Here is a 57,671-nt window from a genome sequence, read left to right as displayed (position 1 = left end):
ATTCCACATGTGGCCGGAGGTGCGGATCATGGCGGGCATCGAAGCATCCACGATCACGTCGGAGGGAACGTGCAGGTTGGTAATACCCTTGGCGGAATTCACCATAGCCAGGGCGGGACCCTCAGCCAGGCCCTTCTCGATTTCTGCGCGAACGTCGTCCTGAATATCGGCGGGCAGAGTCTCAATGCCAGAGAGAATAGCGCCCAGGCCGTTGTTGCCGTTCAGGCCGGCCTTGGTCAGCTGCTCGCCGTACTTCTCGAAGAGGGAGGAGAAGTAGGCACGCACCACGTGGCCAAAGATAATGGGGTCAGAAACCTTCATCATGGTTGCCTTCAGGTGTACGGAGAAGAGCACGCCCTCTTCCTTGGCGCGGGCAACCTGCTCGGCCAGGAACTTATCGAGAGAGGCAGCGCTCATGAAGGTGCCGTCAACAATCTCACCCTTGAGCACCGGCAGGGATTCCTTGAGAACGGTCTCGGTGCCGTCGGAAGCCACGTGCTTAATCTGCAGGGTGTCGTCTTTTTCAAGAATGACTGACTTCTCGTTGCTGCGGAAATCGTCTACACCCATGGTTGCTACGTTGGTCTTGGAGTCAGCCGACCATTCACCCATCTTGTGGGGGAACTTGCGGGCGTAGTTCTTCACCGACAGGGGAGCGCGGCGGTCGGAGTTACCCTCGCGCAACACGGGGTTCACAGCAGAACCCTTCACGCGGTCGTAGCGAGCGCGAACGTCCTTCTCCTCATCGGTTGAAGGCTCCTCGGGGTAGTCGGGAATCGCGAAGCCAGCAGCCTGTAGCTCGGCAACCGCTGCCTTGAGCTGGGTGACTGAAGCGGAAATGTTGGGCAGCTTAATGATGTTTGCCTCGGGGGTCTTGGCCAGCTCGCCCAGTTCGGCCAGAGCGTCGTCCACCTTCTGCTCGTCGGTGAGGTAGTCGGGGAACTGCGCCAGAATACGGCCAGACAGTGAGATGTCGCGGGTTTCAATATCCACACCTGCACTCTTTGCAAAAGCCTCAACGATGGGCTTGAAAGAGTAGGTTGCCAGCAACGGTGCTTCGTCGGTGTGGGTATAAATAATCTTTGCCATAAAGATTGACTCTCCCGTGTAGTTGGTTTGAACGTGTCACTTTTTACAATACCCTGACGTGCCCGCCGCCACAGAATACTAATCGTTCGATGAACCTTAACATTTAGGTATGTGACGTCTGAGCGGCTTATGTGACAGGCTGGGAGTAGGCGCTCAAGCTGAGGAGGAACAATGGAACTGCAAATGAAGCGCATCTACGACGAGGTTTCCAAGGACGACGGCACCCGGGTGCTGGTGGACCGCCTGTGGCCGCGCGGGGTGAAGAAGGACGATGCTGCGGTGGATCTCTGGGCCAAGGACCTCGCGCCCTCGCCCGAGGCTCGGAAGTTCTTTAACCACGACCCCGCTAAGTTTGAGGAGTTCCGCGGCCGCTATGAGCAGGAGCTGGACGAGCGCTCCGAGGCGCAGGAGCTGATCGACCAGCTCAAGGGTGAGAAGAAGGTAACGCTACTCTACGCCGCCAAGGATAAGGAGAACAACCACGCCGTCATTCTGTTGGAGTACCTGCAGAAGCACATCGCCGGTGCCTCGTTTGCGAAGCCGAGGTCGCTCTAGCGCCCGCTAGCGACCCTAGTAAAGTATGAGATATGACTTCTTCTGCCTCCATCATTCGTGTTTCCGCCGCCGTTTTTATCAATGAAGACCTCGAAGTTCTCACCGTGCGTAAGCGCGGTACCGAGGGCTTTATGCTACCCGGTGGCAAGCCCGAAGTCGGCGAAAGCGCCGAGCAAACCGCCCGCCGCGAGGTGCTAGAAGAAATCGGTATCAACCTGCAACCTGCCCAGCTCAAGCACCTGGGCACCTTCCGGCAGCAAGCCCTCAACGAGCCCGGCATGACGGTCGAGGCAGAGGTTTTTCTCGCCACTGTTGAGGGGATGAGCTGGCTCAAGGTGCACCCGCAGCGCGAGATTGAGCAGATTCGCTGGGTGCACCCGCGCCACGGAGTTATGGAGAACCAGGCCCCGCTCAACACCGAAGAGGTCTTTCCCGCCCTCTTGAAACTCGTGCCCGATTATTCCAGCGTGGAGTCTCTCGCGGTTTTCTGCGGCTCCCGCACCGGGGAGAACCCCGCCTATGCGCAGGCTGCCCGGGAGCTTGGCCAGCGGCTTGGCCAGGAGGGAATCGCCCTGGTCTACGGCGGAGGTCGTGCCGGGCTGATGGGCGAGGTTTCCGACGCCGCCGTGGCGGCCGGTGCTGAAACCTACGGCGTTATTCCGGCCTTCTTGCAGAACGCTGAGTCTGCTCATCACCAGCTCACCCACCTCGAAATCGTTGATACCATGCACGAGCGCAAGGCCCGCATGGCGCAGCTGGCCGATGCCTTTGTGGCCCTGCCCGGCGGCCCCGGCACCCTGGAAGAATTTTTTGAAATCTGGACCTGGCGCTACCTGGGCCAGCACAACAAGCCCGTTTTTCTGCTCAATATCAATAGTTTCTGGGATAACCTGCTCATCATGATGGAGGGCCTCAAACACGAGGGCTTCGCCGCGGAGGCCTACTTTGAGGGCCTCACCGTGGTCGATACGGTAGACCAGCTCCTGCAGGAAATCACGGGCAAATAAAACCAGCGCCGAAACAGACCAATTTCTTTACCTGGAACTTTCATCGCTGAGTCTGCTAGCGAAGTGCCCTGCTGCTGGGTACTCTGGGTGCATGTCATCAACCTATCTTGAATCACTGATTTCGTCTCCTCGCATCACTCAGCTCACCGCCAACCGCGCTGGTGACGCCCTGGTCTCGGTCAACTCCCTCAACCGGAAGGGCTCTGCCTACCGCTCCCAGCTGCACGCGGTGGGCGAGGCAGGCCATGACTTTTCCACTTTTCCTCTGACCGCTCCCGACTCCAACGCCAAGCTGCTGGCGCTGGGTGAGGACGGTTCCGTTTTCATCACCCTGGATCAGAAGGTGGACGGCGCCGAGTCCGACTCGCTCACGGGCGTCTACCGCCTGCCGCGGCGAGGAGAGGCCCAGCTGGAATTTAGCTTCCCGGGAACCATCAGCAAGCTGGAAGTGCGCGGGGTAGGAGAGGGCCAGACCCTGATTTTCTCAGCCGCCGCCCTTGCCTCTACCGAAGCCGAGGCACAGGAGATTCTGGACGAACGCGAAAAGACCGGCGTGAGCGCTGTGCTCTACGAGGACTTTCCCACCCGCTACTGGGACCGTGACCTTGGAATCGGACAAGAAACCCTCTACCTCAAGGAGCGCGGTAAAGACCCGGTTCGGATTGAGACCCCCGAGGGTATTCTCACCGGCTTCACCGCAGACCCCACCGGCCGCCGCGCCCTGGTGAATATTCGCAAGAACCTGCGCGGGGTGCACGAGCGAACCAGCGTTTACCTGCTGGATCTCTTCGGCAAAGAAGAAACCCGCCCGGTCGCTACCGCAGACGAGCGGGTGAGCTGGACGGCGTCGTCCTTCAACCCCTCGGCAACCCTGGCGATGCTGGAGAAAGTGCACACCTGGCTGCCCGACCAGGCCCTCAAAGTTGAGGCGGCGGTCTATAACTTTGAGACCGGAGAAATTACGGTTCAGTGTCGGGACCTTGACCGCTGGCCCGCCCAGACCGTCTGGATTGATGACGCGAACTTTGCTTTCGTCGCGGATAACCTGGGTGCTTCGGCGATTTTCCGTGCCGAGGTAGACGGTGAGGTAATCCAGCTGACCGATGATGCCAACCACTATTCCCAGCTGGCCTATACCTCCGGCACCCTGCTGGCGCTGTGCGATAACCACCGGCAGGCGCCGTATCCGGTGCGTATTTACGAGGACGTTACCGCCGGGGTGGGCACCGTGAAAAAGATTGACTCTCCCATCGAGGAGCTCCAAGCACCGGGCCGCCTCGAGAAGCTGACCACCACCGCTGAAGACGGCACCGAGATTACCTCTTGGCTCGCACTGCCGGAGAGCGGGGAAGGTCCCTTCCCGCTGGTGGTTTTCGCCCACGGCGGCCCCTGGGGCTCCTGGAATTCCTGGACCTTTCGCTGGAACCCCTGGGTACTCACCGAAGCTGGTTATGCCGTGCTCATGCCCGACCCCGGTATCTCCACCGGCTACGGCCAGGCCATGATCGAGCGCGGCGGTCAGTCGGTGGGTAAGGAGCCCTACGAAGACATCATGGCTGTCGTTGAGGACGTCGCCGCGAGGGCGGACATTGACGGCGAGCGGGCAGCCTTCATGGGCGGCTCCTACGGTGGCTATATGACCAACTGGGTAGCGGGAAAAACCGGCGATCGGTTTAGGTGCTTCGTTAGCCACGCCTCCATCTGGAACCAGGAACACATGTACTTCACCACCGATAACGGCATGTGGCACGAGTGGATGTGGGAGGGCGAAGACAACGTGAGAAACACCTATTCACCGCACCAGTTCGCCAGCCAGATTAAGGCTCCCATGCTGGTCATCCACGGTGATAAGGACTACCGCGTGCCCATCTCCCAGGCCCACATGCTCTGGTTCGATCTCAAGCGCAACTCGCCCGAGCTAGACCACCGCTACCTCTACTTTCCCGACGAGGGCCACTGGATTCTCAAGCCGGGCAACTCAAAGATCTGGTACGAAACCGTGCTGGCCTTCCTCAACGAGCATGTGCTGGGTGAGGAGTCTGGGCGGCCCCGGCTCCTGGGCTAAGCCGCCCTGCGCAGATTCAGGTAGCGGCGCAGCAGCGAGAAAGTAGGGCCGATGTGCACTAGCAACCAGCCCGGTGCCACGTAGGCCATGAGCATGTAGAGCACCCGGAAGAGGGAGCTCACCGAGTCTCCGCCGGTTTCTACCACATTGCCCATCCACAGGGTGAGGGCAAAGCAGAAGATGGTGGAGCCCAGCGACCAGGCCATGCCCCAGAGGAACTCGCTGGCGCTGGCGGTTCCCTTGCTCAGCCAGTACTGGGAGTAGAAGCGTTTGAAGGCCAGGGGGAAAGAACAGTTGGGTACCGCCACCGCTGCCTTGCGCTCTTCAGCGAGAATCTCCTCTTCGTCATCGAAGCCGCCGACGCTGAGAGCGTCGGGGTCATCTTCGGTGGGGGCGTGAAAATCGTAGGTGCGTTGCCGGGGTGATTCCTGGGAGCGGTCAAAGTCAGCTGAGGCCATGGCTCAACTCTACAGAAAGTCGGGTATGAATGCAGAACGCCGCCCCACCGTGAAATTGGTGGGGCGGCGAGCCTGAGACTCTGAAAAGAACCTACCCGGCTTACTTGTTGCGGTGCTTCAGGTAGAAGTCAATCAGGCCGCGGGTTGAGGAATCCTGCTGGCCTAGAACGTCACGGTCACCGGCAACAGCGGGTGCCAGAGCCAGGGCGAGCTGCTTGCCCAGCTCAACTCCCCACTGGTCAAAGGAGTCAATGCCCCAGACAACACCCTGAACGAAGGTGATGTGCTCGTAGAGCGCAATGAGCTGGCCCAGCACAGCCGGGGTTAGCTTCTCGGCCATGATGGAGGTGGTGGGACGGTTACCGGTGAAGACCCGGGCGGGAACAATCGACTCGTCGGTGCCCTCAGCGCGAACCTCATCGGCGGTCTTGCCGAAGGCCAGCGCCTTGGTCTGGGCGAAGAAGTTAGCGAGGAAGAGCTCGTGAACGTCCTGCTCGCCGTCCTTGGTTGCGTGAACCGGGTTGGCAAAGGCGATGAAGTCGGCGGGAATAATGCGGGTGCCCTGGTGAATCAGCTGGTAGAAGGCGTGCTGGCCGTTGGTGCCGGGCTCGCCCCAGAATACTTCACCGGTGTTGTAGATCACTGGCTTGCCCTCGGCAGTAACGCCCTTGCCGTTGGACTCCATGGTCAGCTGCTGTAGGTAGGCGGGGAAGCGGTGCAGGTACTGGTCGTAGGGGAGCACTGCGTGGGTGTGGGCACCGAGGAAGTTCACGTTCCAGATGTTCAGCAGGCCCATCAAGGCGGGCACGTTTTCTGCCAGGGGAGCGGTGCGGAAGTGCTCGTCCATCGCGTGGAAGCCGCCCAGGAACTCTTCAAAGGTGTCGGGGCCGAGCACGATAGCTAACACGGTGCCAATGGCCGAGTCTACGGAGTAGCGGCCGCCCACCCAGTTCCAGAAGCCGAAGGCGTTTTCGGGGTCGATTCCGAAAGCCTCAACCTTATCCAGGGCGGTGGAGACAGCAATGAAGTGGGAGGCAACTGCCTCAGCGTCTTCCTTACCCTCCAGCGCGCCGTCCTTGCGCAGGGAATCCAGCAGCCAATCGCGGCAGACGCGGGCGTTGGTGAGGGTCTCCAGGGTGCCAAAGGTCTTGGAGGCAACGATGAAGAGGGTGGTTTCGGGGTCGAGATTCTTGACGGTCTCTGCTGCATCGGCGGGGTCGATGTTGGAGATGAAGCGGGCTTCCAGGCCCTCCTGGGCGTAGGGCTTGAGAGCCTCGTAGACCATTACGGGGCCCAGGTCTGAACCGCCGATACCGATGTTAACCACGGTCTCGATCTTCTTGCCGGTCACGCCGGTCCACTCACCGGAGCGCACGCGGTCGGCAAAGTCGTAAATCTTCGCCAGCACCTCGTGCACGTCGTCGTCCACGTCCTGACCGTCTACCTCTAGCGCGGGGGAGTAGCCCTTGGGGCGGCGCAGGGCGGTGTGCAGGACGGCGCGGTCTTCGGTTACGTTGATGTGCTCACCGGAGAACATGGCGGCGCGGCGATCTTCCAGCTTGACCTCGGCGGCCAGATTTTTCAGGGAGTCGAGCACCGAGTCAGTGATGAGGTTCTTGGAGAGGTCTACGTGCAGATCCGCTGCGGTGAAGCTGAGCTTCTCGGCGCGCTTCTCGTCTGCTTCAAACCAGCCGCGGAGGTCGGGGGTAAGGTTGTTATTGAGCTGGGTTAGTTCGGCCCAGGCTTCGGTGGTGGTGGGGTCAACAATGTTTTCAGTCATACTTCTATTCTCGCCCTGATTGTCGCTTTATGACCAGTAAAGAACCCTGCTTTACGCCCTAAGTGATTACTTGCACACAGGGTCTTTGAAACACTATCTATCCCTACTATAAAGGGGATGTAAGGTTATTGTATTAGTCTTTGCACCACGTATAGATGTGGATTTTGTGAACCTTCTGTTGATAAGCCATCTTCAATTCGTTACGGTTGGTTTGTTAGGAGACCGCTGTGTCTAAGCGGTAAAGATGCTCACACGCATTCTCTCGAGAAATAAGAATCTAGAACATTTAGGTACTTTATATGGCAACTTCGCAAGCAGCTCCGCCTGAGGACGCCCCCGACCTTCGTAAAGGTGATGTTTCAACAGAGACAAAAGTGAATATGCGTATGGGCAAACTTTCGCCCCGCGTATTTTGGCCTGCGGCTATTATCATGGCGATTTTTATCGCCCTGACCCTGATTTTCCCTAATCAGTCCAAGGCAATTATTGATGCCCTGCAGGCAGACGTTATTAAATACTTCGGCTGGTACTACGTAGCCCTGGTCGGCGCACTGGTGATTTTCGCTCTCTACGTGGGTTTCTCCCGCATGGGCGATATTAAGATCGGTGATGACGACGACGAGCCCCAGTACTCATTCATGACCTGGTTCGCCTTCCTCTTTGCGGCGGGTATGGGTATTGGTCTGGTGTTCTACGGTGCAACCGAGCCCCTGACCCACTTTGCAAGCCCCCGCCCCGGCGTTGAAACCGGCACCACCGAGCGCATTGCTCAGGCGGCTATGAGCCAGTCCTTCCTGCACTGGGGCTTCCACCCCTGGGCAATTTACGTGATTGTTGGTCTGGCGATTGCCTACGCCACCCACCGTCTGAAGCTGCCCCTGTCGATTCGCTACTCCCTCAAGCCTTTCCTGGGCGATCGGGTGAAGGGCGCCTGGGGCGACGTCATTGACATTATCGCCCTGGTGGGCACCCTCTTTGGTGTGATTACCTCGCTGGGCCTGGGTGCTATGCAGATTGCCGCCGGTATGGGTTACATCAACATTCCCGCTGACGGCATGGGCTGGCTGATCGGTATCATCATTGTTCTTCTGGGCGTTACCATGGTTTCCGTGGTTACCGGCCTGGAAAAGGGCATGAAGATTCTCTCGAACGGTAACCTGATTCTTGCGGCTATCGTCTGCCTCTTTGTGCTCTTCGCTGGCCCCACTCTCTTTATCTTCCGCGAGTTCATCTCCTCCATTGGTGCCTACCTGCAGAACATCGTTTCCATGACCTTCGAGACCCTGGCTCTCTACGGTGATGAAGGCGAGAAGTTCCAGTCAGCATGGACCACCTTCTACTGGGGCTGGTGGATTTCCTGGTCGCCCTTCGTCGGCATGTTCATCGCCCGCGTTTCCCGCGGCCGTACCGTGCGTGAATTCGTCACCGGCGTGCTGCTGGTTCCCGCGTTGACCTCCTTCTTCTGGTTCTCTGTGCTGGGCGGCACCGCTCTGCACCAGCAGATTTTCGAGGGCCTGGGTCTGGTGGGTGAAGACGGCACCGTCTCCGCTGAATCAGCCCTCTTCGAGATGTTCGGCAACCTGCCCGGTGGCTTTGCCCTGTCGGTGGGCGCGGTTCTGCTGATTACCATCTTCTTCGTAACCTCGGCTGACTCCGGCGCCCTGGTGCTGGGTATGCTCTCCACCAACGGTTCACCCGAGCCCAAGACCTGGATTCGCGTGTTCTGGGTAATCGTGGCTGGCGTTACCGCTATCTCCCTGATGCTGCTCGGCGGCGACCAGGCACTGAGCTCCATTCAGACCATCGCTATTCTGACCGCGATTCCCTTCTCGCTGGTTATTATTCTCATGTGTATCTCCATCTATAAGGCTCTCAGCTACGAGCACCGGCTCTTTGTGCGCGCCCAGCGCCGCAATGCCCGTGAGGAGATTGCTGAAGAACTCCACGACCAGCTGGGCGAACGGGTCAACAAGATAGTGAACAAGCGTGTGAACGCTCGTGTTGAGGCCGCAGTTGATCAGGCGGTTGAAGAGGCCCTGGAAGAAGCTGTTGAGGCCCGCGTTGAGGAGGCTGTTGCTTCTTCGATGGACGACGTCAACATGCAGCTCGAAGCCAACACCGCGGCAATCGCTCAGATTCAGGCAGACACCTCATCCCAGCGGACTCTCACCGCTGAAGAGGTTGAGGCAGACCGCCTCAGCAAGCAGAACTCTGCTGAAACTCCGAGCTCCCCGGCGACTACCACCGCACCCAAGAAGCGCGGCGATATTCCCTGGAAGTTCCGCAAGAAGTAGGTAAAACCTCCTTCACCCTGCCCCGGCACTAGCTAACCGCGAGGCAGAAACCGCCACCGCGCCGTCCTGCACAAACAGTAGGGCGGCGCGGTAGCGCATTAAAGACAGAAAAACCTAAAGTGTACGGAATCACGCCCAAGATTTAGGTTTCTTTCATCACCACTTCACCGCCAACCCTTGACCCAGTGGGTAAACTAAGCCAAGGCCCTACTCTCGCCCGCCTCGCTCTGGCGCGGAATCGATGGAGAGAATCGGGCAGATTTCTATTCCCTAGATTTAAGCGAGATCTATACGCATGTCAGAAAACACCGCTTCACGTAGCGACCTGCGCAACGTGGCTATCGTGGCTCACGTTGACCACGGTAAGACCACCATTGTTGATGCAATGCTCAAGCAGACTCACGCGTTCTCCGCACACGCTGACGTTGAAGACCGAGTCATGGACTCCGGTGACCTTGAAAAGGAAAAGGGCATCACCATTCTGGCCAAGAACACCACCGTGTTCTACTCCGGCCCCTCAGCCCAGGGCGAGACCGTGACCATTAACGTGATCGACACCCCCGGCCACGCGGACTTCGGCGGTGAGGTGGAGCGCGGTCTGTCGATGGTGGACGGCGTGGTGCTGCTGGTAGACGCCTCTGAGGGTCCCCTGCCCCAGACCCGCTTTGTGCTGCGCAAGGCGCTCGCTGCTAAGCTTCCCGTGATTCTCGTGGTTAATAAGGTTGACCGCCCCGACGCTCGGATTGACGAGGTTGTCTCCGAGTCGATGGACCTGCTGCTGGGCCTGGCGGGCGATTTGGCCGATGAGGTTCCCGACCTCGATGTGGATGCCCTGCTGGACGTTCCGGTGGTCTACGCTTCCGGTAAGGCCGGTGCAGCATCGCTGAACCAGCCCGCTGACGGCGCCCTGCCCGATAACGAGGATCTCGAGCCCCTCTTCCAGACCATTCTTGAGCACGTTCCTGCCCCCACCTACGATCCCGAAGAGGTGCTGCAGGCTCACGTGACCAACCTTGACTCGTCCCCCTTCCTGGGCCGCCTTGCGCTGCTGCGTATCTTCAACGGCACCCTCAAGAAGGGCCAGACCGTTGCCTGGGCCCGCCACGACGGCACTATCAAGTCGGTGCGTATCTCGGAGCTGCTGGCAACCAAGGCGCTGGACCGCGTTCCCGCTGAATCCGCTGGCCCCGGCGAAATTGTGGCGGTTGCCGGTATTGAGGACATCACCATTGGTGAAACCCTCACCGACCTGGAGAACCCCAAGCCCCTGCCCCTGATTAAGGTGGATGACCCGGCTATCTCCATGACCATCGGTATCAACACCTCGCCCCTGGCTGGTAAGGTCAAGGGCGCTAAGGTTACCGCCCGCCAGGTGAAAGACCGCCTGGACAAGGAACTGATTGGTAACGTGTCGCTGCGCGTTCTTCCCACCGAGCGCCCCGATGCCTGGGAAGTTCAGGGCCGTGGCGAGCTGGCGCTGGCAATTCTGGTGGAGCAGATGCGCCGTGAGGGCTTCGAGCTGACCGTGGGCAAGCCCCAGGTGGTTACCAAGACCATTGACGGCAAGGTTCACGAGCCCATGGAGCACATGATTATCGACGTGCCCGAGGAATTCCTGGGTGCTGTGACCCAGCTGATGGCAGCCCGCAAGGGCCGCATGGAAAACATGTCGAACAACGGCACCGGCTGGGTTCGCATGGAATTCACCGTTCCTGCCCGCGGCCTGATTGGCTTCCGTACTCAGTTCCTCACCGAGACTCGCGGTGCGGGTATCTCATCCTCCTACGCCACCGGCTACGAGCCCTGGGTAGGCGACATCGAGTACCGCTCCAACGGTTCCATGATCTCTGACCGCGCCGGCGTGGTGACCCCCTACGCAATCATCGGTCTGCAGGAGCGCGGCACCATCTTCGTAGAGCCCACCTCCGAGGTCTACGAGGGCATGATTATCGGTGAGAACTCCCGTTCTGACGACATGGAAGTCAACATCACCCGCGAGAAGAAGCTGACCAACATGCGCTCTTCAACCGCCGATAACTTCGAGAATATGACCCCGCCCAAGAAGCTCACCCTTGAGGAATCCCTGGAATGGGCCCGCGAGGACGAGTGTGTTGAGGTTACCCCCGAAGCGATCCGCATCCGCAAGGTAATTCTCGACTCCAACGAGCGAGTTCGCGAGTACCGCCGCCGTCAGCGGGCATAAGCCACCGGCGTGTGGCTGACTCTCAGCCACAGCCTGTACACTCAAAGGGCACACCCGCACCGGGTGTGCCCTTTGGTTTATTACCTCAGAGATTTGGAGAATTTCCAGACCATGGCTGAAGAGTCTTCGCCTCACTACCCTGAGCAGGGTGCCTATGTGTCCGCGAACGCGGTAACCTCACTGCTACCAGACGGCCTTGCTGCCCCCGATGCCCGGCTCCTGTTCGTTCACGCCCACCCGGACGACGAATCGACGGTCACCGGCGCCACCATGGGCTTCTACGCTGAAATGGGTGCCACCGTAGATTTGCTTACGCTGACCCGCGGTGAGATGGGCGAGGTAATTCCCCAGGACCTTCGCTGGATGGAGGCCCACAACGGCACCCGCGCTGACTTCGGGGAAGCCCTGGGCGACTACCGCGCCGGCGAGCTCTCCGCCGCCTGCGACCGGCTGGGCGTGGCCACCCACCTTTTCCTGGGGCAGGGCGCTACCGCCGTGGACGGCGCCCCGCAACTCTACCGCGACTCGGGAATGATCTGGGGGCAGGACGGGCGAGCCGCGGCTAATCCTCATGCCTCGGCCGACTGCCTCACGGCTGGGCACCTTGATGACCAAGCCCGGGCCATCGCTGCTCTGATTGAACAGACCCGCCCCAGCGTCGTCGTCACCTATGACAACGGCGGCGGCTACGGCCACCCCGACCACGTGCGCGCCCACCAGGCAACCGTCGCAGCGGTCGAACTGCTCATCGGCTCAGACGCCGCGCCCGAGCTGGTTTGGGGCCTCGAAGGCGAAATCGACCCGCTGGATGAGCGACCCCAGGCGGTTATTGACGGCTCCTTGGCCAAAAAGCGGGAGGCCATGGCAGCCCACCGCACCCAGGTGATGATCGTTGACGACTTCACCTACCAATTCTCCAACCGGGTCTCCCAAAAAATCTCTGCCCGGGAAACCTACCGCCTGCTCTGGGAAAAGGGGGAGTAGCCGATGAACCACGAGGTAGAAGAAGCACCCTCCACCGCCAACTCGGTGATTACTGCAATCTGCATCGGTCTAATCGTTGGCTTCACCGGAACCATGTACCACGCCTACATCTGGTACATTTCAGACGGAATCTACCTGCCCTGGGGCGCCCTGCTGGCCATTCTGCTCACCTTCCTCGGCGCCAGCTGGGTCTCCCTGCGCGCCACCAAAACTTGGGCGGGAAGCCTGGCAGGCGCTGTGGCTTTTCTGTTGGTTCTCACCTTCGGCTTCGCCAAAACCGGATCGGTTCTGGTACTGGCAAACCCCGTGATTCCGGTGGGCGTAGCGGGCACCCTCTGGCTGTTGGGCACCCTCTTTGCCACGGTGGTCTCTAACGTGGTGGTCAAGAAATACCAACTGCGCCAGCGAATCAAAAAGTAACAAATTACTTTCCGTCAAGAATAATTACGACACATTTTTATGCCCTGTCAACTACGCCACTAAAGTCTTCTCAACGGCATAAACAGGGCTAGTATGGTGAAAGACTTCAAACCCAGCACGTGTCACACAGTGTTGAAATGATCTTCCAAGAAAGGCCCACTGCATGACTTACGTTATTGCTCAGCCTTGCGTAGATGTTAAAGATCGCGCATGCGTAGACGAATGCCCCGTTGACTGCATCTACGAGGGCGAACGCTCCCTCTACATCCACCCCGACGAGTGCGTGGACTGCGGCGCCTGCGAGCCCGTCTGCCCCGTTGAAGCCATCTACTACGAAGACGACGTTCCCGAGGAATGGGAAGACTACACCCAGGCCAACGTTGACTTCTTCGACGACCTGGGCTCACCCGGTGGAGCAACCCGTCTGGGCAACATCGGCAAGGACGTGCCCTGGATTGCGGCGCTGCCCCCGCAGAACCAGGAATCCTAGATTTTATGGGGATTTAGCTTCATCAGCACGTTGCCCAGCCAACCTCCCTTAAACGCACGCTTCGCGATTCTGCTCACTCTTGAGTGCTCGCTAGCTCGCACTCGTGTCGCTTCATCCCGATGCCAGTTGGCTGGGACAACGTACTGCTGAAGTGAAGCTCCTCCTTAAGTGCTCGCTACCTTTCTCGGGTGGTGAGCATTTTTGTCTTAAAGGCAGGGCTTGTGAGGGTATAAGACAGAAAGTGGGTCCCGCTCCGGGCGTCTCACCCGAGAAAGTGGCAGGAAAGCGTGGCTTCTAGCATGCTGGGTGTTTATCGAGAATGGGCCAGTGTACTGAAGCGCGACTCAATGAAACAGGACCATCTGCACGGGCTGCTATGATCGCCGAGTGGCCATTTTTATACCGTTTTTCGCAGGTTTTCGGTATAAAAGTGGCCTCTCGAGGAAGCTCGATAGGTAAAGTACACGTTTCTTCTTGCCGGGCTGACATAGGTACACCTGTATTCCCTGGGTACACATCTAGATGTGTACCCAGGGAATACAGGTGTACTTTTGGCTTCTTAACGGGAATTTGCTTGTACCTTAGGTGTCCCTACAGGAATCTAGATGTACCGGGAGTTTGTTTCCGCAGGTAATCCAGAAATGCTCCATATCGCTGGTGCTGGATTTTGGGGTAGTGGTGGGTTGAGGTTAGCTTGTGGGGCCGGTTGCCTTGTCTTTGCTGGAGAGTGGGGATGTTTTGGACACAGATTTGTCCTATAGCCCGCCTGTGAGCCCCGTGTCATAGAATGGGGGAGCAAAAGGTTTATTTCCTCGGCTCTGCGGTCGAGCGGTCGTCCGCAGTCCCTCTCGCGGGCTCGCTTCGCTCGTACCGCGATTCACGCCAGCCCCGATGCCAGCGGACGACCCGCTCAACCGCCTCGCCCGCGGCTACGATAAGCCTTTCAGACGATGCAGATTCCCAACCAAAGGATTCACCGTGGCGAAATTCGGCCTTGACCTACCCGACTACCCCTGGAACCAGATGGCCCCCTACCAGAAGCAGGCCGAGCAACATCCCGGTGGCCTGGTGAACCTCTCGATTGGCACCCCGGTTGACCCCACTCCGGCGGTAATCCGCGAAGCTCTCAACCGCGCGTCTGATGCCCACGGTTACCCCACCACACACGGCACTCTTGAGGTGCGCCAGGCCATCGTTGACTGGTTTGACCGCCGCCGCGGCGTCCCTGGCCTCACCGTGGAGCAGGTCATGCCCACCGTCGGCTCTAAGGAACTCGTGGCGTGGCTACCCTTCCTGCTGGGGCTGGGCGCCGGGGACGTCGTCGTCCGCCCAAAGATCGCCTACCCCACCTACGACATCGGCGCCCAGCTGGCCGGCGCCGAGCACGTCGCCGCCGATTCCCTCGACGAACTCGACGCTGACACCCGCTCCCGCGTGAAGCTGGTCTGGGTGAATTCTCCCGCCAACCCCACCGGCATTGTGCGTGACGTTGCGGAACTAAAGAAGATGGTGGACGACGCCCGCGCCCTGGGTGCCGCGGTCGCCTCCGACGAGTGCTACGCCGAGCTGGGCTGGGGGAGCTGGGACGTACAGCGCGGTGGGCAGGCTGTGCCCTCTCTGCTGGATCCGCGGGTCTCCGGCGGATCACAGGAGCTCCTCTTTGCCACCTACTCGCTGTCTAAGCAGTCTAACCTGGCAGGCTACCGCGCAGCCTTCCTCGCAGGCGATCCCGAGATCATGCCCAACATCATCAACTCCCGCAAGCACGCTGGCATGATTGTTCCTGCCCCCGTGCAGGCCGCTATGGCTGCCGCCCTGGCCGACGACGCACACGTGGAAGAACAGAAGAACCTCTACCGTGCCCGCCGCGAGCTACTCTTGCCCGCCCTGGAAAAGTTCGGCCTGACCGTCGAGTACTCAGAAGCGGGCCTTTACCTCTGGGCCAGCGCGGGGGAGGACACCTGGACCACCATCGGCCGCTTCGCCGAGCGCGGCATTCTCATTGGCCCCGGCACCATCTACGGCGAGGCTGGCAACGGCTACGTGAGGGTGGCTCTGACCGGCTCTGACGCTGATATTTCGGCTGCGGCTGAGCGACTTTCTTCATAAAAGTCAATTCGTAGCGAAATAATTAGTTCACGTTTCAAGAGAAATGTGACCCGGCGCATTGAGAACGGTAAGGTGGGTTTGAAGGTAATTGGTAACCTGCACCACGCGCGTTCAAAGAAGACGCTCTCTAACCGGTCATCACCGATAACAGTGGTTAAGCCTGGGAACCAACTCCATATACACGGAGGAATTAATGTCTGAAAACAAGGATGCTGTACTCTCAGCTGGCGATATCGAGCTCGACCTCAAGCGCGTAGAAGCTGTAGACGGCAACAGCGGTTTCTCAACCGCAGGTATGCTCAAGGAAACCGGTCATGTAGCCTATGACCCCGGCTTCATGAACACCGCTAACGCAAAGTCTGCCATCACTTTTATTGACGGTAACGAGGGTATTCTGCGTTACCGCGGCTACCCCATTGAAGAGCTAGCCGAGAAGTCCAACTTCGTTGAGGTTGCTTACCTGCTCATCTACGGCGAACTGCCCACCCCCGAGCAGTACGAAGAATTTGAGACCATGATTCGCCGCCACACCATGGTGCACGAAGATTTCAAGACCTTCTTCTCGGGCTTCCCTCGCGGTGCCCACCCCATGGCGGTTCTTGCGGCATCTGTCTCGGCCATGTCCACTTTCTACAGCGACTCGCTCGACCCCTTTGATGCGCACCAGGTTGAGGTTTCTACCTTCCGCCTGCTCTCCAAGGTTCCTACCCTGGCAGCCTACGCTTTCAAGAAGGACAAGGGCGAGCCCCTGATCTACCCCAAGAACGATCTCAACTACGCAGAGAACTTCCTGCGCATGTGCTTCGGCTTCCCCACCGAAGACTACGAGGTTGATCCGGTCATGGCTAAGGCACTGGATACCCTGCTCCTGCTACACGCTGATCACGAGCAGAACTGCTCGGCTTCGACTGTTCGCCTGGTGGGTTCGGCCCACGCCAACATGTTCACCTCCGTCTCCGGCGGTATCAACGCTCTCTACGGTCCCCTGCACGGCGGCGCTAACGAGGCTGTTCTGAACATGCTCCGCAAGATTAAGGCCGAGGGCATCTCGCCCGAGGACTTCATGGAGAAGGTCAAGAACAAGGAAGACAGCGTGCGCCTGATGGGCTTCGGCCACCGCGTCTACAAGAACTACGACCCCCGCGCCCGCATTATCAAGAAGACCGCGGACGAGGTTCTGGGCAAGATGGGCGGCGACAACGAGCTGCTCGAAATTGCTCAGCGCCTGGAAGAGAAGGCTCTGGCAGACGACTACTTCATCGAGCGCAAGCTCTACCCCAATGTGGACTTCTACACCGGTCTGATCTACACCGCGATGGGCTTCCCCGAGAAGATGTTCACCGTGCTCTTTGCTCTGGGCCGTATGCCCGGCTGGATTGCCCAGTGGCGCGAGATGATTCAGGATCCCGAAACCAAGATTGGCCGCCCCCGCCAGATCTACATTGGCGAGCCGGAGCGCCACTACCCCTCCAAGTAAACGCATAAGAAAAGCGGGGCCGCTGCATTGAGCAGCGGCCCCGCTTTGAAGTTTAAGCGTAGATGACGGAAGGACGGTTTGAGGGGCCAGACAACCTCCCCTAAACGCCAGCCCCGATGCCAGTTGCCTGGCCCCTCAAACCGTCATCGCGACGTCGGGAGCAAACTAGCCCTCGTAGCCGTTAGGGTTGTTCTTCTGCCAGTTCCAGTGGTCAGCCACCATGGTGTCAATGTCGCGCTGAGCAGACCAGCCCAAATCTGCCAGGGCTGAGGAGGGGTCGGCGTAGGAAACAGCGACGTCGCCGGGGCGGCGGTCTACGATCTTGTAGGGAAGCTCCTTACCGCAGGCCTTCTCGAAAGCGTGCAGAACTTCCAGCACGGAGTAGCCGTTGCCGGTGCCCAGGTTCCAGGTGCGCAGGCCCCCGTTCTTGGCCACGAAGTCCAGCGCCTTCAGGTGGCCGTCTGCCAGGTCTACCACGTGGATGTAGTCGCGTACGCCGGTGCCGTCTACGGTGGGGTAGTCGTTGCCAAAGACATTGAGGTACTCGCGGCGGCCCACCGCTACCTGGGCAATGAAGGGCACCAGGTTGTTGGGAATGCCCGAGGGATCCTCACCAATGCGACCGGACTCGTGGGCGCCCACGGGGTTGAAGTAGCGCAACAGGGCGATGTTCCAGGAGCTGTCAGAAGCCGCCAGGTCAACGAGCATATCTTCAATGTGCTCCTTGGTGCGGCCGTAGCAGGACTGGGCATCCATGTTGATTTTCTCGGTTAGCGGCATTTCCTCGGGCTCACCGTAGACGGTTGCCGAGGAAGAGAAGACGATGGTCTTGCAATCGACCGCTTCCATCGCATCGAGCAGGTTCAGGGTGCCCGCCACATTGGTCTTGTAGTACCACAGGGGCTTCTCGGCAGATTCGCCCACGGCTTTGAGACCGGCAAAGTGAATCACGGCTTCGGGACGGGTCTGTTCAAAAAGCTCCTTCATGCCGGGAGCATCGAGCAGGTCAACCTTGTGGAATTCCGCCTTTTTACCGGCGAGTTCCGCCACGCGGTTCAGTGATTCTTCTGAGGAGTTAGAGAGGTTGTCCATCACCACAACCTCGTGCCCTGCCTTAAGCAGCTCCAAAACGGTGTGGGAGCCAATGTAACCGGCACCGCCGGTAACCATAATCTTCATATGTTTATCCCCTAAGAGTGATTAGTTAGCGTGTAGAGCGTCGTTGAGCTCTACGGTCTGGCCTTCGCGAGGCAGAACTTCGATAGCACCGGAAACAGAGTTGCGGCGGAAGAGCAGGTTGGAAACGCCCGAGAGCTCGGCGGCCTTGACCACCTGGGGCTCAGCACCGGGGTTGAGCACGGTTACGCGGGAGCCGGCGGTCACGTAGAGACCGGCCTCCACCACGACGTCGTCCCCGATAGCAATACCGATACCGGCCTCAGCGCCCAGCAGGGAGCGCTCACCCACAGAAACGCGCTGGGTGCCGCCGCCGGAGAGGGTGCCCATGGTGGAGGCGCCGCCGCCGATGTCGGAGCCATCGCCCACAATCACACCCTGAGAAATACGGCCCTCGACCATAGAGGTACCCAGGGTACCGGCGTTGAAGTTGACAAAACCCTCGTGCATTACAGTGGTGCCGGAAGCTAGATGGGCACCGAGACGCACGCGGTCGGCGTCACCAATACGAACACCGGCGGGAATCACGTAGTCAATCAGGCGGGGGAACTTATCAACGTGGCTCACGCTCACGTGGCCGCGCTGGCGCAGGGAAATCAGCACGGTATTGGCTTCTGCTGCCAGCACCGGGCCGTAGTTGGTCCAGGCAACGTTGGCCAGCTTGCCAAAGAGGCCGTCGAGATTAATGGAGTTGGGTTCGACCAGGCAGTGGGAGAGCAGGTGCAGGCGCAGGTAGGCATCGGAGGCGTCTGCAGGAGCGGCATCGAGGTCAATAGAGACCTCAACAATTTCGGTGCGAACGTTGCGGTCTTCCTCAGTCTTGACCAGGGGCTCTAACCGGGCGCGAACGTCGGTGGCCTTGGTGCCAAGGGCGGGGGAGGGGTACCAGGTATCAAGCACGGTTCCTGCGTGCTCACCGGAATTGACGATGGTAGCCAGGCCAATGCCGGCTGCGTGGCGGGTCTTGTTTTCAGTCATGGTTTCCAGTTTAGTTTGCTGACAGTGAGCCCGCACGGTCATGACGGTATTTTGAGACGGGCATATTGGGTGACAAGCTCAGACGGTAAAGTGGTGGGCATGACAGAGAGATACACCGCTGCTGATTTTTCATCCTTTGGCCCGGATTCTTTGGACTTAACCAAGGACGTTGCCGACCTCACCGCCGACCTGCTCGATATTTATTCGGTCTCTGGCGAAGAAAAAAGGATTGCCGACCTGGTTGAAGCCGCCCTTTCTTCCCTGGGCCACCTGGAGATCACCCGAGACGGTGATTCGATCATCGCCCGCACCAACTGGGGTAAGCCCCAGCGGGTGGTGCTGGCTGGTCACCTGGATACGGTTCCGCTACCGGCGGTGGAGGGCTCGCTCGGCACCGTTCCGTCGGTGTGGAAGGAGCAGGACGGCGCCCGCCTGCTCTATGGGCGCGGGGCAACCGATATGAAGGGCGGGGTGGCGGTTCAGCTGGCTTTGGCCGCTCTACTGACCGATGCCGCCTATGACATCACCTACGTGTTCTACGACAACGAAGAAGTTGCCTCGGAACTCTCGGGGCTGGGCCGTCTCATGCGCAACCACGCCCAGCTACTCACAGATGCAGACTTTGCCGTGTTGCTGGAACCCACCAACGGCACCATCGAGGGCGGCTGCAACGGAACCATGCGGTTCTGGATTCACACCTCCGGCCTGCGTGCCCACTCGGGCAGGGCATGGAAGGGGGAGAACGCCATTCACAAGATGGCGGATGTTCTCACCCGCCTGGCCACCTATCAGCCTGCCACCTACGAGGTAGAAGGCCTGGACTTCCGCGAGGGGCTCAATGCGGTGCAGATTTCCGGCGGTGTTGCTGGCAACATTATTCCTGATGAAGCCTCGGTTCACATTAACTACCGCTTCGCCCCTAACAAGACCTTAGAAGAGGCAGTGGCTCACGTGGAGGAAGTCTTCTCCGGCTACGAGCTGGACTTCGTGGATCAGTCGGCGGCCGCGCGTCCTGGCCTCGACGCCCCGATGTCGCGCTCGCTCATCGAGTCGGTGGGCAGAGAGCCCCAGCCCAAGTACGGCTGGACGGACGTGGCAAGGTTCTCCGAAATCGGAATTCCGGCGGTGAACTTTGGCCCCGGTGATGCCCTGCTGGCCCATACCGATAACGAGCACGTGAGCGATGAAGCGGTGCGCCAGTGCCTGCGCGCCCTTGAAAACTGGCTGACAGCTACCTGAGGCTCTGGGACGGATGCTTGTTCAGAAGCGGTTGGCCAGCCCGAGCGCGCTGGCCAACCTCCCTTAAACGCCAGCCCCGATGCCAGTTGGCCAGGCGCGCTCGGGCTGTCCTTGCGACCTTCCTGAAAAGCCTCCTTTTCTAAAATCCAACACTTCGAGCTGACTAGTCGTTTTATTTTCAGGTTTGAAATTCCCCGTCGGGCAAACTAGGGTATTTAATCAGTTCGCTTATGTTTGCGACGGAAAGGAATAAATCATGCGTATTCAGACCAAGCTTGCGACCGCAGCTACCGTAGGTGCTCTGCTGTTTGGCGGCGTTCCCGCAGCAACCGCTGCGGAGGCCGAGGCGGCTCCCGAAGCTCCCGCGTCAGCAGCCGGAACTGCATGCCCCAGTGCTGAAGACTTCTCATTGAGCGCACCCTCGCACACCGAGGTTGCCGGTAACCTGCTCAACAAGCAGATTACCTTTGGCGCTTACTGGCATGGCGGTAACCTTCCTGCGGGAACTCAGGCGACTCTGACTGCCGGCCCGGCTGAGGTGACTCTGCTGAACGGCCAGACTTACACTGCCCCCGTGGTAGCCGGTGGAAGCATTAGCGGAATCTTCCCCGGTGGTGGCGCAGCGTTTGCTCCCAGCTTCCGTCTGGACGATTCATCGGCTAAGTCACTCGGTGGTGCAACCAACAAAGATCACGTCACTAACATTTCATACCCTGTGACTGTCAGTGGCAACTTTGGTACCTGCACCTACACCGTTGAGGGAACCGCGACTTCTAAGTTCAACGTCACCTCAATCAACCTGGTTGAAAATCAGTAATATCTAGCTTTTGCTCCTGAGGAGTTAAAGCGAAACTCCCGGAAGCGGGTGAGTAATCACCTTCTTCCGGGAGTTTTTTCTGTGTACCTGCCTATGCCTTGGGAATCTTGAACATGGCGATGGTGGCGGGGTTGGCGTTATCGACCTCACCGGGAATTCCGTCTGCCTTCTTCACGCCGGAGGAGGAGCGGGAATGCAGGAAGGTCGAGAGCCAGGTGGCCAGCGAGGTAAGGGCGAAGTTGATGATGATGAAGAGCACCGCTGCCAGCAGCAGGGTCTGCAAGACGTTGCCCTCGCCTGAGCCGAAGCGGCGGGCTGAGGCCAGCAGCTCGGGGTAGGAGATGATGTAGCCCAGGGCGGTGTCTTTCAGAATCACCACGAACTGGGAGACCAGAGAGGGCAGCATGGTCATCATTGCCTGCGGCATCAGAATTGAGCGCAGTACCTTGCTGGGAGTCAGGCCGATAGCAAGGCCAGCCTCACCCTGGCCCCTGGGTAGCTGCTTCACGCCGGAGCGCAGCAGCTCGGCAATCACCGAGCCGTTATAGAGGGTAAGCCCAATGACGACGGCGATGAAGGGTAGCTGCGAGGGGGAGAAGACCGAGAACTGGCCGAGGAAGAGCCAGAAGAAGATCATCATAATCAGCACCGGCACGGCGCGGAAGAATTCCACCACCACGGTTGCGATGCCCCGCACCACAGCATTGGTGGAAAGCCGCATGTAGCCGAAAATCATACCGAAGATGACCGAGGTGATCACGGCGATAATGGCGGCCTTCAGGGTAGAGAGAATACCGGGCAGGAAGTAGTAGGCCCAGGCGTAACCCGAGAAGAGCGCCGTCCATTTCTCCGCCTCAAGCTGACCCTGGCGGTTCATGACCACCGCAACGTAGGCGAGTACCGCCAGTAGCACCACAATGGCAGCAATGTTGAAGATCGTGGTAATCTTGCGGCCCCTGGGGCCGGGAGTATCAAAGAGTACTGAGGAGCTCATCGCTTCACCGCCAATTTACGTGATGCCCAGGTGGTCAAAATACCGATGGGAACAACAATAATCACAAAGCCCATAGCAAAGACCGCGAAGATCAGGAAGATCAGGTCTGAGTTGAACTCGATCATGGACTTCATCATGCCCGAGGCTTCAGCAACCGAGGCCACGGTGGCAACGGTGGTGTTCTTGGCCAGAGCAATCAGGGTGTTGCCCAGGGGAGTGATAGAACCGCGCAGGGCCTGGGGGAAGATAATGTGGCGGGCTGCCGGGAAGAAGCCCAGCCCGATAGCGCGGGCTGCTTCTGCCTGGCCCACGGGAACGGTATTGACGCCCGATCGGATTGCCTCGCAGACAAAGGAAGCGTGGTAAATCGAGAGCACAATGGCCGCGTAGATAAAGAAGTTGGCTTCAAAGTCTGAAACCAGCTGAAGCTGGAACTGGGTCCAAACACCCAGAATCGCCATGGTCATGAGAATGGTCAGCGGGGTGTTGCGAATCAGGTTGACGTATGCCGCACCGATGAACTGCAACGAGGGAACCGGGGAGATTCGCATGAGCGCCAAAATTGCGCCGATGACGAATGACCCGATGGCTGCCCAGAAGGTGAGCTGAACATTCGCCCAAAACGCTTCAAACACGTTGTAGGTGCTAAAAAGCGTGGAGAGCTGTTCGCCGAATGACACGGGAGCCTCCGTTTCTAAAAAGTTGAAGTGTGTGAATTATTCTTCGCTGGGTTGAGCGCAGGAGTCGCCGAGATGGGGCGGGTTGAGCTCGCGGTTGTATTCAAAACCGGAGTTGCCCACGTTCTTCTCGATGGCCTTTTCCCACTCGCCGGTCTCAACCATCTTGTTAATGGCCTCGTTGATTGCCTTGCACTTATCGGTGCCCTTGGGCAGGCCCACCCCGTAGTTTTCTTCGGTGAAGGTGTTGCCCACTACCTTGAGCTGACCCTCGTTGGCCTTGGTCGCACCCAGACCCGCCAGAATAATGTCGTCGGTGGTCACCGCATCGACCATGCCGGCGTTGAGTGCGACCACGCAGTCGGAGTAGGAGTTCTGCTGAACCAGCTGCACGTTGGAAGCGAACTGATCTTGAATCTTCTTGGCTGAGGTGGAGCCGGTGACCGAACAGAGGTCCTTGCCGTTGAGGTCATCGGGGCCGTGAATATCGTTGTTGTCTTTCTGCACCAAAAGGTCCTGGCCGGCAATAAAGTAGGGGCCTGCGAAGTCTACGGTCTTCAGACGGGTGTCAGAAATTGAGTAGGTTGCAAAAATCATGTCCACCTGGCCGTTGGAGAGCATGTTCTCTCGGTTGGCGGAGGGAGACTCAACCCACTCAATCTGGTCTTCGGAGTAGCCCAGTTCCTTGGCTACGTAGCGGGCAACATCGGTGTCGAAGCCGGTGTAGTCGGGGCCGTCCTGGTAACCCAGGCCCGGCTGGTCGTACTTGATGCCGATCCGCAGAGTGTCGTTTTCGCCGCTGGACGACGCGCAGCCGGTCAGCGCCAAAGCTGCGGCTGCGGTGACCGCAGCGGCAGCCGTGATTTTCTTCTTGAAGTGTGCAAACATCGCCTACCCCTAGTGGTTGAGAATCTTGCCCAGGAAGTCCTTGGCGCGGTCTGACTTGGGGTTGGTGAAGAATTCGGTGGGAGTGGCTTCTTCCACGATCTCGCCGTCGGCAAGAAAAACAATGCGGTCTGCTGCGCGGCGGGCGAAGCCCATCTCGTGGGTTACCACAATCATGGTCATGCCCTCCTTAGCTAGGGAGACCATGGTTTCTAGAACCTCGTTGACCATTTCGGGGTCGAGAGCTGAGGTGGGCTCGTCAAAGAGCATCACCTTGGGCTTCATCGCCAGAGCGCGGGCAATGGCAACGCGCTGCTGCTGGCCACCCGAGAGCTGGGCGGGCATCTTCTGCGCCTGGGAATCAACACCCACCTTGGCCAAAAGCGCCATAGCTTCTTCTTCAGCCTCTGCCTTGGACTTGCCCAGCACCTTGCGGGGGCCCAGGGTGACGTTATCCAGAATGGACTTGTGGGCGAAGAGGTTGAAGGACTGGAAAACCATGCCCACCTCGGCGCGCAGTTGCGCCAGTGCCTTGCCCTCTTCGGGCAGGAGCTTGCCGTCGATGCTAATTTCGCCGCTGTCTATGGTTTCGAGGCGGTTAATGGTACGGCAGAGAGTGGACTTACCCGAACCCGAGGGGCCGAGCAGAATAATAACCTCGCCCTTGCCAACGGAGAGGTTAATGTCTTTGAGAACGTGCAGGGCACCGAAGTGCTTATTGACGTTCTTGAGTTGAACCAGCGAATCGTTCACTGGGCCTCCTAATGAGTGTGATGGTGAGCTTGAGCTATCTCAACCTGTGGTCTTGTTCAAGCGAGTATGTAAACCAGGTCATATTTTCAGGTTTGAAAGATAGCATACTCCTCGAATGTAAGAGGCCTGTTACACATCGTGTTTTGTGAGCAAGATTAAATTTAAGGAAGGTTGCCTGGCGCCCTCAGGCTGTCGTCTTGCGATCTTTTGAACAATCTTCGGGGTAGGCAGGGCTATAAACTAAGCTGGTGGAGATCCCCTCAGCTCAGGAGAAAGAGAAGCGGCTGTGAACTATATTTTGGTGATTTTTACTCTGGTGGTTTTGACCCTGACCATGGTGGGCATTGCTGTGTTGGGCACCGACCGGCTCTTTCCCGCCCGCAAGACTATCGGCTATATTGCCTCTGACGGTATAGACCTTGAGGGCAACCGCGAGTTACCGCTCATTGTGTCTTCGTCCCTGAACAGGGCAGAGCTAGAGAAGATTAGCTTTTCAACCGCCCTGGGTGGTTATAACAAGGACGAAGTCGATGAACTTTTCGTGCAGCTCATCGCAGAAAACGAGCGTCTGCGGCGGGTAGCCACCGACCAGACCACTAACTAGATTTCCCTTGATGAAAGCTGCTTTTCCCCGTCTGAGCCCCACCGATTTTCTCTGGGCCTGGCTCACCCGAGCCCGCCTGGCTTTTGCTGCTCTGCCCATCTGGGCAAAAATCCTGCTGATCTTTGCTACCAGCCGCCTGCTGGCCTTTCTGCTCTTTAGACTGGTGGGAAGCCAGCAGCTGGTGAGCCCCTGGGGGCCTGGCCCCACCGGCTACCTGGACTTTATCTCTTTCTGGGACTCCGGCTGGTATCAGCAGATTGCTCAAGGGGGCTATCCCGCCGTTTTGCCGGTGAACCAGTCGGGGACTGTTCAAGAGAACCCCTGGGCTTTTTACCCTCTTTTTCCCCTCACCGCCCAGTTCCTGGCAACCCTGCTGGGGGCCGATTATTACCCCGTAGCGGCTGGCCTGGCTCTGGTTTCTGGCTTCTGCGCCGCCTTTGCGATTTTCTTTCTCTTCGAGGCGTCGTTGAAGGACGTCGCCGGGGTGGGAAAAGCGGAGCGCGAAAGTCTTGCTCTCTGGGGTCTTGCCGCGGTTGCCTTCCTACCCGTCTCACCCGTTTTACAGGTGCCCTATGCTGAGAGCTATAACCTCTTCTTCCTTGCGCTAACCCTGCTACTGATGATGCGGCGGCACTGGTGGCTGGCTGCCGCCGCTGGTCTCTTTGCTTGCCTTTCGCGCCCGGTGGGGGTACCGCTGGGAGCCGCCGCCGGAATTTTCTGGTGCTCCACCCTGCTCTCCACTGCGCGCTCACCGGAGGCAGCGTCGTCCTCCTGGCTTGGTCGGCTGGGAGTAGCCCTGAAGCAGACCCGACAGCAGCTGGCGGCTGCCCTCGTTATCTGCGCCGAGGCACTTCTGTGGCCGGCGATTGCCTGGGTCTATACCGGGCGGCCCGATGCCTACACCGCCACAGAGACCGCCTGGCGCGGTAGTCACCTGGCACCGGTCGTACCCTGGATAAAACAGGGCCAGGAGTATCTCGGAGCTCTGGCAATTCCTGCCCTGCTCCTGCTGGTTGCGGCTTTCGTCTTGGTGCTGATGAGTAGGGCGGTGCGGGGCGCCCTGCACCCGCTGCTGATTATCTGGTGTGCCGCCTACGCCGCCTACCTGCTGGTTTTTCTCAACCCGCAGAGCTCCCTCTTCCGCCTGCTGCTGCCTCTCTTCCCCCTCTGCCTTCCGCTGGTTGCGCTATCAGCATCGCGGGCTTATCGCTTCCTGCTGCTGGCGAGCGGGGCGGTGCTTCAGTTTGGGTGGATTGGCTGGCTCTGGCACTGGAAAGAGCTCCCCGGCGGCGGCGACTACCCGCCGTAAAATCTGCCCAAAGGGAGTGTAGAAGGAGCTCAGAGGGTGTAACCCGCGTTACCATAGAGCTAGGTCACAGACGGTCGATCAAGGAGTCTCATGGCAGCGCAGAAACCACGCACCGGCGACGGTCCGCTGGAAATTGTTCGTGAATCCCGCAGTATCATTCTGCGGATTCCGCTGGAGGGCGGCGGTCGCCTGGTGCTCGATATGTCAGAAAAAGACATCGAAGAACTCAAAGAGTCCCTCAAACAATTCGACGAATCCTAGACCGGGGTCAGTCAGCTCCGCCACCGGCGGTTACCGCTTATAGACCAGGTAAACTCCGGATTCGGCGTGTAAGAGAGACACATACACATCGTCGGTGCACTCGGCGATGTCATTTATCATGCGCCGGTGCGCCGCCGTGGTCTCATCGCGCGCTGCCGGGTTCGCCACCGAACCGGCGTTGAGGGCATTGTGGACAACCAGCAGGCCACCAGCTTTCAGCAGGGCCAGGGCCTGGTAGACGGTCAGCTCGGTGATATTCGAAGAAACATCCACCAGCGCAAGATCATAGGAGCCGGTGGAAAGGCGGGGGAGTACTTGCTGGGCATCGCCGGTGATGGTGCGCACCCGGTGATTCTTACCCAGGCGCGACTCCATGATGATTGTTCTTGCCCGCTGAATCCTCGAGGCATCAATATCAACGGTGGTCATAGCGGTACCCGGCTGCATACCTTCCAGCAGAGCCACCGTCGAGACACCCGCCCCGGTGCCGATTTCCAGCACATTCTGGGCGTTTTTAGTAGCTGCCAGCACGGTCAGCAGTGAAGCCACCTGAGCACTCACAGCGTCTGCACCCAGGCTCTGCGCCGCCCGGCGAGCCGCCCGAAGGTCATCCGACTCCTGCGGGAACTCCTCGGTGAAAGCCCACACGGCATTTCTATCGGTGCCTCGACCACGCTGCTGCATGTTCACTCCCAGCTATTTTGACTCGTGACAAACGTCTGCTTCGAACATCATATAGAACCAAGACCTCTTTTTAGGCTTTCTCTAGCGAAAGCTGGTAATCTCCATACTGTGTTCGGCATATCTGGTATGGAATTCGTTATTATCGTCATCATCGCTTTCGTGGTGATTGGCCCCGAACGCATGCCCGAATACGCCCAGAAACTCAAGGACGGCGTTAAGTGGGTTCGCGGCCTGGCCTTTGAAGCTCGCGACGATCTTAAAGAAACCCTGGGCGATAATCCGCTGGGCGATGTTGACTGGCGCCAGTATGACCCCCGCCAGTATGACCCGCGCACTATTGTGCGCGAGGCCCTGGCCGAGGACGACGCCGAGCGGGCCGCCGCCCTCGAAGCCCAGAAAGCTGAGGCCAATAAGCCTGCTAAGTCGGTGACCAACAGGCTACCGCGGGGAGCTTATGCCCCCTTTGACGTAGACGCCACCTAAATCTAAAAGTTCAGCGGTAGAGACTTACCGGCCAGCCCGCGCTGTTGATGAGACAGCTTGCGGGCTATTTCTTTAATCTCCCGGGCCGCAGCAGAGTCTGGCCTACCCCAGACGATGGGCATACCCTCATCGCCGCCGGTGCGCAGTTCCATTTCCAGGGGCACCGAGCCCAGCAGGGGAACCTCGTAGTCCAGGGTCTCGGTGAGACGGCTTGAGAGTTGCTCTCCACCGCCGGAACCAAAGACCTCCATGCGGCTACCGTCGGGCATAACCATTGCCGCCATGTTCTCAATAACACCGGCAACCTTCTGCTTGGTTTGGAGGCTGAGCGTACCCGCCCGCTCGGCGACGTCCACCGCAGCGTGCTGGGGCGTAGAAACCAGAACCAGCTCGGCGTTGGGGAGTAGCTGCGCCATAGAGAGGGCAATATCGCCGGTGCCGGGGGGAAGATCCAGTAGCAGAACGTCCAGGGCTCCAAAATGCACGTCGGTGAGGAACTGTTCTAGGGCACGGTGGAGCATGGGTCCGCGCCAGGCCACCGGCTGGTTGCCCTCCACGAACATGCCAATCGAGATAACCTTCACGAAGCTGGGGGTAGCGGCGGTGCCAGAGCCAGGTTTTTCTGGATTCTGGGGAGCCTCTACCACGGGAGGCAGAATCATGTCGTCCATGCGGGTGGGCGGCTGACTGATACCCATCAGCCCCGGAATAGAGAAGCCGTGCACGTCGGCGTCCACAATTCCCACGCCCAAGCCCTGGCTGGCAAAGGCAGCCGCCAGGTTGGCGGTCATGGAAGATTTACCCACGCCGCCCTTGCCAGAGACCACCGCAAAAACCCGGGTGAGCGTATTTTTCTCGGCAAAGGGGTTCTTCTTGGTGTGGCCTAAGTTTTTGCGCAAATCGGCCCGCTGGTCGGCATTCATATAGCCGATTTCCACCTGCACCGACTCCACGCCGTCCACGGCCTCAGCGGCCTCGCGCACGTCCTGCTCAATGGTGGTGCGTAGCGGGCACCCCTCAATAGTCAGCAGAACCTTCACCGCAGCCGTGCCGTTTTCTACCACAGCAGATTCCACCATACCCAGCTCGGTAATCGGCTTGCGCAACTCGGGGTCATAGACCCCGGCCAGAGCCTCTAACAGTGCTTCGGTAGGCGTGCTCATAAAATCCCTCTAGTTCTCGTCTAGCTCGTTGGCGGACTGTTCCAGGTCTTTGACCTTGCGCTTCTTCTTCGCAGGTTGCTCCTCGGCAACAATGGTAATGGCGCCGGTCAGCGGGTCTTTAATCTCCTGAGCGGTCTGGCTCAGGCGAGCCTGGTTCTGTTCAATTTCTTCCAGCTTATCCATGATGTCGCGCAGCTCGCCACGCACGTAGTCACGGGTGGCAACCTCGCGCAGGGCAATGCGCAGCGAAGCAATCTCGCGGGTCAGATACTGGGTTTCTTCCAGGTTCTGCTGGTCGCGCTGGCGATCTTGAGATGCCACCACGCGGTCGCGGTCGTCCTGGCGGTTCTGTGCCAGCAGCAGCAGGGGAGCGGCATAGGAGGCCTGAAGCGACAGCGCCAGGGTCAGCAGGGTAAAGTTCAGCGAGCGCGGATCAAACTGCCAGTCTTCCGGAGCCAGGGTGTTCCAGCCCAGCCACAGGGCACAGAAGATGGTCATCCACAGAATAAACTGCGGGGTGCCCATGAAGCGGGCGATAGATTCGGTGGCGCGGCCAAAACGGTCGGGGCTTGATTTGGAAGAAACCCTGCGGCGGGATTCCTGCGGGGTTGCCAGCCGGTCATCGGGCATAGAGCGTTCGCGGTTCTTATCACTCAAAGCGGCGACCCACCTTTCGAATCGGAGTTCCATCGTCATTGGTGCGCCAGTCCTCGGGTAGCAGCGCATCGAGAACGTCGTCAATAGTGACGGCACCTACCAGGCGGTCGTGCTGGTTGACCACCGGCACAATGGTGAGGTCATAGGTTGCCAAAACGCGGGAGAGCTCTTCAAGGCTCGACATATCAGAGACAGGCTCAATGGAGGTATCCAGCAGGTTGCCCACCTGCTCGCTGGGGGCGTAGCGCAGCAACCGTTGCATGTGCACCATGCCCAGGTACTTACCGGTGGGCGTTTCCAGGGGCGGGCGGGTAACCAGCACCGCCGCGGCCAGAGCCGGGGAGATTTCCTCCTGGCGAATATGCGCCAGCGCCTCAGCCACCGTAGCCTCGGGGGAGAGCACAATGGGAACCGGGTTCATCAGCGAACCGGCAGTGCCCTCCTCGTACTCGAGTAGACGGCGGACGTCGTCGGCGTCCTCAGAGTCCATTAGCTTCAGCAGCTCTTCGCGCTGGGTGTCGGAGAGCTCGTTGAGCAGGTCGGCGGCGTCGTCGGCCTCCATCTCCTCCAGCACCTGGGCGGCACGCTCAACATCCAGGTGGGAGAGAATCTCCACCTGGTCGTCCTCGGGTAGCTCCTGGAGCACGTCAGCCAGGCGCTCGTCCTGCAGCTCGTGGGCAATCTCGACCATGCGCTTATCGTTCATCTCGTGAATGGCATCGGCGAGGTCAGCGGGGTTGGCATCCTCGTGGTTGGCCACGAAAGCCGTAGCCGCCTGCGGCTCAATATCGGCAGAGAGCTGGGCCTCGTGCCAGTCAATAATCAGGGTGTCTTTACGACGCCGCAGCAGCCCGCCACTCTCGTGGGCGCGGGAGACAAAGAGCTCAGAGAGGAACCAGTCGCCGTTACGGCGCTGCTCCATCGCGACGTCCTCAACCATCGCCTCACCCGAACCGTCGGTCAGGCGCACCTTGCGGTCAAAGAGCTCGGCCACCACCATCGCCTCAGACCCGCGCTGCTCAAAACGGCGCAGATTAACCAGGCCGGTACAAATAATCTGGGAAGAATCGATGCTGGTAATGCGGGTCATGGGCACAAAAATGCGCTTCTTGCCCAGCACCTCAATCACAATGCCCACTACCAGAGGCTCCTTGCCCTTCTGATTCTCACCAAAAGAGAAGGAGCCCAGGGTGCCAAAACTTCGTTTGAGCACCACAACATCACGTAATCGGCCCAGACGATCACCCAGGGGGTCAAAAACGTCAAGGCCTAATAAACGCGCAATAAAAATCTTATTCGGTGTAGTACTCACCCTCTAAGGTTACGCGGTTTGGGTCATAAAATCAGTGTGCTTTTAACAAGTGTGAGAGAAACCGCCGCAACCCCGAAAAACCGGCGGGAGCAGGGGTAGAAGCCTGCGCGGTTTCGCCGGTTGCGATACCGCCATTCTTTCCCAGGAAACTCCCCGAAAGATTCGAGAAAATAGAAGCTATGGACCAAAACCAGTACCCGCCCATTATTGCCTCCGCCCAGCCCGGTCAAGTACCCGATGGCGAGCTCGTGGCCTACTTCGAGAACCGCGAGCAGCTCCAGCACGCCATGAAGCGACTGACCGAGGCTAACTTTCCCATGCACACCCTCTTTGTGGTGGGCAGGAACATCACCCAGGTGGAGTACGTGGGTGGCAAGGTGACCTGGCCCAAGGTCATTCTTTCTTCAGCTCTGACCGGTGCGGGTTTTGGTGCCTTTATCGGCCTGGTATCAGCGGTGTTCACAGGAACCTCCATCATGCCCCACCTCTTCACAGCGGTGCCGCTGGGCATCATCGTCTGGGTGGCCACCGGTCTGCTTTCCTACTCCCGCGCCAGAGCCAAGGGCGGCGGAACCGTAGCCATGCAGGGCCAGACCATTCCCGGTTCCCTAGAGTTGCGCGCCCACTGGCAGACCGTTGAGAGGGCGCGGCAGATTCTGGGTATGGGGCAGTACCGGGACCAGAATGCCTCGGTATCTGGTGCTCCTGGCTTTGCAGCGCCTTCAGGCTCAGCTCAGGCGGGTTCAGTCCCCGCGGGCCAGCCCGGCCCCGGCGCCGTCCAGCTAGACCCCAGCCAGCCCCCGGCAGATCCCACCAGCTTCGTGGGCCCCGAGTACAAGAAAGACGGCTCTAAGGCTGGCTCATCGTTTGGCCTGCGCATCCAGGACCCCGAAGAATACGCCCGCGCGGTACGCCAGGAACCTGCCCCGCAAGACCACAGCGAGCGAATCCAGCAGATTCGCGAGGAAAAGAACCAGAAGCGCTTTGGAATCCGTATTGATGACCCGGCGGCCTACCAGGAGACCATTCGCAAGGCGCCGGAACGGAAGGACGACGAATAGCTCCTCTTTAAAGGCGAAGGGTGGATTTTAGGCTTAAATCTCCGAGATTTAAGCCTAAAATCCACCCTTCGGCGTTGAAAGGAGTTAGCTCAGGCTCTTCATCCAGGCTTCCACCTCTTCAACCTTCCGGGGTAGCCCCGCTGAGAGGTTCTCATTACCCTCTTCGGTAATCAGCACGTCGTCCTCAATGCGCACGCCAATACCGCGGTACTCCTCAGGAATCGCCAGGTCTTCTTCCTTAAAGTAGAGGCCGGGCTCGATGGTGAAGACCATGCCGGGCTCGATCACGCCGTCCAGGTAGAGCTCGCGCTTAGCCTGGGCACAGTCGTGCACGTCCAGACCCAGATGGTGGCTGGTGCCATGAGGCATCCAGCGGCGGTGCTGGCCTCCCTGATCGGTCAGCGCAACCTCGGCAGAAACCGGCAGAAGGCCCCACTCTTCGAGGCGGTTAGCTAGAACCTCCATGGCGGCGGCGTGTACATCGCGGAACTTATTGCCCGGTACCGCAACCTCAAAAGCGGCATCGGCGGCGTCCAGAACCGCCTGATAGACCTTGGCCTGAACTTCGCTAAACCTACCGTTGACGGGGAAGGTGCGGGTGACGTCGGCGGTGTAGAGGGTCTCATCTTCCACGCCGGCGTCCAAGAGAACCAGCTTGCCGTCCTCAACCTGGCCGTTGTTGCGGATCCAGTGCAGGATGGTGGCGTTATTACCGCAGGCAGCAATCGTATCGTAGCCCAGGTCATTACCCTCTTCGCGAGCCTTAGCGAAGAAAGCGCCCTCAATCACGCGCTCGCCGCGGTGGTGCTCAACCGCACGAGGCAGGGCCTTAACCACGGACTCAAAACCACTGATGGTATTGGCTACCGACCGGCGCAGATTAGCCACCTCGACGTCGTCCTTGACCAGGCGGGCGGCGGAGAGCTCCTCGGCCAGCGCGGCGTCCTGCTGGTCGGCCGACTCCAAATCAACACCGGTGTTGTAGCGGGAGGTATCCACCAGCGCATCCACGTTGAGGTCAACGTTGCGCACCAGGCGAATCTGAACGCCCCCCAGGGCAGCGTTGCCGGCATTCTTAGTGATAGCAACTTCAAGCTCGGAAAGATCTTTGGTGCGCAGACCGTACTCGGTCTCAATCGCCGCCAGGGTGGGGCGGGGACCAATCCAGAACTCACCGTAGCGGGGGTCAGCGTAGAACTTCTTGGAGTCGCGCCCGGCCAGGGGAGTGAAGTAGAGGGTGACCTCGTGGTTAGAACCGTTATCGCCCTGACCCTCATCGACGGGTTCAAAGACCAGGACGGCGTCGGGCTCGTGATCGGTGCCCAGGCCGGTCTGGTGCGCAAAGGCTGAGTGGGGGCGGAAACGGTAGTCGGTATCGTTGGAGCGAACCTTCAGCGGCCCGGCGGGAATCACCAGGCGCTCGCCGGGAAAGAGCTTGGAAATCTTGGCGCGGCGGGCAGCGGCGTAGTCGGCTACCTCAGCACGGACGGGCAGAGCATCATCGGCGGGTGCCCAGTTTGCGGCCATGAAGCTGGCGAAAGCATCTGATTCCGGGGGCTGGGAGCGGTTGTTGACTCGTTCTTCAAGCGGCTGTTCGGTGGTATTTTCTTCAGTCATAGTTTCCACTTTAGTGCTGATTTGGAGTTCGGTCACGCTGTGAGAAACCGCAAAGGCTCCCTGAACTATTTGCCAGAGCGATATGATGAGAAAATGACCTACGATCTTCACACTCATTCGCGGATTTCAGACGGTACCCAGACCGTGGATGAGCTGGTGACCGAGATTGCGCAGACCGGTTTGCAGGGCTTTGCCCTGACCGACCACGACACCGTTGCGGGCTGGCCCCGGGCGGCCGAGCTCTCCGCTGAGTTCGGGTTGGATTTTGTGCCCGGTATGGAGATTTCCTGCTCTGCGGCTGGTCTGAGCGTGCACCTGCTCTGCTATCTGCACGACCCCACCTTTGCCCCGCTCAACGATGAAATCAACCGGGCCAGAGACTCCCGGATGACCCGCGCCCAGCGCATGGTGGAGCTGCTGGCTGAGGACTATCCGATCTGCTGGGACGACGTTCTGGCCCAGACCGGCGAGGGCGCTACCGTGGGTCGCCCCCATCTGGCCGATGCCCTGGTAGCCGCAGGGGTGGTGGCCGATCGTTCTGAGGCTTTTGCTTCGATTCTGACCCCGCGTTCGCGCTACTATGTGCCGCACTACGCGGTGGACCCTGTGGACGCCGTCCGCCTGGTACGTGCCGCCGGTGGAGTTCCCGTGATGGCACACCCGCGGGCGCGTAGCCGCGGGCGGATTGCTTCCCCGGAGCTGATTGAAGAGATGATTGTCGCCGGGCTTGCTGGCCTTGAGGTCTTCCACCGCGATAACGCACCAGAGGACCAGCGGTGGCTGGCTTCGCTGGCCCGCTCTCATGACTTGCTAATTACCGGGTCTTCTGACTACCACGGGGCGGGTAAGCCCAACCGGCTAGGGGAGAACACCACCCCTGCTGAAACCGTGGCGCGGATTCGAGAGCTGGCGGGGGTATAAAACGGTTCAGTACACATGGGGAGCGCCAGTACACATCTATACGTGTACTGGCGCTCCCCATGTGTATCGAGAGGTTTCTTCAAAGGCCCACGAGACAGTCTGAGAGTGCTGGCCAACTGGCATCGGGGCTGGCGTTTAAGGGAGGTTGGCCAGCACTCTCAGACTGGATAGATGCCTCTGAGAAAGAACTCTAGGATTCCTTCTTGCCCTCAGCCGCAGGCTTACGGCGGCGACGCCGACGGCGGGCGCCGTCCGCGGTCTTCTCCACCGACTTCTCCCGCTCTGCCCTGGGTTTTTCGTTATGAGGCTTCTCAGCGCGCTGGCTGTGCTTCTTCTCGCCCTGCTCACCCGAGCGGCGGCGTCCTCGACTATTACCCGAACCTGACCGGCCACCGCGACCTCCGCGGCCGGAACCGGCGCCGTCCCTGCCACCGCGGGGGCTTCGACCCTGGCCTGACTGGTCCAGGCCGGTGCGGGTCTGCTCCTCCTTGGGCAGGCGGCCCTTGGCCCCGGCGGGAATGTCCAAATCGGCGTAGAGGTGCTCCGAAGAAGAGTAGGTCTCTACCGGCTCGGGCACGCCCAGCTCCAGCGCCTTGTTAATGAGCGACCAGCGGGGAACGTCCTCCCAGTCCACCAGGGTGACAGCGGTGCCCTTAGCCTGGGCGCGGCCGGTGCGGCCCACGCGGTGCAGGTAGGCCTTTTCGTCCTTGGGGCACTGGAGGTTAATGACGTGGGTGACGTCTTCAACGTCGATACCGCGGGCGGCCACGTCGGTTGCCACCAGCACGTCTACGGTGTCATCACGGAAAGCCTTGAGAGCCTGCTCGCGGGCGCCCTGGTTGAGGTCACCGTGCAGGGCTGCGGCGGCAAAACCGCGGGAGTTGAGCTCTTCGGCCAGCTTGGCTGCCGAGCGCTTGGTCTCCGAGAAAATAATGGTGCGGCCCCGGCCCCGAGCGCGCAGGATACGCGCCACCAGCTCGTCCTTATCCAGCGGGTGGGCACGGTAGATGACCTGGCGAATTGAGGCCTTGGTCTTCATCTCCAGCTCTTCGGGAGTGGAGGCCTGAATGTTCATGGGCCGGTTCATGTAGCGGCGGGCCATGGTAGTCACGGGCCCGGGCATGGTGGCCGAGAAGAGCATGGTCTGGCGAATCTCGGGCAGGTAGGAGAGCAGCTTCTCCACATCGGGCAAGAAGCCCAGATCCAGCATCTCGTCTGCCTCATCGAGCACTACGATCTTGACCTGGGAGAGAACCAGCTTCTTCTGCCCGTGCAGGTCAATCAGGCGGCCGGGGGTGCCCACAATGATTTCGGCGCCCCGGTCGAGCTTCTTGACCTGGGGTTCGTAGGGGACGCCGCCGTAGAGGGTTACGATGCGGGCGTTGCGCTGGGCTGCGGCAGCCTCAAGGTCGGAGCCCACCTGGATAGCCAGTTCGCGGGTGGGGACGACGATCAGCGCCTGGGGGGCGCCCGGCGACTTGAGCTTCTCCCAGCCCTCGTCATCGCGGCCAACCACGCGCTGGATAGCGGGCAGGCCAAAGCCTAAGGTCTTACCGGTACCGGTCTTTGCCTGGCCAATAATATCGTGGCCCTCAAGAGCTACGGGCAGGGTCAGCGCCTGGATGGGGAAGGGGTGGGTGATACCCTTTTCGGCCAGGGCAGCCGCGATGTCTTCTCGCACGCCGTAGTCTTGGAAAGTTTTCTTGTCTTCTGTCACGAAAGAATCCTAGATGTAGGGGCTTTCCCGCAAGCGGGTAAAGCGGGTGAAGGAGCCGATCGTGAAATAACTGCGCCGACCAACCCAACCAGGGCGCGGTGCTAATAAATTAAAGGTTCTGTTTGCTCGTTACGACCGGGCAACCATAGGTAACGGTGTCAGTCTATCAAATGAGGGCAAACTAAAGCGTGGTATCGCTACCCCAGTAGCCCTGATACAGGGCTGGGGGAGCAGCACCACGCTGAAGCAATAGAGCTGTGAAAACTTATTCCGCGAAGCCGAAGCCGATGCGGCGCTTGGACTCTGCGCCCAGTTCTACGTAGCCTACCTGCTGGCCGGGAACCAGGGTGACGTTACCCTTGGAGTCTTCAAGTTCCAGCACGGTGCCGTTGGCCAGGGCATCAGCTACCTTAGCCTTGACATCTGCCGAGGTTGCATCGGTCTCAATAACGATTTCACGCTGGATGTTCTGTACACCAATCTTGATTTCCACGGTTACTCCTTGAATAGATAATCAATCTTCTCTCAGCCCTATTCTAGGGGCGACTCTGCTCGCCGAAACCAAATATCACTCTTAGCGCACAAGTCAGGGGAGTAGCTACTGCCAGTCCTCATCGATGATGGAGATTCCTCCCCAGGCCAAGCGGAAAACCAACCGCTCCACCTGGGCCAGCTCGTCGGCGCTAGCTCCGTTCTTAATAGCCTGTTCGGTGGCTGAGATTACCATGCCGGTCAGGGAGCGGGAGAGCAGAACCGCCTCGGCGTGGCCCAGCCCCGCGTTGGGACCGAGAATCCCCGCAATATGCTCGGCAATCTTGTGGTGGAGCCGGTTCAGGCGATCCTGAACACCAATATCCGACTGAATATCAGACTCAAAAATCAACCGGTAGCTCTGAGGGCAGGTGCGGCAAAATTCAAAGAAAGCACCGAGGGCGCCCTCAACCCGGGCCCGGTTAGACTCTGTGGCATAGAGGGGAGTAACCACTTGCTTGACCATCTCGTCAATCTGTTCGTCCAGAACCGCCAGGTAGAGATCCCGCTTAGATTTGAAGTGCTGGTAGAGTACCGGCTTGGTGACGTCGGCTGCCGAAGCTATGTGGTTCATGGTGGTTACGTGGTAACCCTGGTTGGAAAAAACCCGAAGGGCCGAATAAACCAGCTGCTGGCGGCGGAGCTGGCGGGGCAACCGAATCTGCCCGGTGCTATCAGAAGCTGCTTGGAATTCGGCTGTCACTAATTACTACCTTGCCTTCAGAAGGGGATGTGTGGTTACTTTAGGAGGCATCCGCCGCTCTGAATTGCTCTTCAGAGACAGGCTGAGAAACAGGAGGTTCTACCTCGATGCCGTAGAGAGCTTCGAGGCCTGAAATATACTCATCTGCCCGTCCTTCCTTGGCCAGGGCGCGAGCTCGAGTAGTGGGGGTGTGAAGAAGGGACTTCACCATACGGCGCATAGCCAGTTCCACCTGGTCGGCAGCTCCGCTACAGGCGTGCTGCTTTCGCATTTTCTCCAGCTCGGTGTCAAGTACGCTCATTGTATGCTTCCTGAGAGCAACAATAGCAGCATCGATGTTGCGAGCCTTCTCTTGAACGGCAAATTCTGCCGATGCGGTGTCCACAATTGTGCGGGCAAGTGCCACCGAATCGTTAGTCTCGGCCGGGGCGGCAAGGCGCACCGACTCAAGGGTAATCAGCTCCACACCGGGTAAATCTGCCACCTCGGGGTCGAAATCGCGGGAGAGCGCCAGGTCTAAAATAACGTGCTTTCCTGAGGGAATAGAGGATGCCGGCAGGGGGCTACCCGAGCCGGAGCAACCCACCACAAGGTCAGCCTTTCCAATCTCTTCCTTGAGATTCTCGGCGGAGATGGGGGAGATACCGCGCTTGTCAGCAAAAGTAGCTGCGCGGCCTGAAGAAGAATGCACCCAGATATCGGTGCAGCCGCGCTCTTTCAGCGCGGCAACCGTGGCACCGGCGTAGGCGCCAGTACCGAAAATCAGCACGCGGCGGGAGGTCCAGTCGCCCTCAGCGACGTCATCGGCAAGATCAAGCGCCACCGACACCACCGACCGTCCTCGCGATCCCAGTAGGGTCTGCTGACCCACCTGGCGGGCGGTGTGGGCCGCCCGGTCAAAGAGGCGCACCAGGTTGCCGGTTGCCTGGTCGGTCTCCTGGGCGGCGGTGATAGCCCGGCGCACCTGGCCGGTAATTTCGCGCTCGCCGACCACGGCAGATTCAAGCCCGGAAGCAACGGTGAAGAGGTGGTGGGAGGCGTTTTCGTTAATGAGCACCTCAAAGCTAGAAGAAACGGTCTCTCGATCCAGCCCTGACTCGGTCGCTAGGTCGTCAAAAATACGCTCGGCGGTGGAATTAACCTCGGCCTGAATAGTTTCGGCGGTAGACCCGGCGGTGTGCGGAATTTCCGCGTACATTTCCAGACGGTTGCAGGTGGAGAGAACCACCAGCCCCTTCAACGGCGAAGGGGTCAGTCGCTCAGATAGCACTTGCGCACCGTCCGCCAGATGGGCGACGGTGGAGAGGTCTACAAGCTGGTGTGATGCAACAAGGGTAAAGATAGTCACGACTGATTCATCATAAACACTTAAAACACCAAAATGCTAATGGTCTAGAAAAAATGTAACGGGGTGTACTTTAAAGAGTGAAACTCTTGCTGGCTGACCAAAAGTGTAGTGACACAGTGTCGGCAAAAAATCATTATTTTCTTGGCACAATGGAAGAATGACTGAATCGCTGAAGCAACGCCCCCTCCTCACCGATGAGCAACTTTCTCACCTTTCCGGTGAGCACCCTCTTCACAGCACAGGCGTTGCCGATTCTCCCATGCTTAAGGCCCTGACCGGCCGCCAGCCGCAGCACCGCCCGGTCTGGTTTATGCGCCAGGCTGGTCGCTCCCTGCCCGAGTACCGGGCGGCTCGCGAGGGCATTGGCATGCTGGAATCCTGCCTGACTCCTCAGCTGGCGGCAGAGATTACCTTACAGCCGGTGCGCCGTCATAAAGTAGACGCCGCCATTTTCTTCTCAGACATTGTTATTCCCATGAAGCTGGCCGGTGTCGATGTAGACATCGTGCCCGGCCGTGGCCCCGTGCTGGGGGCGCCGGTGCGCACTCTCGAGGACGTCGCCGCCCTGCCCGAACTCGAAGATTCGGCTCTCGACCCCATCCGCGAGGCGGTGGCGCTGACCGTGGCGGAACTGGGAGACACCCCGCTGATTGGCTTCGCGGGCGCTCCCTTTACCGTGGCCGCCTACATGGTGGAGGGCGGCCCCTCCCGCGACCACCTGCGTCCGCGCACCATGATGCATGCTGACCCCGAGGCTTGGGAGGCCCTGGGACGCTGGGCAGCCCGTACTTCCGCCCAGTTCCTGGCGGCCCAGGTGGAGGCGGGTGCCTCTGCCGTGCAGCTCTTTGACTCCTGGGCCGGCTCCCTGGGCGAGGCTGACTACCGCCGCTTTGTCATGAAGCATTCAGCCTTTGCCCTGCAGCAGGTAGAAAAATACGGTGTACCCCGCATCCACTTTGGCACCGGAACCGCAGAACTGCTGCCCGCCATGCACGAGGCGGGTGCCGACGTCATGGGCGTGGACTACCGCCTGCCCCTCGACGAAGCAGAACGTCGCCTGGGCGGCGGCGTCCCTCTACAGGGCAACATCGACCCCGCCCTGCTGGCGGCAGGTCGCACCGCGCTCTTTGCCCATACCGACCGGGTACTCGAAGCCGGCAACGCTGCGCCCACCCACGTGGTCAACCTGGGCCACGGCGTGCCGCCGAGCACCGACCCCACGGTTTTGACAGATCTGGTTGAATACATCCACACCTCTACCCGAAAGTAAAGGAACCATGGCACCATCTCGGCAGCGCTTACCGAAAGAAACCGCCATTGTGATTGGTGGTGGCATTGCTGGTCTTCTCGCAGCCCGCGAGCTGGCAACAGCCGGCGTCAAAGTTACGCTGGTGGAAAAACGGGACCATCTGGGCGGTTCGGTGGGTGCCCACAGGGTTGCCGGTCTGGTACTTGACTCCGGCGCTGAAGCCTTTGCCACCCGTACCCAGGACGTCGCTAACCTGCTGGAGGAACTGGGGCTGGCAGACAAGATTGTTTCTCCCAATTCTTCCGGTTCCTGGCTCTACCTGCCCGAGGGAGCAGCCCCGGCACCGCGCACCGGTATTCTCGGTATTCCCGGAGATTTGCGCGACCCCTCGGTGAAGAACATCCTCACCCGCAAGGGCATGCGCCGGGCCAAGCTCGACCGGCTGCTGCCCGCCTCAGCCGGTGAGAACGCCAAAACCCTGGGCGATCTGGTGCGGGTGCGCATGGGCCAGGAGGTGCTCGACCGCCTGGTGGCACCGGTGGTTTCGGGCGTTCACTCCATGCACCCCAACCAGCTGGAGCTGGCAACGATTGCCCCCACCCTCAAGCAAAAAATTGCCCAGCTGGGGTCGCTGGCTGCGGCCTCTGCCACCCTGCGCCAGGCTTCTCCGGCGGGAGCCCAGGTGAGCGGTATCGAGGGCGGTATGAATGTTCTCTCTGAAGCCCTGGTGGATGACCTTCGGCGCAAGCGCGTGCGTATCCTTACCGGTTTTGACGCCATTGCTATCGACCGTGACCCCATCACCCACGACTGGACCCTGATTCAGCGCCAGCCCGAGGCAGGCGAGAAGGCGGCGGCGATTTCCGGTAAGTATCTGGTGATGGCGTCGGACGGCGCGACGGCGGCGCGGCTGCTGGGCCCGCACATGCCCGCCGGGCTGGCACCCAGTGTAGCTTCCAGCCCCGAGATTGCCCTGGTGACCCTGGTGGTAGACCAGCCCGCCCTCAACTCCAACCCCAGGGGCACCGGCCTGCTGGTGAGCGAAGAGGTGCAGACCGTTCGCGCCAAGGCCATGACCCACGCCAGCGCCAAGTGGGCCTGGGTGAGGGAGCGGGCCGGCGAAAACCGCCACGTGGTGCGCCTGTCGTACGGCCGCGGCACCGACTCGGGCCCGCTGCAGGAGGTCAACCTCTACGACGACCAGCTGATTACCCTGGCCCTGCACGATGCCTCCAAGCTCTTTGACGTCTCACTGACCAAGTCCCACCTGGTGGGCGCAGACGTGGTGCGCTGGTCTTCGGCGGTGCCCACCGCGAGCCCCGGCCACCGCGAGAAGACCGCGGCCTTCCGCGAGGGGTTGAAGAACCTGGACGGCGTGACGGCGGTGGGTGCCTGGGTTGCAGGTACCGGTCTGGCGGCGGTGACCCGCGATACCAGGGAGACCCTTCAAACCTTCATCTCCCAGCAGCGAGGCGCAGCGGAGAGATCGGCGGCCGCGGAGAAAGCAGAACTGGCAGACGGTACTCCGGTGGAAGCCTTCGAGGAACCGCAGAATTAGCGTGACTCCAGGGGGGAGTGCGGAGTGCGGGCAGCCAACTGGCTCGGGGCTGGCGTTTAAGGGTGTTGGCCGTCCGCATTCCGCACGACCACCTGAGAACCGAATAATTTTTACCCACACAAGATTCCAACAGACTGCCCGCCGCAGACGACGGGCGAGGAAAGGACTAGATCATGGCAGATCAGGCTCACGGACACAGCGCTTACAGCGGCTACTCTCACGGTCACGGGGGAGCAGGTCAGCGCCCTACCGCGAAGGACGCCAACGGCAAGATTCAGGGCCAGCGTCCCGGTGAGGTTGCCGAGGGCGACTCCCAGTTCCACTTTGCGCTCTACACCGTCTTTGCTCGCGAGGGTGCTCCCGCGGAAAATGCCAGCTCAGCAGAGGCTGTTGCCGAGCTGGAAACCGTGGTGAAGAACCTTGAAGCCAAGGGCGTGACCACCCGCGGCTTCTACGATGTCTCTGCCATGCGCAACGATGCAGACGTGATGGTTTGGGTCCATGGTGCTACCCCCGAGGATTTGCAGGCGGCTATTCGCGACTTCCGCCGCACCGCGGCCTTCTCCGGCACCAAGATCGTGTGGTCTACCATGGGCGTGCACCGCGATGCAGAGTTCTCAGCGGGCCACACCCCCTCCTTCGCCAAGGGCATTGACCCCGAAAAGTGGGTCTGCGTTTACCCCTTCGTGCGCTCCTATGACTGGTACACCATCAACCCCGAAAAGCGCCGTGAAATCATGAAGAACCACGGTCTGAAGGGCGTAGACTTCCCCGAGGTTCTGCCCAACACCATCGCCGCCTTTGGCCTCAACGACTACGAGTGGCTCATTGCCCTTGAGGCCCCCGAGCTGGTGCTGCTGGTTGACCTCATGCGCTCCTTCCGTAATACCGAGGCCCGCCACTACGTTCGCGACGAGCTCCCCTTCTACACCGGCCGCCGCATCGAGGCAGCCGAAGTTGCACAGGTGATTGCCTAAATGTCTATCTCCCTTCCCGTAGATCCCGTGCCCAACCACACAGACCCCAATAACACGGCGTCCAACGGTCCGGCTGAACTGACCGCAGAAACGGCGGCGGACTTTCACGGCGAGGAAAACCTGACCCGCGCCCGCGCTTCCAAGCCCGAAGAATACGATCTGGTGATCCTGTCTTCCTTCGGCGGCCCCGAGGGTCAGGACGATGTGATTCCCTTTCTGCGCAATGTCACCGCAGGCCGCGGAATCCCCGACGAACGCCTGGAAGAGGTGGCAACCCACTACCGCGCCAACGGCGGTGTTTCGCCCATCAACGAGCAGAACCGAGCCCTGCTGGCCGCCCTGCGCGAGGCGCTGGAGACCCGTGGACCCAACCTGCCCATCACCTGGGCCAACCGCAACTGGGAACCCTACGTGAAGGACGTGGTGCAGCAGGCCTATAACGACGGCGCCCGCAAGGTGCTGGTGCTGGCAACCTCTGCCTACCCCGGCTATTCCTCCTGCCGCCAGTACCGCGAAGACTACGGCATCGCCCTGGAAGAGCTGGGTCTGACCGGCAAGATGCAGATTGATAAGGTGCGCCAGTTCTGGGACGCTCCGGGCTTTATCAAGTCTTTTGTAGACGGCCTGGTAGAGGGCCTGCGCGAGGTCAAGGACGGCGTGGCGGCGGCTGAGTCTGCTGTGGCGGGTAACGGCCGAATCCGTATTATGTTCTGCACCCACTCTGTACCCACCTCGGCCGCTAATGAGGCTGGCCCGCGCGGTGTGGACTATGAGGGTGGCTCTGCCTACGTGGAGAAGCACCTGCAGGCTGCCCGGGCGGTGCTGGCAGGCGTTGAGGCCATTGACCCCGCCCTGCTGGAGAAGGTGGACTGGGAGCTGGTTTATCAGTCCCGCTCGGGCCCGCCCACCATGCCCTGGCTGGAGCCCGACGTCAACGATGCTCTGGAAGCCCTGGAGGGGCAGGTGGACGGCGTGGTGCTGGTGCCCCTGGGCTTTGTCTCCGACCACATGGAGGTCAAGTGGGACTTGGATACCGAGGCGCTGGATACCTGCGCCCGGCTGGGCTTTGTTGCCACCCGCACGCCCACTCCGGGGGTTCACCCCGACTACGTGGAGTCCCTGCGCACGCTGATTGCCGAGCGGGTTGCCTCCACCGCGGTCTCCTCTGACCCGGCAGAGCTCGAAGCTCAGCGGGAGACCGTCTGCGGTTCCCGGGGCTGGTTCGATGCCTGCAACCCCGACTGCTGCCTGCCCGCCCGCGCCAAAACACCCAAGCCGGTGATTGCAAGCTACAGCGGTGAGGATGTTCGGGAGGGAGCCCGTGGCTAAGTATCTTCTAGGAACCCGCGGCTCTGCCCTGGCCCTAACCCAGTCGGGTATGGCGGGCCAGCAGGTGGCAGATGCCGGTGGCTTCGAGGTCGATCTGGAAATCGTCAAGACCGAGGGCGATATTCTTACCGGCCCGCTGTCTCAGATGGGCGGTACCGGTGTCTTTGCCGCAACCCTGCGCACCCGCCTGCTTGAGGGCGATGTGGATTTGGCGGTGCACTCGCTCAAGGATCTTCCGACCCTGCCCACCGAGGGCCTGACCGTTGCCGGTATTCCGCAGCGCGAAGACCTGCGCGATGCCCTCTGCGCCCGCGATGGACTGACCCTGGAGACTCTGCCCTCCGGTGCCCGCGTGGGTACCGGCTCACCGCGTCGGGCAGCCCAGATTCGAGCTGCCCGCCCCGATCTTGAAATCGTTGATATCCGCGGCAACGTGGGAACCCGCCTGGCCCGCGTTGCCGGGCTGGAATCCTACGGAACCGAGGGCAAGAAGCCCCAGGGCGACTGCGATGCGGTGGTGCTGGCAGCCTCCGGGCTCAAGCGCCTGGGCTTTGAAGAGGTCATCACCGACTACCTCGACCCCTCGCAGATCCTGCCAGCCCCGGGTCAGGGCGCCCTGGCACTGGAAATCCGCACCGCTGAGGTGGAAGCCGATTCTGAGCTGGCCCGCGCCGTCGCCGCCGTTGACCACCTGGAAACCCGCCTGGCGGTGACCGCCGAGCGCGCCCTGCTGCGCCGCCTCGAAGCCGGCTGTGCCGCCCCGGTGGGAACCTATGGGCGAGTCATTGACGGGGAACTGGTTCTTGACTCGCTGGTTGCCCACCCACAGGGAACCGAAACTATGCGGGCCTCCGCCTCGGTTGCCGAGCTGACCGTGGAGGCCGCTGAACAGCTGGGCATTTCCCTTGCTGACTCCCTGCTGGAACAAGGCGCGGCTCGTTTGGCGGGGTTGACCCTCTAGTGACTTCTGCCCCCAGGTTTCTGGTGACGAGATCCCCCACCAAGGCACAGGCCCTGGTGGGGGAGCTCCTGACTCTACTGCCGGATGCAAAGGTGGACTGCGCCCCGCTTCAGCAAGCGGTTTATCTAGCACCACAGGAGATCGAACCGGCGGACTTCGCCGCTGCCTGGGTTACTTTTTCCTCCGCCAATGGCGTTGCGGGTTTGGCCTGCTGGGCTGAATCAAGGGGGACGACGCTGGTGCGGCTGCTTGCCCCGGCGAAGGTAGCCAGCGTGGGATCGGCTACCGCTGATGCTTTAGCTCGGCACGGGGTCGCCGTGGACTTTCAGCCCTCTGTCTCCGACGCCGCCCACCTGGCTCGGGAACTTCCCCTGGCAGAGACAAAGACCGTGGTGAGTATTCTGGGAGCCACCGCCAGACCCCACCTGGTGAGGGATCTCCGGGCTCGGGGAGCACAGGTTGCAACCGCTGTGGTCTATGACATGGCAGATTACCCGGCAGACTCTCCGCTGGTAGCAGAAGAACAGCCAGCTGGAACGGTAGCGCTCTCCCTGGAAGAAGCCAGGCGGCACCTGACCGACTACACGGCGATAGCTGCTACCGCGCCGTCCTTACTAAAAAAACTGGTGGCAGGGCTGCCACCGCACACCCTACCGCCCGTGGTGGCCATCGGTGCCACCACTGCCGCCACCGCCCGGGAACTGGGATTGCGGGTGGGCGTCTCTGCCTCGCCGGGGCCGGGTGACTTGGCCCGCGCGCTGTATGAGCAGCTTAGGAGCCCTTCGGCGGAGGGGCCGCTCCCCGGTCAACCTCCCTCAAACGCCAGACCCGATGCCAGTTGACCGGGGGAGCGACCCCTCCACCCAGTTCCTAAACGGAGAGAAGGCGGTAAGTCCCGGCACCCAACTGGCTCGGGGCTGGCGTTAAGGGTTGTTGGGTGACGGGGCTTACCGCCGCTCAACAACCATATTTAGACTTTCAAACCATGCAAAGGAGCAATCATGAAAAATCTTGACCTTCCCTTCCGCCCGCGCCGTCTACGTACCACCCCGGCTATGCGCTCCCTGGTGGCGCAGACCCGGCTGGCTCCCGAGAACCTGATTCAGGTGCTCTTCGTGCGAGACGGCATTGAGCTTCCCCAGGAGATTCCCTCCATGCCCGGCCAGTTCCAGCACACCCTGGAATCGGTACTGGGGGAGGTGCAGAAAGCCATTGACTCCGGGGTTGCCTGCATCGACCTCTTCGGCGTGCCCCGCGACGAAGACAAAGATGAGACCGGCTCTGTTGCCTGGGACCCCGAGGGTATTCTCAACCGGGCAATTCGCGTGATCCGCGAGAAGTTCGGCGATCAGATTGTGATTATGGCAGACACCTGCCTGGACGAGTTCACCAGCCACGGCCACTGTGGCCCGCTCACCACCGACCGCTTCGGTAACACCGTGGTGGATAATGACGCTTCGGTGGAAGCCTACTGCAAGATGGCCCTGGCACAGGCTGAAGCCGGCGCCCACACCGTGAGCCCCTCGGGCATGATGGACGGCCAGGTGGCGGCTATCCGCGCCGCCCTTGACGACGCCGGCTTTGAAGACGTTTCGATTATGGCCTACTCCGCCAAGTACGCCTCAGCCTTCTTCGGCCCCTTCCGCGATGCCGTGGGTTCTTCTCTGGACGGCGACCGCAAGACCTACCAGCAGGATCCCGCCAACCGCCGCGAGGGGCTTCTCGAAGCCCAGCTGGACATCGAAGAGGGCGCAGACTTTGTGATGGTCAAGCCCGCCATGGCCTACCTAGACCTGGTGCGAGAAGTCGCTGACTTCTCCCCGGTACCCGTCGCCGCCTACCAGGTCTCCGGCGAATATGCCATGATTGAGGCCGCCGCCGCTAACGGCTGGGTAGACCGCCAGAAGATTGTGCTTGAGGCCCTCACCGGAATCCGCCGCGCCGGTGCAGATTTGATTCTGACCTACTATGCTACCGAGGTAGCGAACTGGCTTAAGTAAGAAAGGAACTCTCCATGACTGTTTCCGAAGACCTCTTTGAACGCTCCCGCAAGGTGATTCCCGGCGGTGTTAACTCGCCGGTGCGCGCCTTCAATTCGGTGGGCGGCACCCCCGCCTTCATGGTGGAGGCATCCGGCCCCTACCTCACCGACGCAGACGGCCGTAACTACGTTGATTTGGTGATGAGCTGGGGCCCCGGCCTGCTGGGTCACAAAGACCAGCGGGTGATTGAGGCCGTGCACGCCGCCGTCGAACACGGCCTGACCTTCGGCACCTCTACCGAAGCCGAGACCCGCCTGGCAGAGATGGTGGTAGACCGCATCAACGCGGTGGTTCCTAGCACCATCGACCAGGTACGCATGGTTTCCACCGGTACCGAGGCAACCATGACAGCCATTCGCCTGGCCCGCGGCTACACCGGCCGTGCCAAAATTATTAAGTTCGCAGGTTGCTACCACGGCCACGTCGACGCCCTGCTCTCCGAGGCAGGATCGGGCGTTGCCACCCTGGCTATGCCCGGCTCAGCCGGCGTTACCGAAGCCACCGCGGCTGAGACTATCGTTGTGCCCTACAACGATTTGGACGCCGTCCGCGCGGCTTTCGAGGCGCACCCCGGCGAAATCGCCGCCGTCATTACCGAAGCGGCACCCGCCAATATGGGCGTGGTTACCCCCGCCGAGGGCTTCAACCGGGGCCTGCGCGAGCTGACCCGTTCCCAGGGCGCCCTGCTGATTTTTGACGAGGTGCTGACCGGCTTCCGTGTTTCATCTGCGGGATACTGGGGCTACTCGGCACCGGCTGAGGGCGGCTGGGCACCCGATCTCTTCACCTTTGGCAAGGTGATTGGCGGAGGTATGCCCATCGCAGCTCTGGCTGGCAAACGGGAGATTATGGAATACCTGGCCCCCACCGGCCCGGTTTACCAGGCAGGTACCCTCTCTGGTAACCCGATTTCTATGGCGGCGGGCATTGCCACCCTGCAGGCGGCGGATTCTTCGGTCTATGAGACCATTGACGCCCGCTCTGAGCAGTTGCGCACCGCGGTGGCAGAGACCTTCAACGCTGCCGGTCTCAACCACTCGATTCAGACCGCAGGCAACCTCTTCTCGGTGGCTTTTGGAACCGCCGAAACCGGTGTGCGCAACTACGCCGACATTAAGGGGTCAGAGACTTTCCGCTACACCGCCTTCTTCCACTCCATGCTGAACTCCGGTATCTACCTGCCGCCCAGCGCCTTTGAGGCCTGGTTCCTCTCGGCAGCCCACACCGATGAGGCGATGGAGCGGATTATCGATGCTCTGCCCGCGGCGGCCGAGGCGGCAGCTGCGGCGACTGCCTAGTTCTGCCTCCCTACCCGCGAGGGGTCACATATCGTTCAAAAAATCCCTGTTTTAGGGCAAATTGTGAATGATATGTGACCCCTCGCGGTTTAGCGGAGGTGGTGGTCGATGTTGAAGTAGCGCACCTTCTGTAGATCCCGATTATAGAACCAGTTTTTGTCCATCATGAAGCGGGAGGCCACCAGGCCCATGCCAATGGCAAAGAAAATCAGCAGAACCTCCACGATGCCGGTAGCCGCCTGGGTGAGATCGCCGTTCGACATATTTGCCATAGACCGGTAGAAAGTCACGCCGGGCACCATGGTGACCACCGCCGGAACGGAGAGCGAAATCCTGGAGAAGCGGTGGCGGTGCAGGGGCGCAATGATCTCTGCCAGTAGCGCTGCCAGCAGCGAAGCGAGGAAAACCGAGAGCTGGGGAGCTAAGCCCAAATCCGTCATCAAAATACGCAGGGGGTTGATAATTCCAGCAATTAGTCCCGCCCACATGGCGCTCAGCGGCATGGCCGAGAAGAGCATGGCAAAGCCGTAGGCGGCAATAAAAGATGAGGCCACCCGAAGGCTATAGTGCAGAACCGGGTTGATAGGTAGCGGTTCGGCGACCTTGAGCGGTAGCTCAAAAATCATTGCGAGAAGCCAGATAGCCGCCGAGGCACTGACCAGCAGCAGCCCAACATAGGTGAGCCGGGAAAGGGCCGCGGAGAAGTCGAACCGCGCTAGATCCAACATGCCGGTGACCAGGGGAAAACCGGGAACCAAGAAGAGCACCGCGGAGATAAAGCCCACCATATGGTCGGCGGTTTCAAGCCCGGTTGCCACCAGCGAAAAGATAGCTCCAATGTAGAAGCCCGCGGCAAGAACTCCACACAGGAACCAAATCACCAGATGGTTGACCTCCCGCTTCATCAGGCTAGCCCGCAGGAACTGGCCCATACCGGCGGCGAGAAAGACGACGGCGCACTCCACCAGCCCGCCGTTGTTGAGGAAGGCGAAACCGGCGCAGGCAAAAGCGGCGGCAAGGGTGAGCATCCACCGGGTGTAGAGGTGGGGTAGCTTTTCAATCCGGTCAATTTCTTTTTCTGCCTCACGCGGGGTAATCCGTTCCGGCAAAGAGGAAACGAAGTCGCTGAGCAGGTCAATCCGGTAGGCAGAAATGCCCATGGCCCGCTGTTCAGCAATCTCGGTTCTGAAATTACCGATGGCGTAGGAGGTGGTGGTGATCTCGGTGAAGGTCACCTGGGAGCGGTGCTCTTCCAGCCCCACCGCCCGGGCCAGGCGTGCCATAGAGTTTTTGACTCGATAGGCGCTGGCACCCGACTTGAGCAGGAGCAGACCGAGCTTCATGACCACCGCCGACTGGGCGACCAGGTACTCGTGCTGTTGCCGGGAGGAGCCAAGATAGATGCTGTTGGTGGGCGGAAAATCTGGGGAGTTTGTCAAGGTAATCCTTGGAACTGAAAGCTAGCGGCGGATGGGCCAGGAACCGTCAATTGTCTCATTCTTACCCTGCTTCTGCAGGTAGGCCTGAAAATCCGCAGCCTGGTCTTTTGCCCAGCGAACCTGCTGGTTGTGCAGGGTGGCAGCCTCTGCCTCAAGGTCGGCGAACTTGGTGGCCATAGCTGCCAGCAGGCGCTCGGCCGCCAGGGCGTCGTCCTTAGAAGTGTGGGCGTTCTCGAGGCTAACTCCGTACTCCTCGCACAGGGCCTCCAGCGTACGCTTACCCTTGCGGAACTTGTGCACCTGTTTGTTGATAACGAAGGGATCGAGAACCGGTATGCAGTCGAGCTCGGGATAGTTGTAGCGCGCCAGCTCGTGGTGGAGCACGGAGAAATCGTAGGCGGCGTTGAAAGCAATCACCGGCACGCCGTCATGAAAGAGACCGCCCAGGGCTGAAGCCAGCTCAAAAACCACCTGGGGAGCCTGCTGGCCGTGCTCGCGGGCGTGCTGGGTAGAAATACCGTGAACCTGGGTGGCCTGATCGGGAATCTCAACTCCCGGGTCAGCCAGCCACTCGCCCGAGCGCAACTCGCTACCGTCGGGAGCCACCAGAATCAGCGAGGCGGTGACAATACGGGCGGTCTTGGGATCCACGCCGGTGGTCTCGAGGTCAAAGGTTGCGCGGGGCAGTTCAGTCCATGAAGTCATACAAAAACTATATCTTGACTGAAAAAATTGTGACCGATGGCAGCAGAAATGAGCTTATTTTGTCATACCCCCGTGTCACTCTAGAGAGAGGAAAAGAGCGGAAGGAGAGATCATGGCGGAGCTGATTCTGGGGGCGCCGGGAACGGGAAAAACTCGGGCCCTCCTCAACCGGGCCCTGGATTTTCTGAAAACCGGTGACCCGGCGCGCATGCTAGTGCTGACTCCTTCCCGCGTGAGCGCCGCTCGCTTTCGAGAGGCCCTGACCTCGGCGGCTCAAACCACCATGTCTGCCGCACCCATGCGGGCCTGGCAGGCCTACGCCTTCGACGTGCTGCGCCGGGCCCACATCGCCGGGCTTCTGCCCGGGGTTGAATTTTCCCCCAAGCTACTCTCCGGCCCCGAACAGGATGTTCTGATTGCCGAGCTTCTGGCGGGCCACGCCCGGGGTGAGGGGGCGGCAGTGCAGTGGCCGGTTGATTTGCAGGAGGCCCTGGGAACTCAGGGTTTCCGCCACGAGCTGCGCGACTTTTTTGACCGTATGGTGGAATACAATCTTTCTGCTGAAGACCTAGCTGGCCTGGCAGAAGAGCAGGGCCACCCCGAGTGGGCAGCTACCGCCAAGCTCTATACCGAGTACCGGCAGATTCGCCGGCTTCGGATGCCCAATGCTTACGATCCGGCCGCCCTTATCAATGAGGCCTGCGATGTCTTTGAGAAGAACCCGAGCTTTTTGCAAGAGGAACAAGAAACCCTTCAGCTGATTCTAATTGACGATATGCAGGAGGCCACGCCCTCCATCTACCGTCTTCTCAACCTGCTCTGCGGTTCTAGCTACCCTGGGGAAGTCGTGATTAGCCTCTGCACCGACACGGCGGTGCAGGGCTTCCGTGGTGCCCGGCCTGACTCTGCTTCTCGGCTGCGGGAGATTTTACCGGCGGCCTCGATCACCGTTCTTGACCAGTCCTACCGTATGCCCCCGGAGATTGCCCGCGCCTGGGAGTCGGTGGCGGTAAGGATTCCGGTGGTGGCGGGGGTACAGCACAGCCGGGATCTCGCAGAGCCAGTGGAGACGGAGCCGGAGGTTCAGGCGCTGTGGGAGACCGGGGACGACGGCAGCCTGCTCGACCCCGTAAAATCCCAAGATCTGGGGGCGGCTGTGCAGGGCTTTACGGTAGATTCGCCCCAGAGCGAGGCCCGCCTGCTGGCCCAGCTGATTCTAGAAGACCACCTCTATCGTGGCAGGGCTTTTTCCCGCTCGGCCATTATCGTGCGTAACGGGTCAGCGGTGACCCGTTTCAAGCGGGTGCTACAGAGCCAGGGCATTCCGGTCAAGACCGCTCAGGCCCTGACCCCGGTGCGTGATGAACCGGCGGTGCGCCCCTTTCTGGATGCTCTAGGGCTTATTTTGCATGCCAGGTCGGTGCGTTCTGCAACGGAGACAGGGGAGACAGACGCGCCCGGCTGGGGTATCGGGGTAGACGTTGCCCTGGCCCTGCTGACCAGCCGTTTAGGCGGTGCCTCAGCTATGGATATCCGCCGTCTGCGGCAGGGGCTCCGGGCACAGGAACTGCGGTCGGGAGGGAACCGGGCCAGCGATGACCTATTGGTTGAGGCCCTTATGGATGCCGAGAAGCTACCGGCCGGTAGGGGAGCAGATGCCGCCCGCCGGGTTGCCCGGGTTTTGGCAGCCGGTGATCGGGCCCTTGACCTGCCCGGTGCTACCGCCGAGACTGTGCTGTGGGAGCTCTGGGAAACCTCGGGCCTGGCCCCTCTCTGGAAAGAAGCCAGCGGCATGGGCGGTTCTGCCGCCGAGCGAGCCCACCGAGACCTGGACGCCATGATTGGCCTTTTTGAGGCAGCAAGCCGCTATGTAGACCAGATGCCCGGCGCAACTGCCGCCCAGTTCCTCGACTATATCGATGCCCAGGACCTCCCCATGGATACCCTGGCTGCCCGTGCTGCTGAAACCGATGCCGTAGAGATTATGACTCCCGCCGTAGCCGCCGGCCGCGGCTGGGATATTGTCTATATCGCGGGTCTCCAAGAAGGAACCTGGCCCAACACCACCATCCGCGGTTCCCTGCTCAACACCCAAACCCTTACCGACATCTTGGATTTGGGCGCGGACGCCGCCGCGGCGGTGGGAATCGTCGACCGGCTCAAGGCCACCCGCTTTGACGAGCTCCGTATGTTCTCCACCGCAGTGTCTCGGGCGAGCTTCCGCCTGGTCTGCACGGCTGTTTCTTCTGCTGACGATATGCCCAGCGAGCTACTGGATATGGTGGCGCCGGCTCCCGGAGGGGAGCGGGCGAACACACCCGTGCGCCGTCCTATGACCCTGCGCGCCATGATTGCTGAACTGCGCCAGTTTAGCGAGGGCCAGGATAGAGACCCTGCCCGGGCTGCCGCTGCCGCTCAGATTTTGCACCGCTTCAATGACCCAGACCAGACCGCCGGTGCGCAGCTGCCGGGCGCCCACCCTGCCAGCTGGTGGGGTATGCGGCCCCTCTCATCTGATGCGCCGACCTTTGACCCTTCAACACCGGTGCCCGTTTCGCCCTCGCGGGTGGAGGCAATCCATTCTTCCCCGCTGGACTGGTTCGTGGCCCAGGCCCGCGCTGAGGCTGCCACCGATATGGCGCGCTCCATCGGTACCCTGGTGCATGAATTGGCGGAGGATATGCCGGACTGGAAGGCCGATGATCTCAACCCGGCAGAGAGCTTTCGCACCCAGATACTCAGGGAGCTGGAAGTTCGTTTCCAGCGGCTGGGTCTGCCCGATACCTGGGAGACACAGGTGGTTTATCAGCGGGCGGTCACCATGGTGGAGAAATTTGTTAACTACGTGGTAGACCTGCACGGGGTACACGGCCGTGAACTGGTGGGGGTAGAAGGATCTTTTAAAGTCTTTGTGCCCGGGCCCCGACGGGACGCCCTGCTCTCGGGCCGGGTAGACCGGCTGGAGAAAACCCTGGACCAGGGCAAGTACGTGATTGTGGACCTCAAAACGGGCAAGTCTTCGCCCACCCAGGGGGAGCTGGAACAGCACCCGCAGCTTGCCTCCTACCAGGTAGCGCTGGAGGCCGGTGCTGGGCAGGCGATGGAAGCTGCTCAGGAACAAGAGGGGCAGGACGCCGCCGCTGAGGCGCTCGAGTTCCGGCAGCTCCACGAGGAATCGGGGGGAGCCTATCTGGTGCAGATTGGTAAAGATACCAAGAAGTACGGTTCCCAGGAGCAGCAGGCGCTGAGCCGGGATGCCCAGTGGGCGGTTGATCTGATTAACAGGGCAGCAGAGCTGATTTCGGCTAAGCATCTTGAGGCTCGCCATGACTCCTCTAAGAACGGGAGTTTTGGAAAGAGCTGCCGCCTGCCCGAGATTTGCCCCCTGTGTACCCGCGGCCGTCAGGTCACCCAGAGCTAGTCGTGAGGAAAGATATGAACTACCGCTACACTCCCGAAGAGATTGCCGAGGCGCTGGGGCGGCCAGCACCCACCCCCGAGCAGTCTGCGATTATCTCTTCACCACTGGCTCCCCGCCTGGTAGTTGCCGGAGCCGGTTCCGGTAAGACCGCCACCATGGTTGACCGGGTGGTCTTTCTGGTGGCCAACGGCCTGGTTCGGGCTGACCAGGTACTGGGCGTGACCTTTACCCGTAAAGCTGCCGGGGAGCTGCGCGAGAGAATGCGTTTGCGGCTGGAGGAGCTGCGGCGACTGGGTATGGTTGCCCAGCCCGCAGGCGAAGAAGCTGCACCGGTGGTTGACCCTAGCGTGTCCACCTACCATTCCTACGCCAACTATCTGGTGACCAACTACGGTCTGCGCTTGGGGGTAGAGCAGGATTCCCAGATGCTCGGTGGTGCCCAGGCCTGGCAGCTGGTTGCCCAGCTGGTGGAGTATGTTGACCCCCGCCTGATTCCCGCCGATCCGCAGGCCAAGCAGAGCATGATTGACGCCGTGCTGAAGCTGGCGGGGGAGTGCGCCGAGCACCTGCGTGACCCCCAAGATGTTATTGACTGGTGCCAACGTGAAATTACCGTCTTGGAGAACCTGCCGCTGGCAGGGCGGAACCGGGGCGCTGACCGCAACAAGCTGGTGGACCGGCTCAAGAACCGGATTTTCTATGCGCAGCTGGTGCAGATGTATGCCACCGTTAAGAAGAACATGCAGGTGATGGACTACGGCGATTTGATTGCGCTGGCAGCCAAGATTGCCCGCACCATTCCCCAGGCCCGACAGACCGAACGCGACCGCTATCGGGTGGTCTTGCTCGATGAGTTTCAAGATACCTCCCACGCTCAGATGGAGCTCTTCTCAGACCTCTTTGGAGCGGTAAAGGGCAGGAGCGAACACCCGGTGATGGCGGTGGGGGATCCCAAGCAGTCTATCTACGGTTTCCGCGGTGCCTCCGACGGCCAGCTCCTTAACTTCTACAACTACTTTCCCACCGCAGACACCACCGCAAGCTACCTCACCGTTGCCTGGCGCAACGACACCCAGATTCTAGAGGCGGCCAATACGGTGGCCAAGCCTCTGCAAGAGCAGCCCGACTGGGTTGAGGTGAGAACCCAGGTTCAGGTGCCTGACCTAGCTCCGCGCCCGGAGCCGGGTACCGGAACAGTCCGCCTGGAACGTTTTGAAACCGACGCCCAAGAGGCAGTTGCCCTGGCCCAGACAGTCTCAGCCGAACGAGGCAGGTATGCAGGCAGGCCGCTGAGCGAGATGCCCACCATGGCGGTGCTCTGCAAGAAACGGTCCCAGATGGAACCGATTGCCCGCGCCTTCGATGAGCTGGCGGTGCCCTGCCAGATTGTGGGCCTGGGCGGCCTACTCGATACCCCCGAAGTGATTGATGTGGTCTCCACCCTGCGGGTGCTGGCAGACCCCGGCCGCTCAGACGCCCTCATGCGGCTCTTGGCGGGAGCCCGCTGGCGCCTGGGCGTCTCTGACCTGCTGGCCTTCTCCGACTGGGCAGCCCATCTTGAGCGGCGCCGTCGTCAGTCGATCCGCACCGGTCTAGCCGAAGACCTCTACGCCGAAATGACCGAGGAAGAAGCCCGGGAGGAGATGGAGCGCCTGGCTAAACAGACCACCTCAGACATCACCGACGGCGCCTCGCTGATTGAGGCTCTGGAAAACCTGCCAGAGCCGGGCTGGACTTCCTTCCAGGGGCGCTCGCTCACAAACGAGGGGCTAGCCCGCCTCAACATGTTGGCTGAGGAACTGGGGCAGCTGCGGGAGTTTATGGCAGACGACCTCACCGTTTTGATTGCGGCCATTGAGCAAAAAACTCTGCTGGATATTGAGCTGGCCGCCAAGCCCGGTCTGCCGACTTCTCTAGCCCGTAAAAATATCGATGCCTTTTACGATTTTGCCGCCCAGTATTCGCTCAGTGCCCCGCGCATTAACGCCACCCTGCTGGCCGGAGCCGAGCTGGTCTCTGCCGACCCCGAGGCGGAAGAGTCCGAGGACGGCGATCGCCCCCTCCGATTTACCCTTTCGGCAAGCAGCGGTTCGGCCAGCGGGGTCAACGGCTTCTTGGCCTGGCTCGATGCCGCAGCAGCCGAGGAAAAGGGGCTGGATATGGTGGCAGATGAACCCCGCCACGATGCGGTGCAGATTCTGACCGTTCACGCTTCGAAGGGTTTGGAGTGGGACCAGGTTTTCATTCCCGGCATGAACCAGGGGGATTTTCCCCGCACCGATGACCCTCGGTGGACTCAAAATTCCGATACCCTGCCCTGGCCCCTGCGCGGGGACTCGGGCTTTCTCCCTACCTGGCGTTCAGACTTTGAAAACGTGGTGGAGCTTAAAGACTTCTTGAACCAGCTCAAAGAAGAAGCCCAGCTCTACCGCATTAACGAAGAACGGCGCCTGGCCTACGTGGGTATTACCCGGGCCCGGTCGCTACTGGTGCTCTCGAACTCTGCCTGGCAGGGAACCAAGTCTAAGCCAGCCGCAGCATCAGATTTCTGGGCAGAGCTCTACGAAGAGAACGGGGCAGGGGCAGCTGGCTCGAGCTCCTTCGCCCTGGGCTATATCTTTCCCGAAGATCAGGTGGGCAGCGAGAACCCCCAGTCTGAATCGATTACCACGGCCCTGTGGCCCTTTGACCCCATTGACGGGCCTGAAACCTTTGATTGGAAGTCGGTGGAGAGCCTAAACCAGGCCCACGATCAGGGTGACTTTAGCGATGAGGCGGTGGAGGCCCGCCGTCGTGCATCCCTCCTGCAGGAAGAACGGTTGCACACCAGCCGACGAGCCCGCATGGAACGGGCAGCGCAGAACGTGCTACGCGGGGGACTGGAAGAGGGCTTTCACGCAGAGCAGTCACCGGTTATCGGTGCAGCTGAGACAGCAGGTGAAGATTCCGGACCTTCGATTGACGACTGGTTCCACGAAGCCGACCTGCTCTTGAGCCTGCTCAACGCCCCGAGCGATACTGACGACTTTGAGCTACCCAGCCACCTCAGTGCCTCAGACCTGGTGGCCCTGCAAACTGATACGACCGCGGTGGTAGAGAACATCGTGCGCCCCATGCCGCAGAAGCCGGGGATTGCGGCCCGCCAGGGTTCCCTCTTCCACGCCTGGGTGGAGTCCCACTTTGAGAAGGCAGCCATGCTGGACTTTGAAGAAGAGGACTATGCAGATGAAGCTGTAGACGACTCTCTTAACCTGCCGACCCTGCAGGAAAACTTCCTGGCTAGCCCGTGGGCCAAGCTGCAACCCTGGGCTGTGGAGTATCCCATCGAAACCCCGGTGGAGGGCATCTCAATTCGAGGCAGGGTGGATGCTATCTACCGCTCTGAAAACGAGCGGGGAGAGGTTCTCTGGGAGATGGTGGACTGGAAGACCGGTCGCTCACCCCGCACCGCCGCCGAGAAGAAGGCTAAGTCGCTTCAGCTGGCCCTCTACCGCCTGGGCTTCGCCCGGCTGATGGGGGTGCCGGTGGAATCGGTGACCGGCACCTTCTTCTACGTGGCAGAGAAGAAAGTGTGGCAGCCGGAAAAACTTGCCGATGAAGCGGAGCTGGTTAGGCTGATTCGTCGGGCTCAGAAAATCGGACGGCAACGGAACCGCCGCTAGAGGCAGGCCGCTGCGGGGAGGAGGGCTGCTCAGAAGGAATATCGCCGGTGCCGCGCATTCCCTCTTCCAGCCCCTCGAGGAGCTCGACGGCCTGGGCCACCATATCGGAATCCTCAAGTTCGATACCGCGAATCAGCCACTGGGCCAGGGCAAATTCAGCGTAGAGGTTGGCGCGGTCGCAGAGGGCTTCATCGGGTAGCTGGGGCATC

At 60.4% G+C, this 57,671-nt stretch carries 49 protein-coding genes (2 of these 49 only partly in view); 28 read left to right on the top strand and 21 right to left on the bottom strand.

Annotation, left to right across the window (positions count from 1 at the left end; genetic code table 11):
• Window positions 1-1,089, bottom strand: partial view of an NADP-dependent isocitrate dehydrogenase gene (locus IEV00_RS03910; protein WP_188358983.1) — the beginning only. The gene continues 1,131 nt to the left of window position 1, outside the view; the window shows 1,089 of its 2,220 coding nt (coding positions 1-1,089); its start codon is at window positions 1,087-1,089; its stop codon lies beyond the left edge, outside the window.
• Window positions 1,090-1,260: 171 nt separating this feature from the next.
• On the opposite strand from IEV00_RS03910, the gene IEV00_RS03905 reads away from it, so the two are divergent.
• The 3 genes from IEV00_RS03905 to IEV00_RS03895 all read left to right on the top strand — a co-directional run bounded on the left by IEV00_RS03905 (window position 1,261) and on the right by IEV00_RS03895 (window position 4,716).
• A complete protein-coding gene (locus IEV00_RS03905) occupies window positions 1,261-1,644 on the top strand; it encodes a DUF488 domain-containing protein (protein ID WP_188358982.1) in 384 nt (127 codons plus the stop codon).
• Between the two features lie 32 nt (window positions 1,645-1,676).
• Complete coding sequence (locus IEV00_RS03900) at window positions 1,677-2,651, top strand: TIGR00730 family Rossman fold protein (protein ID WP_188358981.1); 975 nt, start codon at window positions 1,677-1,679, stop codon at window positions 2,649-2,651.
• Window positions 2,652-2,742: 91 nt separating this feature from the next.
• Entirely contained in the window at window positions 2,743-4,716 is a 1,974-nt protein-coding gene (locus IEV00_RS03895; RefSeq protein WP_188358980.1) for an alpha/beta hydrolase family protein, read from the top strand.
• Here IEV00_RS03895 and IEV00_RS03890 read toward each other — a convergent pair.
• Complete coding sequence (locus IEV00_RS03890) at window positions 4,713-5,174, bottom strand: hypothetical protein (protein ID WP_188358979.1); 462 nt, start codon at window positions 5,172-5,174, stop codon at window positions 4,713-4,715. The genes IEV00_RS03895 and IEV00_RS03890 overlap by 4 nt on opposite strands.
• 100 nt (window positions 5,175-5,274) lie before the next feature.
• Entirely contained in the window at window positions 5,275-6,954 is a 1,680-nt protein-coding gene (gene pgi, locus IEV00_RS03885) for a glucose-6-phosphate isomerase (RefSeq protein WP_188358978.1), read from the bottom strand.
• A gap of 299 nt (window positions 6,955-7,253) precedes the next feature.
• Between pgi and IEV00_RS03880 the strand changes: the two genes are divergently transcribed.
• The 7 genes from IEV00_RS03880 (at window position 7,254) to IEV00_RS03850 (ending at window position 16,931) form a co-directional block, all read left to right on the top strand.
• Entirely contained in the window at window positions 7,254-9,248 is a 1,995-nt protein-coding gene (locus IEV00_RS03880; RefSeq protein WP_188358977.1) for a BCCT family transporter, read from the top strand.
• Between the two features lie 295 nt (window positions 9,249-9,543).
• A complete protein-coding gene (gene typA, locus IEV00_RS03875) occupies window positions 9,544-11,451 on the top strand; it encodes a translational GTPase TypA (protein ID WP_188358976.1) in 1,908 nt (635 codons plus the stop codon).
• A 111-nt stretch (window positions 11,452-11,562) separates the two neighbouring features.
• Window positions 11,563-12,435, top strand: coding sequence for a PIG-L family deacetylase (locus tag IEV00_RS03870; protein WP_188358975.1), 873 nt, complete (start codon window positions 11,563-11,565; stop codon window positions 12,433-12,435).
• A gap of 3 nt (window positions 12,436-12,438) precedes the next feature.
• Entirely contained in the window at window positions 12,439-12,855 is a 417-nt protein-coding gene (locus tag IEV00_RS03865; protein ID WP_188358974.1) for a hypothetical protein, read from the top strand.
• Between the two features lie 163 nt (window positions 12,856-13,018).
• Window positions 13,019-13,345, top strand: coding sequence for a ferredoxin (gene fdxA, locus IEV00_RS03860; RefSeq protein ID WP_188358973.1), 327 nt, complete (start codon window positions 13,019-13,021; stop codon window positions 13,343-13,345).
• A gap of 978 nt (window positions 13,346-14,323) precedes the next feature.
• Entirely contained in the window at window positions 14,324-15,454 is a 1,131-nt protein-coding gene (gene dapC / locus IEV00_RS03855) for a succinyldiaminopimelate transaminase (RefSeq protein WP_268234166.1), read from the top strand.
• A 193-nt stretch (window positions 15,455-15,647) separates the two neighbouring features.
• Window positions 15,648-16,931, top strand: coding sequence for a citrate synthase (locus IEV00_RS03850; protein ID WP_188358971.1), 1,284 nt, complete (start codon window positions 15,648-15,650; stop codon window positions 16,929-16,931).
• Window positions 16,932-17,096: 165 nt separating this feature from the next.
• Here IEV00_RS03850 and galE read toward each other — a convergent pair whose 3' ends face one another.
• Window positions 17,097-18,110: a UDP-glucose 4-epimerase GalE gene (galE, locus tag IEV00_RS03845; protein WP_188358970.1), complete on the bottom strand. Its 1,014-nt coding sequence runs from the start codon at window positions 18,108-18,110 to the stop codon at window positions 17,097-17,099.
• 21 nt (window positions 18,111-18,131) lie between these two features.
• A complete protein-coding gene (gene dapD, locus IEV00_RS03840) occupies window positions 18,132-19,094 on the bottom strand; it encodes a 2,3,4,5-tetrahydropyridine-2,6-dicarboxylate N-succinyltransferase (RefSeq protein WP_188359451.1) in 963 nt (320 codons plus the stop codon).
• A gap of 90 nt (window positions 19,095-19,184) precedes the next feature.
• Here dapD and dapE point away from each other — a divergent pair, with 90 nt between their 5' ends.
• Together dapE and IEV00_RS03830 are read left to right on the top strand one after the other, a co-directional pair.
• Complete coding sequence (gene dapE / locus IEV00_RS03835) at window positions 19,185-20,324, top strand: succinyl-diaminopimelate desuccinylase (RefSeq protein WP_188358969.1); 1,140 nt, start codon at window positions 19,185-19,187, stop codon at window positions 20,322-20,324.
• A 256-nt stretch (window positions 20,325-20,580) separates the two neighbouring features.
• Window positions 20,581-21,141 (top strand): hypothetical protein, encoded by a 561-nt coding sequence (locus IEV00_RS03830; RefSeq protein WP_188358968.1) that lies wholly within the window; start codon window positions 20,581-20,583, stop codon window positions 21,139-21,141.
• Between the two features lie 91 nt (window positions 21,142-21,232).
• Here the strand turns inward: IEV00_RS03830 and IEV00_RS03825 are convergent, their stop codons facing one another.
• Genes IEV00_RS03825 through IEV00_RS03810 form a run of 4 tightly spaced genes read right to left on the bottom strand, consistent with a single transcriptional unit; the run spans window position 21,233 to window position 24,450 of the window.
• Entirely contained in the window at window positions 21,233-22,135 is a 903-nt protein-coding gene (locus IEV00_RS03825; protein ID WP_188358967.1) for an amino acid ABC transporter permease, read from the bottom strand.
• On the bottom strand, window positions 22,132-22,815 hold the full coding sequence (locus IEV00_RS03820; RefSeq protein WP_188358966.1) for an amino acid ABC transporter permease: 684 nt from the start codon (window positions 22,813-22,815) through the stop codon (window positions 22,132-22,134). The genes IEV00_RS03825 and IEV00_RS03820 overlap by 4 nt, the downstream gene beginning before the upstream one ends.
• Before the next feature lie 36 nt (window positions 22,816-22,851).
• Window positions 22,852-23,700, bottom strand: a complete 849-nt coding sequence (locus IEV00_RS03815; RefSeq protein WP_188358965.1) for a glutamate ABC transporter substrate-binding protein — start codon at window positions 23,698-23,700, stop codon at window positions 22,852-22,854.
• A 9-nt stretch (window positions 23,701-23,709) separates the two neighbouring features.
• Entirely contained in the window at window positions 23,710-24,450 is a 741-nt protein-coding gene (locus tag IEV00_RS03810; protein WP_373868218.1) for an amino acid ABC transporter ATP-binding protein, read from the bottom strand.
• 286 nt (window positions 24,451-24,736) lie between these two features.
• Here IEV00_RS03810 and IEV00_RS03805 point away from each other — a divergent pair, with 286 nt between their 5' ends.
• From IEV00_RS03805 to IEV00_RS03795, 3 genes are all read left to right on the top strand, one after another.
• Window positions 24,737-25,054, top strand: coding sequence for a DivIVA domain-containing protein (locus tag IEV00_RS03805; protein ID WP_188358964.1), 318 nt, complete (start codon window positions 24,737-24,739; stop codon window positions 25,052-25,054).
• Between the two features lie 10 nt (window positions 25,055-25,064).
• Entirely contained in the window at window positions 25,065-26,363 is a 1,299-nt protein-coding gene (locus tag IEV00_RS03800; protein WP_229723051.1) for a putative hexosyltransferase, read from the top strand.
• 90 nt (window positions 26,364-26,453) lie between these two features.
• A complete protein-coding gene (locus IEV00_RS03795) occupies window positions 26,454-26,624 on the top strand; it encodes a DUF3117 domain-containing protein (RefSeq protein WP_188358963.1) in 171 nt (56 codons plus the stop codon).
• Between the two features lie 30 nt (window positions 26,625-26,654).
• On the opposite strand, the gene IEV00_RS03790 is transcribed toward IEV00_RS03795, so the two are convergent.
• The gene (locus IEV00_RS03790) at window positions 26,655-27,308 is read right to left on the bottom strand and encodes an O-methyltransferase (RefSeq protein WP_188358962.1); all 654 of its coding nucleotides are present in this window, start codon (window positions 27,306-27,308) and stop codon (window positions 26,655-26,657) included.
• 108 nt (window positions 27,309-27,416) lie between these two features.
• On the opposite strand from IEV00_RS03790, the gene IEV00_RS03785 reads away from it, so the two are divergent.
• On the top strand, window positions 27,417-27,791 hold the full coding sequence (locus IEV00_RS03785) for a twin-arginine translocase TatA/TatE family subunit (RefSeq protein WP_188358961.1): 375 nt from the start codon (window positions 27,417-27,419) through the stop codon (window positions 27,789-27,791).
• 2 nt (window positions 27,792-27,793) lie between these two features.
• Here IEV00_RS03785 and IEV00_RS03780 read toward each other — a convergent pair whose 3' ends face one another.
• The 3 genes from IEV00_RS03780 to IEV00_RS03770 are packed head-to-tail and all read right to left on the bottom strand — an operon-like array spanning window position 27,794 to window position 30,923.
• Entirely contained in the window at window positions 27,794-28,954 is a 1,161-nt protein-coding gene (locus IEV00_RS03780; RefSeq protein ID WP_188358960.1) for a P-loop NTPase, read from the bottom strand.
• Window positions 28,955-28,963: 9 nt separating this feature from the next.
• Window positions 28,964-29,584, bottom strand: coding sequence for a DUF1003 domain-containing protein (locus tag IEV00_RS03775; RefSeq protein WP_188359448.1), 621 nt, complete (start codon window positions 29,582-29,584; stop codon window positions 28,964-28,966).
• Window positions 29,585-29,603: 19 nt separating this feature from the next.
• A complete protein-coding gene (locus IEV00_RS03770; RefSeq protein WP_188358959.1) occupies window positions 29,604-30,923 on the bottom strand; it encodes a magnesium transporter MgtE N-terminal domain-containing protein in 1,320 nt (439 codons plus the stop codon).
• Between the two features lie 179 nt (window positions 30,924-31,102).
• On the opposite strand from IEV00_RS03770, the gene IEV00_RS03765 reads away from it, so the two are divergent.
• Window positions 31,103-31,984 carry a YflT domain-containing protein gene (locus tag IEV00_RS03765; protein ID WP_188358958.1) on the top strand — a complete coding sequence of 294 codons (882 nt, stop codon included), beginning with the start codon at window positions 31,103-31,105 and terminating at the stop codon, window positions 31,982-31,984.
• 84 nt (window positions 31,985-32,068) lie between these two features.
• Here the strand turns inward: IEV00_RS03765 and IEV00_RS03760 are convergent, their stop codons facing one another.
• Window positions 32,069-33,601 carry an aminopeptidase P family protein gene (locus IEV00_RS03760; RefSeq protein WP_188358957.1) on the bottom strand — a complete coding sequence of 511 codons (1,533 nt, stop codon included), beginning with the start codon at window positions 33,599-33,601 and terminating at the stop codon, window positions 32,069-32,071.
• A 93-nt stretch (window positions 33,602-33,694) separates the two neighbouring features.
• On the opposite strand from IEV00_RS03760, the gene IEV00_RS03755 reads away from it, so the two are divergent.
• Window positions 33,695-34,522: a PHP domain-containing protein gene (locus IEV00_RS03755; protein WP_188358956.1), complete on the top strand. Its 828-nt coding sequence runs from the start codon at window positions 33,695-33,697 to the stop codon at window positions 34,520-34,522.
• 190 nt (window positions 34,523-34,712) lie between these two features.
• On the opposite strand, the gene IEV00_RS03750 is transcribed toward IEV00_RS03755, so the two are convergent.
• The 4 genes from IEV00_RS03750 to IEV00_RS03735 all read right to left on the bottom strand — a co-directional run bounded on the left by IEV00_RS03750 (window position 34,713) and on the right by IEV00_RS03735 (window position 38,821).
• Window positions 34,713-36,239 carry a DEAD/DEAH box helicase gene (locus IEV00_RS03750; protein ID WP_188358955.1) on the bottom strand — a complete coding sequence of 509 codons (1,527 nt, stop codon included), beginning with the start codon at window positions 36,237-36,239 and terminating at the stop codon, window positions 34,713-34,715.
• 265 nt (window positions 36,240-36,504) lie between these two features.
• Window positions 36,505-36,732 carry a DUF3107 domain-containing protein gene (locus tag IEV00_RS03745; RefSeq protein WP_188358954.1) on the bottom strand — a complete coding sequence of 76 codons (228 nt, stop codon included), beginning with the start codon at window positions 36,730-36,732 and terminating at the stop codon, window positions 36,505-36,507.
• Between the two features lie 105 nt (window positions 36,733-36,837).
• Window positions 36,838-37,473, bottom strand: a complete 636-nt coding sequence (locus IEV00_RS03740) for a TetR/AcrR family transcriptional regulator (protein WP_229723050.1) — start codon at window positions 37,471-37,473, stop codon at window positions 36,838-36,840.
• Window positions 37,474-37,513: 40 nt separating this feature from the next.
• Window positions 37,514-38,821, bottom strand: coding sequence for a glutamyl-tRNA reductase (locus IEV00_RS03735; RefSeq protein ID WP_188358953.1), 1,308 nt, complete (start codon window positions 38,819-38,821; stop codon window positions 37,514-37,516).
• Between the two features lie 157 nt (window positions 38,822-38,978).
• Here IEV00_RS03735 and hemE point away from each other — a divergent pair, with 157 nt between their 5' ends.
• From hemE to hemL, 8 genes are all read left to right on the top strand, one after another.
• Window positions 38,979-40,091 carry a uroporphyrinogen decarboxylase gene (gene hemE / locus IEV00_RS03730; protein ID WP_188358952.1) on the top strand — a complete coding sequence of 371 codons (1,113 nt, stop codon included), beginning with the start codon at window positions 38,979-38,981 and terminating at the stop codon, window positions 40,089-40,091.
• Between the two features lie 7 nt (window positions 40,092-40,098).
• Entirely contained in the window at window positions 40,099-41,628 is a 1,530-nt protein-coding gene (gene hemG, locus IEV00_RS03725) for a protoporphyrinogen oxidase (protein ID WP_188358951.1), read from the top strand.
• Between the two features lie 173 nt (window positions 41,629-41,801).
• Window positions 41,802-42,605 (top strand): hydrogen peroxide-dependent heme synthase, encoded by an 804-nt coding sequence (gene hemQ, locus IEV00_RS03720; RefSeq protein WP_188358950.1) that lies wholly within the window; start codon window positions 41,802-41,804, stop codon window positions 42,603-42,605.
• On the top strand, window positions 42,606-43,934 hold the full coding sequence (locus IEV00_RS03715) for a ferrochelatase (RefSeq protein ID WP_188358949.1): 1,329 nt from the start codon (window positions 42,606-42,608) through the stop codon (window positions 43,932-43,934). It begins immediately after the preceding gene.
• Window positions 43,927-44,895 (top strand): hydroxymethylbilane synthase, encoded by a 969-nt coding sequence (gene hemC, locus IEV00_RS03710; RefSeq protein ID WP_373868217.1) that lies wholly within the window; start codon window positions 43,927-43,929, stop codon window positions 44,893-44,895. Before IEV00_RS03715 ends, hemC begins: the two co-directional genes overlap by 8 nt.
• A gap of 23 nt (window positions 44,896-44,918) precedes the next feature.
• Entirely contained in the window at window positions 44,919-45,737 is an 819-nt protein-coding gene (locus IEV00_RS03705) for a uroporphyrinogen-III synthase (RefSeq protein WP_188358948.1), read from the top strand.
• 159 nt (window positions 45,738-45,896) lie between these two features.
• Window positions 45,897-46,895, top strand: a complete 999-nt coding sequence (gene hemB / locus IEV00_RS03700) for a porphobilinogen synthase (RefSeq protein WP_188358947.1) — start codon at window positions 45,897-45,899, stop codon at window positions 46,893-46,895.
• Window positions 46,896-46,909: 14 nt separating this feature from the next.
• On the top strand, window positions 46,910-48,235 hold the full coding sequence (hemL, locus tag IEV00_RS03695; RefSeq protein WP_188358946.1) for a glutamate-1-semialdehyde 2,1-aminomutase: 1,326 nt from the start codon (window positions 46,910-46,912) through the stop codon (window positions 48,233-48,235).
• Between the two features lie 89 nt (window positions 48,236-48,324).
• Here the strand turns inward: hemL and IEV00_RS03690 are convergent, their stop codons facing one another.
• Together IEV00_RS03690 and IEV00_RS03685 are read right to left on the bottom strand one after the other, a co-directional pair.
• Complete coding sequence (locus tag IEV00_RS03690; protein WP_229723049.1) at window positions 48,325-49,674, bottom strand: threonine/serine exporter family protein; 1,350 nt, start codon at window positions 49,672-49,674, stop codon at window positions 48,325-48,327.
• 21 nt (window positions 49,675-49,695) lie between these two features.
• A complete protein-coding gene (locus tag IEV00_RS03685) occupies window positions 49,696-50,379 on the bottom strand; it encodes a 3'-5' exonuclease (RefSeq protein ID WP_188358945.1) in 684 nt (227 codons plus the stop codon).
• Window positions 50,380-50,491: 112 nt separating this feature from the next.
• Here IEV00_RS03685 and IEV00_RS03680 point away from each other — a divergent pair, with 112 nt between their 5' ends.
• Window positions 50,492-53,800: an ATP-dependent helicase gene (locus IEV00_RS03680; protein WP_229723048.1), complete on the top strand. Its 3,309-nt coding sequence runs from the start codon at window positions 50,492-50,494 to the stop codon at window positions 53,798-53,800.
• A 14-nt stretch (window positions 53,801-53,814) separates the two neighbouring features.
• Window positions 53,815-57,462 (top strand): ATP-dependent DNA helicase, encoded by a 3,648-nt coding sequence (locus IEV00_RS03675; protein WP_188358944.1) that lies wholly within the window; start codon window positions 53,815-53,817, stop codon window positions 57,460-57,462.
• On the opposite strand, the gene IEV00_RS03670 is transcribed toward IEV00_RS03675, so the two are convergent.
• Window positions 57,410-57,671, bottom strand: the 3' portion of a protein-coding gene (locus IEV00_RS03670; protein ID WP_188358943.1) for a phosphotransferase. The gene runs 770 nt beyond the window's last position; the window shows 262 of its 1,032 coding nt (coding positions 771-1,032); its start codon lies off the right edge, out of view; its stop codon occupies window positions 57,410-57,412. The two genes, IEV00_RS03675 and IEV00_RS03670, sit on opposite strands and share 53 nt — an antisense overlap.

Source organism: Rothia aerolata, assembly GCF_014635585.1.
In the GTDB taxonomy this organism is placed as follows: Bacteria; Actinomycetota; Actinomycetes; order Actinomycetales; family Micrococcaceae; genus Rothia; species Rothia aerolata.
This window is presented reverse-complemented; position numbering and strand designations above follow the sequence as displayed.

Bases quoted from the DNA above. Each gene is read 5' to 3' on its own strand.
- IEV00_RS03905 (WP_188358982.1), top strand. From the start codon at position 1,261: ATGGAACTGCAAATGAAGCGCATCTACGACGAGGTTTCCAAGGACGAC.
- IEV00_RS03900 (WP_188358981.1), top strand. From the start codon at position 1,677: ATGACTTCTTCTGCCTCCATCATTCGTGTTTCCGCCGCCGTTTTTATC.
- IEV00_RS03895 (WP_188358980.1), top strand. From the start codon at position 2,743: ATGTCATCAACCTATCTTGAATCACTGATTTCGTCTCCTCGCATCACT.
- IEV00_RS03890 (WP_188358979.1), bottom strand. From the start codon at position 5,174: ATGGCCTCAGCTGACTTTGACCGCTCCCAGGAATCACCCCGGCAACGC.
- pgi (WP_188358978.1), bottom strand. From the start codon at position 6,954: ATGACTGAAAACATTGTTGACCCCACCACCACCGAAGCCTGGGCCGAA.
- IEV00_RS03880 (WP_188358977.1), top strand. From the start codon at position 7,254: ATGGCAACTTCGCAAGCAGCTCCGCCTGAGGACGCCCCCGACCTTCGT.
- typA (WP_188358976.1), top strand. From the start codon at position 9,544: ATGTCAGAAAACACCGCTTCACGTAGCGACCTGCGCAACGTGGCTATC.
- IEV00_RS03870 (WP_188358975.1), top strand. From the start codon at position 11,563: ATGGCTGAAGAGTCTTCGCCTCACTACCCTGAGCAGGGTGCCTATGTG.
- IEV00_RS03865 (WP_188358974.1), top strand. From the start codon at position 12,439: ATGAACCACGAGGTAGAAGAAGCACCCTCCACCGCCAACTCGGTGATT.
- fdxA (WP_188358973.1), top strand. From the start codon at position 13,019: ATGACTTACGTTATTGCTCAGCCTTGCGTAGATGTTAAAGATCGCGCA.
- IEV00_RS03850 (WP_188358971.1), top strand. From the start codon at position 15,648: ATGTCTGAAAACAAGGATGCTGTACTCTCAGCTGGCGATATCGAGCTC.
- galE (WP_188358970.1), bottom strand. From the start codon at position 18,110: ATGAAGATTATGGTTACCGGCGGTGCCGGTTACATTGGCTCCCACACC.
- dapE (WP_188358969.1), top strand. From the start codon at position 19,185: ATGACAGAGAGATACACCGCTGCTGATTTTTCATCCTTTGGCCCGGAT.
- IEV00_RS03830 (WP_188358968.1), top strand. From the start codon at position 20,581: ATGCGTATTCAGACCAAGCTTGCGACCGCAGCTACCGTAGGTGCTCTG.
- IEV00_RS03825 (WP_188358967.1), bottom strand. From the start codon at position 22,135: ATGAGCTCCTCAGTACTCTTTGATACTCCCGGCCCCAGGGGCCGCAAG.
- IEV00_RS03815 (WP_188358965.1), bottom strand. From the start codon at position 23,700: ATGTTTGCACACTTCAAGAAGAAAATCACGGCTGCCGCTGCGGTCACC.
- IEV00_RS03800 (WP_229723051.1), top strand. From the start codon at position 25,065: ATGAAAGCTGCTTTTCCCCGTCTGAGCCCCACCGATTTTCTCTGGGCC.
- IEV00_RS03795 (WP_188358963.1), top strand. From the start codon at position 26,454: ATGGCAGCGCAGAAACCACGCACCGGCGACGGTCCGCTGGAAATTGTT.
- IEV00_RS03790 (WP_188358962.1), bottom strand. From the start codon at position 27,308: ATGCAGCAGCGTGGTCGAGGCACCGATAGAAATGCCGTGTGGGCTTTC.
- IEV00_RS03780 (WP_188358960.1), bottom strand. From the start codon at position 28,954: ATGAGCACGCCTACCGAAGCACTGTTAGAGGCTCTGGCCGGGGTCTAT.
- IEV00_RS03775 (WP_188359448.1), bottom strand. From the start codon at position 29,584: ATGCCCGATGACCGGCTGGCAACCCCGCAGGAATCCCGCCGCAGGGTT.
- IEV00_RS03765 (WP_188358958.1), top strand. From the start codon at position 31,103: ATGGACCAAAACCAGTACCCGCCCATTATTGCCTCCGCCCAGCCCGGT.
- IEV00_RS03760 (WP_188358957.1), bottom strand. From the start codon at position 33,601: ATGACTGAAGAAAATACCACCGAACAGCCGCTTGAAGAACGAGTCAAC.
- IEV00_RS03755 (WP_188358956.1), top strand. From the start codon at position 33,695: ATGACCTACGATCTTCACACTCATTCGCGGATTTCAGACGGTACCCAG.
- hemE (WP_188358952.1), top strand. From the start codon at position 38,979: ATGACTGAATCGCTGAAGCAACGCCCCCTCCTCACCGATGAGCAACTT.
- hemG (WP_188358951.1), top strand. From the start codon at position 40,099: ATGGCACCATCTCGGCAGCGCTTACCGAAAGAAACCGCCATTGTGATT.
- hemQ (WP_188358950.1), top strand. From the start codon at position 41,802: ATGGCAGATCAGGCTCACGGACACAGCGCTTACAGCGGCTACTCTCAC.
- IEV00_RS03715 (WP_188358949.1), top strand. From the start codon at position 42,606: ATGTCTATCTCCCTTCCCGTAGATCCCGTGCCCAACCACACAGACCCC.
- hemB (WP_188358947.1), top strand. From the start codon at position 45,897: ATGAAAAATCTTGACCTTCCCTTCCGCCCGCGCCGTCTACGTACCACC.
- hemL (WP_188358946.1), top strand. From the start codon at position 46,910: ATGACTGTTTCCGAAGACCTCTTTGAACGCTCCCGCAAGGTGATTCCC.
- IEV00_RS03685 (WP_188358945.1), bottom strand. From the start codon at position 50,379: ATGACTTCATGGACTGAACTGCCCCGCGCAACCTTTGACCTCGAGACC.
- IEV00_RS03680 (WP_229723048.1), top strand. From the start codon at position 50,492: ATGGCGGAGCTGATTCTGGGGGCGCCGGGAACGGGAAAAACTCGGGCC.
- IEV00_RS03675 (WP_188358944.1), top strand. From the start codon at position 53,815: ATGAACTACCGCTACACTCCCGAAGAGATTGCCGAGGCGCTGGGGCGG.